At 56.4% G+C, this 57,671-nt stretch carries 50 protein-coding genes and 1 riboswitch (1 of these 51 running past the window's edge); of the genes, 21 read left to right on the top strand and 29 right to left on the bottom strand.

Annotated features, from left to right (window positions below):
• On the top strand, positions 1-658 hold the 3' portion of the coding sequence (gene zapD / locus JO226_RS20760; RefSeq protein WP_296406947.1) for a cell division protein ZapD. 86 nt of this gene lie to the left of the window's left edge; only the last 658 of its 744 coding nucleotides appear in the window; its start codon lies off the left edge, out of view; the stop codon is at positions 656-658.
• Between the two features lie 9 nt (positions 659-667).
• Positions 668-862, top strand: coding sequence for a DNA gyrase inhibitor YacG (gene yacG, locus JO226_RS20755; protein WP_296406946.1), 195 nt, complete (start codon positions 668-670; stop codon positions 860-862).
• Here the strand turns inward: yacG and mutT are convergent.
• From mutT to leuO, 24 genes are all read right to left on the bottom strand, one after another.
• A complete protein-coding gene (gene mutT, locus JO226_RS20750) occupies positions 859-1,251 on the bottom strand; it encodes an 8-oxo-dGTP diphosphatase MutT (protein ID WP_296406944.1) in 393 nt (130 codons plus the stop codon). The genes yacG and mutT overlap by 4 nt on opposite strands.
• A gap of 56 nt (positions 1,252-1,307) precedes the next feature.
• Positions 1,308-4,013: a preprotein translocase subunit SecA gene (gene secA / locus JO226_RS20745; protein ID WP_296406942.1), complete on the bottom strand. Its 2,706-nt coding sequence runs from the start codon at positions 4,011-4,013 to the stop codon at positions 1,308-1,310.
• 61 nt (positions 4,014-4,074) lie between these two features.
• Positions 4,075-4,578, bottom strand: coding sequence for a secA translation cis-regulator SecM (gene secM / locus JO226_RS20740; protein WP_296406941.1), 504 nt, complete (start codon positions 4,576-4,578; stop codon positions 4,075-4,077).
• 250 nt (positions 4,579-4,828) lie between these two features.
• A complete protein-coding gene (gene lpxC, locus JO226_RS20735) occupies positions 4,829-5,746 on the bottom strand; it encodes a UDP-3-O-acyl-N-acetylglucosamine deacetylase (protein WP_296406939.1) in 918 nt (305 codons plus the stop codon).
• Positions 5,747-5,846: 100 nt separating this feature from the next.
• The gene (ftsZ, locus tag JO226_RS20730; RefSeq protein WP_013367596.1) at positions 5,847-6,998 is read right to left on the bottom strand and encodes a cell division protein FtsZ; all 1,152 of its coding nucleotides are present in this window, start codon (positions 6,996-6,998) and stop codon (positions 5,847-5,849) included.
• 64 nt (positions 6,999-7,062) lie between these two features.
• A complete protein-coding gene (ftsA, locus tag JO226_RS20725) occupies positions 7,063-8,319 on the bottom strand; it encodes a cell division protein FtsA (protein WP_097162871.1) in 1,257 nt (418 codons plus the stop codon).
• Positions 8,316-9,152 carry a cell division protein FtsQ gene (gene ftsQ / locus JO226_RS20720; protein ID WP_296406932.1) on the bottom strand — a complete coding sequence of 279 codons (837 nt, stop codon included), beginning with the start codon at positions 9,150-9,152 and terminating at the stop codon, positions 8,316-8,318. Before ftsQ ends, ftsA begins: the two co-directional genes overlap by 4 nt.
• Before the next feature lies 1 nt (position 9,153).
• Positions 9,154-10,074 (bottom strand): D-alanine--D-alanine ligase, encoded by a 921-nt coding sequence (locus tag JO226_RS20715; protein ID WP_296406930.1) that lies wholly within the window; start codon positions 10,072-10,074, stop codon positions 9,154-9,156.
• Positions 10,067-11,542: a UDP-N-acetylmuramate--L-alanine ligase gene (murC, locus tag JO226_RS20710; protein WP_296406928.1), complete on the bottom strand. Its 1,476-nt coding sequence runs from the start codon at positions 11,540-11,542 to the stop codon at positions 10,067-10,069. The genes JO226_RS20715 and murC overlap by 8 nt, the downstream gene beginning before the upstream one ends.
• Positions 11,543-11,602: 60 nt before the next feature.
• Positions 11,603-12,670: an undecaprenyldiphospho-muramoylpentapeptide beta-N-acetylglucosaminyltransferase gene (murG, locus tag JO226_RS20705; protein WP_296406926.1), complete on the bottom strand. Its 1,068-nt coding sequence runs from the start codon at positions 12,668-12,670 to the stop codon at positions 11,603-11,605.
• Entirely contained in the window at positions 12,667-13,911 is a 1,245-nt protein-coding gene (gene ftsW / locus JO226_RS20700) for a cell division protein FtsW (RefSeq protein WP_296406924.1), read from the bottom strand. Before ftsW ends, murG begins: the two co-directional genes overlap by 4 nt.
• Positions 13,911-15,227, bottom strand: coding sequence for a UDP-N-acetylmuramoyl-L-alanine--D-glutamate ligase (gene murD, locus JO226_RS20695; RefSeq protein ID WP_296406922.1), 1,317 nt, complete (start codon positions 15,225-15,227; stop codon positions 13,911-13,913). Before murD ends, ftsW begins: the two co-directional genes overlap by 1 nt.
• 2 nt (positions 15,228-15,229) lie before the next feature.
• A complete protein-coding gene (mraY, locus tag JO226_RS20690; protein ID WP_296406920.1) occupies positions 15,230-16,312 on the bottom strand; it encodes a phospho-N-acetylmuramoyl-pentapeptide-transferase in 1,083 nt (360 codons plus the stop codon).
• The gene (gene murF, locus JO226_RS20685; RefSeq protein ID WP_296406918.1) at positions 16,306-17,664 is read right to left on the bottom strand and encodes a UDP-N-acetylmuramoyl-tripeptide--D-alanyl-D-alanine ligase; all 1,359 of its coding nucleotides are present in this window, start codon (positions 17,662-17,664) and stop codon (positions 16,306-16,308) included. Before murF ends, mraY begins: the two co-directional genes overlap by 7 nt.
• Complete coding sequence (gene murE, locus JO226_RS20680; RefSeq protein WP_296406916.1) at positions 17,661-19,148, bottom strand: UDP-N-acetylmuramoyl-L-alanyl-D-glutamate--2,6-diaminopimelate ligase; 1,488 nt, start codon at positions 19,146-19,148, stop codon at positions 17,661-17,663. Before murE ends, murF begins: the two co-directional genes overlap by 4 nt.
• Positions 19,135-20,901, bottom strand: coding sequence for a peptidoglycan glycosyltransferase FtsI (gene ftsI / locus JO226_RS20675; protein WP_296406914.1), 1,767 nt, complete (start codon positions 20,899-20,901; stop codon positions 19,135-19,137). The genes murE and ftsI overlap by 14 nt, the downstream gene beginning before the upstream one ends.
• A 15-nt stretch (positions 20,902-20,916) precedes the next feature.
• Positions 20,917-21,282, bottom strand: coding sequence for a cell division protein FtsL (gene ftsL, locus JO226_RS20670; protein ID WP_013367608.1), 366 nt, complete (start codon positions 21,280-21,282; stop codon positions 20,917-20,919).
• Positions 21,279-22,220, bottom strand: coding sequence for a 16S rRNA (cytosine(1402)-N(4))-methyltransferase RsmH (rsmH, locus tag JO226_RS20665; protein WP_296406912.1), 942 nt, complete (start codon positions 22,218-22,220; stop codon positions 21,279-21,281). The genes ftsL and rsmH overlap by 4 nt, the downstream gene beginning before the upstream one ends.
• Position 22,221: 1 nt before the next feature.
• Complete coding sequence (gene mraZ / locus JO226_RS20660) at positions 22,222-22,680, bottom strand: division/cell wall cluster transcriptional repressor MraZ (protein WP_296407005.1); 459 nt, start codon at positions 22,678-22,680, stop codon at positions 22,222-22,224.
• 587 nt (positions 22,681-23,267) lie between these two features.
• Positions 23,268-24,272, bottom strand: a complete 1,005-nt coding sequence (gene cra / locus JO226_RS20655) for a catabolite repressor/activator (protein ID WP_296406907.1) — start codon at positions 24,270-24,272, stop codon at positions 23,268-23,270.
• A gap of 181 nt (positions 24,273-24,453) precedes the next feature.
• Positions 24,454-24,945, bottom strand: coding sequence for an acetolactate synthase small subunit (ilvN, locus tag JO226_RS20650; RefSeq protein ID WP_159761039.1), 492 nt, complete (start codon positions 24,943-24,945; stop codon positions 24,454-24,456).
• Between the two features lie 2 nt (positions 24,946-24,947).
• Entirely contained in the window at positions 24,948-26,672 is a 1,725-nt protein-coding gene (gene ilvI / locus JO226_RS20645; protein ID WP_296406904.1) for an acetolactate synthase 3 large subunit, read from the bottom strand.
• A 99-nt stretch (positions 26,673-26,771) separates the two neighbouring features.
• A complete protein-coding gene (locus JO226_RS20640; protein ID WP_296406902.1) occupies positions 26,772-26,945 on the bottom strand; it encodes a hypothetical protein in 174 nt (57 codons plus the stop codon).
• A 112-nt stretch (positions 26,946-27,057) separates the two neighbouring features.
• Positions 27,058-28,026 (bottom strand): transcriptional regulator LeuO, encoded by a 969-nt coding sequence (leuO, locus tag JO226_RS20635; RefSeq protein WP_296407002.1) that lies wholly within the window; start codon positions 28,024-28,026, stop codon positions 27,058-27,060.
• A gap of 614 nt (positions 28,027-28,640) precedes the next feature.
• Between leuO and leuL the strand changes: the two genes are divergently transcribed.
• The 5 genes from leuL (at position 28,641) to leuD (ending at position 33,502) form a co-directional block, all read left to right on the top strand.
• Positions 28,641-28,727, top strand: coding sequence for a leu operon leader peptide (leuL, locus tag JO226_RS23370; protein WP_367273568.1), 87 nt, complete (start codon positions 28,641-28,643; stop codon positions 28,725-28,727).
• A gap of 93 nt (positions 28,728-28,820) precedes the next feature.
• Positions 28,821-30,392 (top strand): 2-isopropylmalate synthase, encoded by a 1,572-nt coding sequence (leuA, locus tag JO226_RS20630; RefSeq protein WP_296406899.1) that lies wholly within the window; start codon positions 28,821-28,823, stop codon positions 30,390-30,392.
• Positions 30,392-31,483, top strand: coding sequence for a 3-isopropylmalate dehydrogenase (gene leuB, locus JO226_RS20625; RefSeq protein WP_296406897.1), 1,092 nt, complete (start codon positions 30,392-30,394; stop codon positions 31,481-31,483). Before leuA ends, leuB begins: the two co-directional genes overlap by 1 nt.
• 2 nt (positions 31,484-31,485) lie before the next feature.
• Positions 31,486-32,886: a 3-isopropylmalate dehydratase large subunit gene (gene leuC, locus JO226_RS20620; protein WP_296406896.1), complete on the top strand. Its 1,401-nt coding sequence runs from the start codon at positions 31,486-31,488 to the stop codon at positions 32,884-32,886.
• A 10-nt stretch (positions 32,887-32,896) separates the two neighbouring features.
• Positions 32,897-33,502, top strand: coding sequence for a 3-isopropylmalate dehydratase small subunit (gene leuD / locus JO226_RS20615; protein ID WP_296406895.1), 606 nt, complete (start codon positions 32,897-32,899; stop codon positions 33,500-33,502).
• A gap of 31 nt (positions 33,503-33,533) precedes the next feature.
• Here the strand turns inward: leuD and JO226_RS20610 are convergent, their stop codons facing one another.
• On the bottom strand, positions 33,534-34,712 hold the full coding sequence (locus JO226_RS20610) for a sugar efflux transporter (protein ID WP_296406894.1): 1,179 nt from the start codon (positions 34,710-34,712) through the stop codon (positions 33,534-33,536).
• Positions 34,713-34,935: 223 nt separating this feature from the next.
• On the bottom strand, positions 34,936-35,085 hold the full coding sequence (gene sgrT, locus JO226_RS20605; RefSeq protein ID WP_296406893.1) for a glucose uptake inhibitor SgrT: 150 nt from the start codon (positions 35,083-35,085) through the stop codon (positions 34,936-34,938).
• Positions 35,086-35,172: 87 nt separating this feature from the next.
• Here sgrT and sgrR point away from each other — a divergent pair, with 87 nt between their 5' ends.
• From sgrR to thiQ, 6 genes are all read left to right on the top strand, one after another.
• On the top strand, positions 35,173-36,831 hold the full coding sequence (gene sgrR, locus JO226_RS20600) for an HTH-type transcriptional regulator SgrR (protein WP_296406892.1): 1,659 nt from the start codon (positions 35,173-35,175) through the stop codon (positions 36,829-36,831).
• Positions 36,832-36,867: 36 nt separating this feature from the next.
• Positions 36,868-36,973, top strand: a riboswitch (TPP riboswitch).
• Positions 36,974-37,297: 324 nt separating this feature from the next.
• A complete protein-coding gene (locus JO226_RS20595) occupies positions 37,298-38,011 on the top strand; it encodes a hypothetical protein (RefSeq protein WP_296406890.1) in 714 nt (237 codons plus the stop codon).
• Positions 38,012-38,021: 10 nt separating this feature from the next.
• The gene (locus JO226_RS20590) at positions 38,022-39,422 is read left to right on the top strand and encodes a PAAR domain-containing protein (protein ID WP_296406888.1); all 1,401 of its coding nucleotides are present in this window, start codon (positions 38,022-38,024) and stop codon (positions 39,420-39,422) included.
• An 843-nt stretch (positions 39,423-40,265) separates the two neighbouring features.
• The gene (gene thiB, locus JO226_RS20585; protein WP_296406886.1) at positions 40,266-41,249 is read left to right on the top strand and encodes a thiamine ABC transporter substrate binding subunit; all 984 of its coding nucleotides are present in this window, start codon (positions 40,266-40,268) and stop codon (positions 41,247-41,249) included.
• On the top strand, positions 41,225-42,835 hold the full coding sequence (thiP, locus tag JO226_RS20580) for a thiamine/thiamine pyrophosphate ABC transporter permease ThiP (protein WP_296406884.1): 1,611 nt from the start codon (positions 41,225-41,227) through the stop codon (positions 42,833-42,835). Before thiB ends, thiP begins: the two co-directional genes overlap by 25 nt.
• On the top strand, positions 42,819-43,511 hold the full coding sequence (gene thiQ / locus JO226_RS20575; RefSeq protein WP_296406882.1) for a thiamine ABC transporter ATP-binding protein ThiQ: 693 nt from the start codon (positions 42,819-42,821) through the stop codon (positions 43,509-43,511). Before thiP ends, thiQ begins: the two co-directional genes overlap by 17 nt.
• A 7-nt stretch (positions 43,512-43,518) precedes the next feature.
• Here thiQ and JO226_RS20570 read toward each other — a convergent pair whose 3' ends face one another.
• Together JO226_RS20570 and araC are read right to left on the bottom strand one after the other, a co-directional pair.
• A complete protein-coding gene (locus JO226_RS20570; RefSeq protein WP_296406880.1) occupies positions 43,519-44,286 on the bottom strand; it encodes a DedA family protein in 768 nt (255 codons plus the stop codon).
• Between the two features lie 123 nt (positions 44,287-44,409).
• Positions 44,410-45,261, bottom strand: a complete 852-nt coding sequence (gene araC / locus JO226_RS20565) for an arabinose operon transcriptional regulator AraC (protein WP_296406878.1) — start codon at positions 45,259-45,261, stop codon at positions 44,410-44,412.
• 213 nt (positions 45,262-45,474) lie between these two features.
• Here araC and araB point away from each other — a divergent pair, with 213 nt between their 5' ends.
• The 7 genes from araB to rluA all read left to right on the top strand — a co-directional run bounded on the left by araB (position 45,475) and on the right by rluA (position 55,577).
• Complete coding sequence (gene araB, locus JO226_RS20560) at positions 45,475-47,175, top strand: ribulokinase (RefSeq protein WP_296406876.1); 1,701 nt, start codon at positions 45,475-45,477, stop codon at positions 47,173-47,175.
• 10 nt (positions 47,176-47,185) lie between these two features.
• Complete coding sequence (gene araA / locus JO226_RS20555; protein ID WP_296406874.1) at positions 47,186-48,691, top strand: L-arabinose isomerase; 1,506 nt, start codon at positions 47,186-47,188, stop codon at positions 48,689-48,691.
• Between the two features lie 47 nt (positions 48,692-48,738).
• Positions 48,739-49,434 carry an L-ribulose-5-phosphate 4-epimerase gene (gene araD, locus JO226_RS20550; RefSeq protein WP_296406872.1) on the top strand — a complete coding sequence of 232 codons (696 nt, stop codon included), beginning with the start codon at positions 48,739-48,741 and terminating at the stop codon, positions 49,432-49,434.
• 80 nt (positions 49,435-49,514) lie between these two features.
• A complete protein-coding gene (gene polB, locus JO226_RS20545; RefSeq protein ID WP_296406870.1) occupies positions 49,515-51,872 on the top strand; it encodes a DNA polymerase II in 2,358 nt (785 codons plus the stop codon).
• The gene (locus JO226_RS20540; protein ID WP_296406868.1) at positions 51,869-51,991 is read left to right on the top strand and encodes a hypothetical protein; all 123 of its coding nucleotides are present in this window, start codon (positions 51,869-51,871) and stop codon (positions 51,989-51,991) included. The genes polB and JO226_RS20540 overlap by 4 nt, the downstream gene beginning before the upstream one ends.
• Before the next feature lie 10 nt (positions 51,992-52,001).
• On the top strand, positions 52,002-54,908 hold the full coding sequence (gene rapA / locus JO226_RS20535) for an RNA polymerase-associated protein RapA (RefSeq protein ID WP_296406866.1): 2,907 nt from the start codon (positions 52,002-52,004) through the stop codon (positions 54,906-54,908).
• 9 nt (positions 54,909-54,917) lie between these two features.
• Positions 54,918-55,577 (top strand): bifunctional tRNA pseudouridine(32) synthase/23S rRNA pseudouridine(746) synthase RluA, encoded by a 660-nt coding sequence (gene rluA / locus JO226_RS20530; protein WP_296406864.1) that lies wholly within the window; start codon positions 54,918-54,920, stop codon positions 55,575-55,577.
• A gap of 36 nt (positions 55,578-55,613) precedes the next feature.
• Here the strand turns inward: rluA and djlA are convergent, their stop codons facing one another.
• Positions 55,614-56,432 (bottom strand): co-chaperone DjlA, encoded by an 819-nt coding sequence (gene djlA, locus JO226_RS20525; RefSeq protein WP_296406862.1) that lies wholly within the window; start codon positions 56,430-56,432, stop codon positions 55,614-55,616.
• 192 nt (positions 56,433-56,624) lie between these two features.
• On the opposite strand from djlA, the gene lptD reads away from it, so the two are divergent.
• Positions 56,625-57,671: LPS assembly protein LptD (lptD, locus tag JO226_RS20520; protein ID WP_296406861.1), on the top strand; the 1,047-nt coding region annotated here is incomplete at its 3' end.

Below are 57,671 nucleotides of genomic sequence, written 5' to 3'. Positions count from 1 at the left end.
CAACAATTTGCCGATTGCTGATCATGCCAGCGCACTGCATTTTTTCCGCAACGTCGGGGACTTACTGGATGTGTTCGAACGCGGGGAAGTGCGTACCGAATTACTGAAAGAGCTGGAGCGCCAGCAGCGTAAACTGCAGCAGTGGAGCGAAGTGCCGGGCGTGGATCAACGCCGCATCGACGACTTACGCCAGCAGTTAAAAGCCAGCGGCAGCATTCTGATGACGGCGCCGCGCGTCGGTCAGGTACTGCGGGAAGACCGGCTGATTGGCCTCGTGCGTCAGCGCCTGAGTATTCCCGGCGGCTGCTGCAGCTTCGACCTGCCGACGCTGCACATCTGGCTGCACTCCTCACAATCGACCCGCGATGCGCAGGTCGCCCGCTGGCTGGAAAGCCTGCAGCCGATGAACCAGGCGCTGAGCCTGATCCTCGATTTAGTGCGCAACTCCGCCCCGTTCCGCAAACAAACCAGCCTGAACGGCTTTTTCCAGGATAATGGCGAAGATGCCGATCTGCTGCGTTTGCAACTGGTGCTGGACGCTCAGTTGTATCCGCAAATTTCCGGACATAAAAGCCGCTTCGCCATCCGCTTTTTACCGCTGGATAGTGAAAACGGCATTGTGCCCGATCGTCTGGATTTCGAGCTGGCCTGCTGTTAAGGAGTGATGATGAACAACGACACGACCGTCAATTGCCCAACCTGCGGCAAAACCGTGATTTGGGGAGAACAGAGTCCTTTTCGCCCCTTCTGCTCCAAACGCTGTCAGCTTATCGATCTTGGCGAGTGGGCGGCAGAAGAAAAAAGGATCCCCAGCAGTGGGGATCTCTCAGATAGCGATGGCTGGAGTGAAGAAGAGCGTTAAGCTTGCGCGATCAGTTTCGCGATAACCGGCTCGTTAGCGGGAGGAAACGCTGCCGCTAACAGCTCGCCCTGCGCCACCCAGCGCCCCGGCTGCCCTTCTTTGCCCCAGGGTTCTCCCTGCCACTCTTCCACCAGCCAGAACCACAGCGTGATGTGCCGGTCCGGAAACTGATATTCCAGCTTGTCGAACAGCACCGCATTGTGCGCCACAATACCCACTTCTTCATGCAGTTCGCGCACCATCGCCTGCTCGGCCGACTCGCCTTCTTCAATTTTCCCGCCCGGGAACTCCCACTTATTGGCCATATGGGCGTCAGCGGCGCGCTGGGTAATGAAGATTTCCCCCTGCGCATTACGGATAATACCTGTTGAGATATTCAGTATTTTCATTGTATTACATCCATAAAAAAGGCGCAGTCACCTGCGCCTTATGTTTATTCAGTCCCTTAGCTCAGACGGCCATGGCACTGTTTGTATTTTTTACCTGAACCGCACGGGCACGGATCGTTACGTCCCACTTTACGATCGCCGGTTTGCGCCGCCAGCATTTCAGCGGCAGCCGTGTCGTCATCCTGATGGCTGAGCTGCTGCATCTGAGACAGGCGCTCCGCTTCTTCACGACGCTGCTGCTCCATCGCTTCAACCTCTTCCGGCAGGCGCACCTGCACCTTGCTCAGGGTGCTGATCACTTCGTATTTCAGCGATTCCAGCATGGCCGCAAACATGGAGAAGGACTCACGCTTGTACTCCTGCTTCGGATCTTTCTGCGCGTAGCCGCGCAGATGGATGCCCTGACGCAGGTAGTCCATCGCCGCGAGGTGCTCTTTCCACAAGGAATCCAGCGTCTGCAGCATCACGCCTTTTTCAAAGTGGCGCATCATTTCGGTGCCGACCACTTCTTCTTTACGCTGATACACTTCGATGGCGCTCTGCAGAATACGCTCGCGCAGGGTCTCTTCGTGCAGCTCTGGCTCTTTATCCAGCCATTCGGAAATCGGCAACTCGAGGTCGAAATCGTTTTTCAGACGTTCCTGCAGACCCGGGATATCCCACATTTCCTCCAGCGACTGCGGCGGAATATGCGCATCGATGGTCGCTTTGAAGACATCTTCGCGGATGCTGGCGATGGTTTCGCTCACGTCCGACACGTCCAGCAGTTCGTTACGCTGGGTGTAGATAGCGCGACGCTGGTCGTTCGCCACATCATCATATTCCAGCAGTTGCTTACGAATATCGAAGTTGCGGCTTTCCACTTTACGCTGTGCGTTGGCAATAGCTTTGGTCACCCACGGGTGCTCGATAGCTTCGCCCGGCTTCATACCCAGTTTACGCATCATGCCCGACACGCGGTCAGAGGCAAAAATACGCATCAGGGCATCTTCCATCGACAGGTAGAAGCGGGAAGAACCGGCATCACCCTGACGACCGGAACGGCCGCGCAGCTGGTTGTCGATACGACGGGATTCATGACGCTCGGTGCCGACGATGTGCAGACCGCCCGCCGCCAGAACGGCTTCGTGACGTACCTGCCAGTCTGCTTTGATCTGCGCAATCTGCTCGCTGGTCGGGTTTTCGAGCTGAGCGACTTCCGCCTGCCAGCTCCCCCCCAGCACGATATCCGTACCACGACCCGCCATGTTAGTCGCGATGGTCACGGTCGCCGGGTAACCTGCCTGCGCAACGATATCTGCTTCACTGGCGTGGAACTTGGCGTTCAGGACGTTGTGCTTGATGCCTGCTTTCGTCAGCTCGCGGGACACCACTTCAGATTTCTCGATAGAGATGGTCCCCACCAGCACCGGTTGACCGTTGGCGGTACGCTCTTTGATGTCTTCGATGATCGCCTGGATTTTTTCCGCTTCGGTCATGTAGACCAGATCCGGCATATCTTTACGGATCATCGGGCGGTTGGTCGGTACCACAACGGTATCCAGCTTATAAATAGAGCTGAATTCAAACGCTTCGGTATCCGCAGTACCGGTCATCCCTGCCAGCTTCTCGTACAGACGGAAGTAGTTCTGGAAGGTGATAGACGCCAGCGTCTGGTTTTCATTTTGGATATCCACGCCTTCTTTGGCTTCCACCGCCTGATGCAGACCATCAGACCAGCGGCGACCCTGCATGGTACGGCCAGTGTGCTCATCGACGATAATCACTTCGCCGTCTTTAACGATGTAGTCCACGTCGCGGGTGAACAGCGCGTGTGCGCGCAGCGCCGCGGTCACGTGGTGCATCAGCATAATGTTCGCCGGAGAGTACAGAGACTCGCCCTCGTCCATAATGCCTTCATTCACCAGCAGCTCTTCCACCAGCACCAGACCACGCTCAGTGAGGTTCACCTGGCGCGCTTTTTCATCCACGGAGAAGTGACCTTCGCCCTGGAAAGTATCGGAGTCTTCTTTCTCCTGACGAATCAGATGTGGAATAATTCTGTTGACCTGACGGTACATCTCAGAGCTGTCTTCCGCCGGGCCGGAGATGATAAGCGGCGTACGCGCTTCATCGATAAGAATGGAGTCGACCTCATCCACCAGCGCATAGTGCAGCTTACGCTGTACGCGCTCTTCCGGGCTGAACGCCATGTTGTCGCGCAGATAGTCGAAGCCGTATTCGTTGTTAGTGCCGTAGGTGATATCGGCGGCGTACGCTTCACGCTTCGCTGGCGCGGGCATTCCCGGCAGGTTAATCCCGACGGACATACCGAGGAACTCAAACAGTGGGCGGTTGTTTTCGGCGTCACGCTGGGCCAGGTAGTCGTTGACGGTGACCACGTGAACGCCTTTACCGGACAGGGCGTTAACATAGGCTGGCAGCGTTGCGGTCAGGGTTTTACCTTCACCGGTGCGCATTTCCGCGATGCAGCGGTCGTTGAGCACCATGCCCCCGAGCAGCTGCACGTCAAAGTGACGCATACCGAATACGCGTTTACTGGCCTCACGGACCACCGCGAACGCTTCCGGAATCAGGTTTTCAACGGTTTCGCCCTTCTCCATGCGCGCGCGAAACTCTGCGGTTTTGGCCTTCAGTTCATCATCGGAGAGTTTTTCCATCTCCGGTTCCATGGCATTGATAACGCCGACAACTTTACGCATACGACGCAGCGTACGATCGTTACGGCTGCCGAAAACTTTAGTTAATAATTTGATTAGCATAATAAAATCTCAAACGCCCCGCGCAGCGGAGTCTTAGTTATTCGTTAAATTCAGGTGTCGTTTAGCTGAGACGTTGAGGTCCGGCGCGGATGCCCTGCACCTGGCTAACCCAGCAGCCAACGCAGAACGGCGCCCGGGCGTCAGGCGCGGGGGGGCTGACCACCATGCGCACAATGGTCGGTGGCGGGCTTTCCCGCATCAGCAGCGCGCTGAGCGTGTCGAGCAGAGCAAGATGGTGCACCTGCATCGGTGCGGTCGCTTCCGCCACCGGCAAGGCCTGCGGCGCCATAGCGAAAGAGAGATGACGAATGACCGTACGGATGGCGTGCTGATGCCAGTAATCGACGGTAAACGTTGGTCGACGGTTGGCTTCCAGCAACGCCAACTGCGAGAAGTTGACCTTCGCCGGGGTCGTATGGTTACTGGCCGCTTTGGTCGGCGGAACCGGCTCGGGGTTGCTGCCGAGCGCAGGCAAGCCGAACCCCGCCGCGACCATCCCCAACAGGAGATGCGGCCAGAAGTACCGTCTGCCAAACTGTCGCCAACGCGTCAGTATTCCACTCACGTCAATTACACCCCGGATCAAACCAACCAGTAAGAATTTTTTAGCGCCCAAATCTTATCACTAATGCCGCTGTCCGGCAGCAGGAATGACGAAATACCCGAGGAAAAGTGCTCAACAAAACATCAAACGCGCTAATGACTTAGCGATTACAGGGGAAAGAAACGACAGGAGGGCTAAAAAAGAAAAAACGACTGGCTTCCTGGTCGGAGAGAGTACCAGGTTACCAGTCGAATTTACGCGATGGTCAGACTTACGCCAGAACCATTGATGGTGCTTTGAATGCCAGCGGCAGCTCTGCGTCGTCTTCGAAAGTGACAAACTCCCAGGCTTCTTGTTTAGCAAGAACCGCCTGAAGCAGCTTGTTATTCAATGCATGACCGGATTTGTACGCCGTAAATGCGCCGATGATGTTGTGACCACACATAAACAGGTCACCAATCGCATCAAGCATTTTGTGACGCACGAATTCGTCTTCGAAACGCAGGCCGTCTTCGTTCAGTACGCGATAATCGTCAACAACGATGGCACAATCGAAGCTGCCGCCCAGGGCCAGGCCGCGGGACTGCAGATATTCGATATCACGCATGAAACCGAAGGTACGTGCACGGCTAATCTGGCGCATGAACGCATCCGCGGAGAAATTCAGTGCATAGCGCTGGTTGCTGCTATCAATGGCCGGATGGTTAAAATCGATGGTGAAATCCAGCGAAAAACCATTGTACGGCTTGAATTCAGCCCACTTGTCGCCGTCCTGAACGCGGACAGTGTCTTTAATGCGCACAAATTTCTTCGCGCAGTTCAGTTCATCGATGCCGGCATCCAGCAACAGATAAACAAACGGCGCAGCACTACCGTCCATAATCGGGATTTCAGGCGCATCGACTTCAATAACGATATTGTCGATACCCAGCCCCGCCAGCGCAGCATTCAAGTGCTCAACTGTCGAAATCCGTACGTCATGCTCGTTAACCAGGCAAGTACAGAGCATGGTATCACGCACAGATTTGGCATCAGCCGGAAAATCTACCGGTGGATTCAAGTCGGTGCGACGATAGATGACCCCGGTATTTGCCGGCGCAGGGCGCAGCGTCAGCGTGACTTTCTTGCCGGTATGTAAACCGACACCCGTCGCCTGAACGATACGTTTAAGAGTCCTTTGTTTGATCATCGTATAATCTCGCCAAATTACCTATCCAACCGAAGTGTACTACACACTTGGCGGGCCAGTTTAGCACAAAGAGCGCAGATTCCCAAATTCCAGCGTATTCTTAGTCCGCCTGCTTGCGCAGAAACGCCGGGATATCAAGGTAATCCGGTTCTTTCGTGGTTTGCGGCGTATTGTCGTTAACCACTTTTGCGACTGTTTTTTGTTCCTGAGACAGCGGCGCCATACCGTGTTGCTGATAGCGATCCATCACCGGCTGCTGCTGTTGCTTATTGGTCACCAGCGTAATTTCCGGACGTTTGTCCATGCCGATACCGGTCGCAACCACCGTAACGCGCAGTTCGTCGTTCATCTCTGGATCCAGAGATGTACCGATAACCACGGTTGCGTTGTCAGACGCGAACGCGCGGATAGTGTTACCCACGGTTTCAAACTCGTCCAGACGCAGGTCGAAGCCCGCCGTGATGTTGACCAGAACGCCGCGCGCGCCGGACAGATCGATATCTTCCAGCAGCGGAGAAGAGATAGCCATTTCAGCCGCTTCTTCCGCACGGTCTTCACCGCTGGCCACGCCGGAGCCCATCATCGCATAGCCCATTTCGGACATCACGGTACGCACGTCCGCAAAGTCGACGTTCATCAGGCCCGGACGGGTGATCAGTTCGGCGATACCCTGCACCGCGCCTTTCAGCACGTCGTTTGCCGCGCCGAACGCGTCAAGCAGAGAGATGCCGCGACCCAGCACTTTCAGCAGCTTGTCGTTTGGAATCGTGATCAGCGAGTCCACGTGTTTGGACAGCTCGGCGATACCCTGCTCCGCAAACGCCATACGCTTCTTGCCTTCAAAGTTGAAAGGCTTGGTCACGACGGCCACGGTCAGAATACCTAAATCTTTTGCTACTTCAGCCACAACCGGGGCTGCGCCAGTACCGGTACCACCGCCCATACCGGCGGCGATGAACACCATGTCGGCGCCGTCAAGAGCTGCACGCAGCGCTTCACGGTCTTCGTCGGCTGCATTACGGCCAACTTCCGGGTTTGCGCCCGCGCCCAGACCTTTGGTAATACCGCTACCGATCTGAATGGTCTGGCCAACCGCAGTTTTACGCAACGCCTGGGCGTCGGTGTTCACTGCGAAGAATTCAACACCTTCGATGCGCTCGCGCACCATGTGTTCAACGGCATTACCGCCGCCGCCACCGACGCCGATGACTTTAATCACCGCGTCGTTGGTTAGTTCCATAGGTTCAAACATAGTTTCTCTCCGTTTTGTGCCTGTCGCCTGAGAACGCAAATTATCGGCGTTCTCTTAAAAAAAATTAAAACTCTTTTCGCAGCCAGGTATTAATTCGCTTAATCCATGAACTCACTGCGACGCGTTTTTCCACTTCAGCTTCACCACTCAGATGGGACTCTTTCCCGTAGTGAAGCAGGCCCACCGCCGTCGAATAATACGGCTCCTGGGCATAATCCGTCAGTCCGGTGATGTTCAGCGGTGCGCCGATGCGCACCTGCGTATGGAACACGCGCTGCGCACAGGCCGCCAGGCCCTCAATTTGCGCGGCGCCGCCGGTTAACACAATCCCCGCCGCCAGGTGATGTTTCACTCCTTGCTGACGAAGCTGTTCCTGTAACTGTAAAATTTCCTCGTTAACGAGGTTCAGCAGCTCGGTATAACGCGGCTCAATCACCTCCGCCAGCGTCTGACGCTGCAGGCTGCGCGGCGGGCGTCCGCCCACGCTTGGCACTTCGACGCTTTCGTCTTTGCCGACGATAGAGCCCAGCGCGCAACCATGACGTACTTTAATCGCCTCTGCGTCGCTCGGCGGCGTGCCGAAGGCATAAGCGATATCGCTGGTCACCACATTCCCGGCATACGGGATAACTTTGGTGTGACGCAACGCGCCGCCAGTGTACACGGCGATATCCATTGTACCACCGCCGACATCCACCACGCAGACACCCAGTTCACGTTCATCTTCCGTTAATACGGAATAGCTGGACGCCAGCCCGGCGAAAATCAGTTGGTCAACTTTCAGACCGCAGCGTTCAACCGCTTTAACAATGTTTTTCGCCATATCGTTATGGCAAGTGATCAGGTGCACTTTCGCCTGCATACGAACACCCGACAAACCGACAGGATTTTTAATCCCTTCCTGGTAGTCAATCGCATATTCCTGCGGGATCACGTGCAGAACACGATGCTCGTCGCGCACGCGTACGGACTTCGCCGTATGCACCACGTTTTCGACATCTTCCTGCGTCACTTCCTCTTCGGAAATCGGCACCATGCCGATTTCATTCTGACAGCTTATGTGCTTGCCTGAAAGCGCCAGATACACGGAGGAAATCTGGCAATCCGCCATCAGTTCGGCCTGGTCGATGGCGCGCTGTACGCACTTCACCACGGACTCCAGGTCGTTTACCCCGCCTTTGTCCATACCCCGGGACGGGCAACTGCCCACACCGATGATATTCACCATTCCGTCGGGCAGAACTTCCCCTACCAAAGCGGCTACCTTCGCGGTACCAATTTCCAGCCCTACTACCAGTTTTCTGTCCGTCGCTTTGATCATTGTTGCTCTGCCTGTGCCTGATTCTGTTGTTGATGTGTATCCTCTACGGGAGCCGGAGCTGGCTGCCAACCCACCGCTGCGCCTGAGTCATAACGCAAATCAACATAGCTAATCCGTTTGCCATCGGTTTGCGCCTGCTGCTGAAGAACCGGGTAGAGTTCTAAAAAGCGCTCAAGACGTTTCATCGTATCGCCGCGTCCCAGATTAATCCTGATGCCATTGTCCAGTGTTAACTGCCAGGAGCGGCGTGCGGTCATCGCCGCCACTTTCAACGTAAATTTCTCTTTAGCCAGTACCAGCCCCATGTCGCGATATCCCTGAAGCACTTCGTTTTCACTTCCTTCAGGGCCGTAAAGCATGGGCAAATTCTGCTTACTGGCGCGATCCGCTGGCACGCTGAACGCATTACCGTCGGTATCGACCATGTGCTGATCATTCCAACGTGCAATAGGCACATATTCAACCAGATGAATCTTCAATTCGTCCGGCCACTGCTTACGAACGCTCGCCTGCTTAATCCATGGCAGACGCTCAATCTGACTCTGGATAATATTGACGTCCTGAGTCATAAACGTTCCCGGCGAACCCAGCGCCAGAATGGTCTGGCGGATATCATCGTTGCGCGTGTAGTGACGATCGCCTGTCACCACCAGTTTTGATATCGGCAATCGCTGAGCATCTTCCATCCAGCCGAGCACCACCCAGCCGCTCATCAACACGGTGCATAATACCGCCAGCAGGAACACAATCCCCGCAAGACGTGTTCCATTATTACGTCGTGAAGAGGAAAGCTCTTCTTCACGATTCCGCGTATTCAGCGCTGCCTGCGACATATCAACCCGCCAGGTCCAGAATGCGTACCACCAGCTGCGAGAAGCTCATGCCCGCCTGGCGCGCCGCCATCGGCACCAGACTGTGGCTGGTCATACCCGGAGAGGTATTCGCTTCCAGCAGATACAACTGACCGTCTTCGTCCTGCATCACATCAATACGACCCCAGCCTGAACACCCAAGAATATTCCAGGCTTTCAGCACCAGCGCTTTCATTTCTTCTTCACGCTGTGGTTCTTCACAACCAGGGCAGAAATATTTTGTCTCGTCAGAGAGATACTTCGCCTCATAATCATAGAAGGTTCCAGCAGGTTGGATGCGAATTGACGGCAAAATTTCTTCACCCACTACCGCCACGGTGAATTCCGGTCCGCTGAGCCATTTTTCTATCAGAACGTCATCATCGTGCTGAAATGCTTGCGCTAACGCCGCATCAAGCGCACGACTTTCGTTCACTTTCGACATACCGACGCTGGAGCCTTCACGGCTCGGCTTCACAATCAGCGGCAAACCCAGCGCCGCAATACGCTGTGAATCCTCTGCGGACAGGCCCTGAGCGAACTCGGCGCGGGTCAGCGCCACCCACGGCGCCACGGGAAGCCCCGCCCCTTGCCACAGCAGTTTGCTGCGCAGTTTGTCCATAGAGATGGCTGACGCCATCACGCCGCTGCCGGTATAAGGAATGCCAGTAAGCTCCAGCAAACCCTGCAACGTACCATCTTCACCGCCACGGCCGTGAAGCGCAATAAACACTTTCTTAAATCCCTTGCTTTTCAGAAGGGTGATATCTTCATCGCGCGGGTCAACGGCATACGCATCAACGCCAGCTTCACGTAAACCGGCCAGCACCGCCGCGCCGGAGTTGAGCGATACCTCGCGCTCTGCGGACGTCCCGCCAAGCAGGACGGCGATTTTATCAGCCATGGCGATCATCCTCCTGCCCCTGCGGTTTAAGTTTGATTTCAGCTAAGTTACGTGCGATTTTGCCGATATTCCCCGCACCCTGAACCAAAATCAGGTCATTTCCGGTCAGAACAGGGGCCAGCATGTCCGCGACCTGCGCCGGATCGGAAACCAAAATGGGATCAACTTTACCGCGCCCACGAATCGTGCGGCACAGCGAGCGGCTGTCGGCGCCAGGAATCGGCGCTTCACCCGCCGGGTAAACATCCAGCATCAGCAACGCGTCGACCTGAGTCAGTACGTTGGCGAAATCGTCGTACAGATCGCGCGTACGAGTGAAGCGGTGCGGCTGGAACAGCATGACCAGATTTTTATCCGGCCAGCCGGCACGCGCAGCTTTAATGGTCGCATCCACTTCCGTCGGGTGGTGGCCGTAGTCATCAACCAGCATGGCGCTACCGTTTTTACCGTTCACATCCTGCAGCGGGAATTCGCCGAGGAAATCAAAGCGACGACCGGTGCCCTGGAAACTCGCCAGCGCGCGCAGGATCGCCTCATCGTCAATGCCCTCTTCCGTTGCCACCGCAACCGCCGCCGCCGCATTGAGCGCATTATGGCGGCCCGGAGCGTTCAGGACGACCTTCAACACCGCTTTGTCCTGGCGAATCAGGGTGAAATGCCCCTGCGCGCCGATTTGGCTGTAATCTTCAACACGCACATCGGCATCGTCGCTAAAGCCATAGGTGGTGATTTGACGCCCTACGCGCGGCAGCAGCTCGCGGATCACCGGATCGTCCACACACATCACCGCACGGCCGTAAAACGGCAGGTTGTGCAGGAAGTTGATAAAGGTCTGCTTCAGGTTCTCAAAGTCGCCCTGGTAAGTATCCATATGGTCGGCTTCGATGTTGGTCACAATCGCGACCATCGGCTGCAGGTGCAGGAACGACGCATCGCTTTCGTCCGCTTCCGCAATCAGGTAGCGGCTGTTACCCAGACGCGCATGCACGCCTGCAGCTTTCACCAGGCCGCCGTTCACGAAGGTCGGGTCGAGCCCGGCTTCCGCGTAAATGCTCGCCACCATCGCGGTGGTCGTGGTTTTGCCGTGGGTTCCGGCAATCGCAATGCCGTGACGAAAACGCATCAATTCCGCCAGCATCTCCGCACGGCGGATCACCGGAATACGCGCCTCATGCGCCGCAACGATTTCCGGGTTCTCCGCCGAAATCGCGCTCGACACCACCACCACGCTCGCATCGCGCACGTTTTCCGGGCGATGGTTGAAATAAATCGTCGCGCCCAGCGCTGAAAGCTGCTGAGTCACCGGGTTCGGCGCTAAATCCGAACCGCTGATCTGATACCCTTCGTTGGCCAACACTTCGGCAATACCGCCCATGCCAGCACCACCGATGCCAACAAAGTGGATGTGCCGGACGCGACGCATCTCGGGCACAATGGAACGCAGTTTTGCCAGTTGTTGTGTATTCATCTTCTAAACGCCATCGACTACTTCAAAAATTCATGCAACGCCAAACGGGCGCCGCGATTATCAAGCCTGGGCTGCCAGGCTCACTTCGTTTGCCACCCGCTCCGTAGCATCCGGGATGGCGGCGGCGCGAGCGCGTTCAGCCATCTCCAGCAAGGTATTCCGATCCCAGCTCTCAAGCGTGCTGGCAACCGCATCGGCGGTAAACTGCGGTTGTTCAAAAATCTTCGCCGCGCCAGCTTGCTCCAGCGGCAGCGCATTCCAGTACTGCTGGCGATCTTTATGCTGGAACGGCACAAAAACGGCAGGCAGCCCGGCGGCGGCAATCTCGCTGACCGTCAACGCGCCCGAGCGACATACCACCACATCGGCCCAGGCGTAGGCAGCGGCCATGTCGTCAATAAACTCCGTCACGTTGTGTTGCGGCTGGCCCGCGTCGGCGTAAGCCTGCTGCACGGTCTGTTCGGCGCCCTTCCCGCTCTGATGCCAGATGGTCACGCTGTCGCCGAGCTTAGCGGCCACCAGCGGCATCGTCTGGTTGAGCACGCGCGCGCCCTGTGACCCCCCCACTACCAGCACGCGTTTCGGTCCTGCGCGGCCGACCAGACGCTGCTGCGGCAGCGGCAGCGCCAGTACATCAACGCGCACCGGATTGCCCACGACCGCAGCATTGGGAAACGCCCCAGGAAAGGCCTGCATCACTGTCGTGGCGATTTTCGCCAGCCACTTATTGGTCAATCCGGCAATCCCGTTCTGCTCATGGAGCACCACCGGGATCCCTAACGACCAGGCCGCCAGGCCGCCAGGGCCAGACACATAGCCGCCCATGCCCAGCACCACATCCGGCTTATAGCATTTCATAATCGCCCGCGCCTGACGCCAGGCGTTGAAGATGCGAACCGGCGCCAGCGCCAGCGCCTTCAGCCCTTTGCCACGCAAACCGGAAATGCGGATAAAATCAATCTCGATGCCGTGTTTCGGCACCAGGTCTGCTTCCATACGGTCGGCGGTGCCGAGCCAGCGAACCTGCCAGCCCTGCTCCATCAGGTGATGCGCAACCGCCAGCCCCGGGAACACATGCCCACCGGTACCGCCAGCCATCACCATCAATCGCTTCACCTGACCACTCATCGCACACCCCGTGTAAACGCCTGGGCTTTCTCCAGACGCGTTTCATAATCAATACGTAACAGCAGCATAATGGCCGTCGACATAATCAACAGACTGGAACCGCCGTAACTGATAAGCGGCAACGTCAGGCCTTTTGTCGGCAGCATCCCCGCCGCCGCGCCGACGTTAACCAGCGCCTGGAAGCTAAACCAGACGCCGATGGCGCAGGCCAGAAAACCGGAAAAACGCTGGTCAAGCTCCAGCGCTTTGCGGCCAATGGACATGGCGCGGAAAGCGACGAAGAATACCATTAAAAGTGCCAGTACCACACCGATATAACCTAACTCCTCCGCGATAATCGCGAAGATGAAGTCCGTGTGCGCCTCCGGCAGGTATTCCAGCTTTTGCACCGAGTTGCCGAGGCCCTGCCCCCACATTTCGCCGCGACCGAACGCCATCAGCGACTGGGTCAGCTGATAGCCGCTGCCAAACGGATCTTCCCATGGGTTCCAGAATGACGTGACGCGGCGGATACGGTACGGCTCTGCGAGGATAAGCAGAACAACCGCCGAGATCCCCATGCCGATAATCGCGATGAACTGCCACAGCTTGGCGCCCGCGAGGAACAACATCGCAAGCGTCGTGACGAACAGCACCACCACGGTCCCAAGGTCAGGCTGCGCCAGCAGCAGGATCGCCAGCACGAAGATAACGCCCATCGGCTTTAAGAAGCCGCGCAGGTTGTTACGCACCTCGTCGGCCTTACGCACCAGATAGTTGGCGATATAGCAAAACAGCGACAGCTTGGTGAATTCCGCAGGCTGAATACGCAGCGGCCCCAGCGCTATCCAGCGCGACGCGCCGTTAACCGAACTGCCGACGACCAGTACGATAAGCAGCATGCCGATAGAGGCAATCAGCATGGCCGTACTGTGACGTTGCCAGAACTCCATCGGCAGGCGCAGCGTGATTAACCCCAGAAGAAACGCGAGGATGATATACAGGCCGTCACGCTTGGCGAACAAAAACGGATCGTTGGCCAGACGCTGCCCAACGGGCATCGACGCCGACGTCACCATAACGAAACCAACCGCCGCCAGACCGAGCGTCAGCCACAGCAGGGTACGATCGTACATCACCAGGCTGTCGTTATCCTTCGGCCTGGACCCCATCACCCAGCCTTTTAACGCCGAAAACAGCCAGACCAGGATCCCTGATCCCGGCAGGTGCGGCATTCTCAGGCGAGGGAGAGATAAACGCATCAGCCTAACTCCTTCGCCAGACGGGTAAAGATATCCCCGCGCTGCTCAAAATTCTTGAACTGATCAAGACTGGCGCAGGCCGGAGACAACAGCACCATATCCCCCGGCTTCACCTGCGGCGCGATAAGACGCATCGCCTGTTCCATGGTCTCCGTCAGCGTGGCGACTTCCGGACGCAGCGCCGCCAGCTCAGCGCCGTCGCGGCCAAAGCAGTACAGGCGAATGTTATCCCCTGTCAGGTAGCGCTTGAGCGGCGCAAAATCGGCAGATTTACCGTCGCCGCCCAGCAGCAGCCAGAGGGTGCCGTCGACATGCAGGCCGTTCAGCGCCGCTTCCGTACTGCCGACGTTGGTGGCCTTCGAATCGTTAATCCAGCGCGCGCCGTTATGCACCAGCGCCAGTTGGAAACGGTGCGCCAGGCCGCTAAACGTGGTCAGCGCCTTCAGGCTGCTGGCGCGCGGCAATCCTGCGGCATCCGCCAGCGCCAGCGCCGCCAGTGCATTGGTATAGTTATGCTGACCGCTGAGATTCATCTCTTTCACGTTCAGCACTTTTTCACCTTTCACCCGCAGCCAGGTTTCACCCTGCTGACGGTTCAGGTGGTAATCACCCATATTGATGCCGAAGCTGATGCAGCGTTCATCGGCGCCGCGCACCGGCATCGTCAGCGCATCATCGGCATTCACCACGCAGACTTTCGCGTTTTCATACACGCGCAGTTTTGCCGCACGGTACTGCTGTAAGCCCAGCGGATAGCGATCCATATGATCTTCAGTCACGTTGAGGACTGTCGCGGCAACTGCCCGCAGACTGGAGGTGGTCTCCAGCTGGAAGCTTGAAAGTTCCAGCACATACAGCTCGCGGGAGACATCCAGCAGCATCAGCGCAGGCAAACCAATGTTGCCACCGACGCCGACATTAATGCCTGCCGCTTTCGCCATTTCGCCGACCAGCGTCGTGACGGTGCTTTTCCCGTTTGAACCAGTGATCGCCACGACAGGTGCCTGCGCTTCACGGCAGAACAACTCGATATCGCCAACGATTTCCACACCGGCATCTGCGGCCGCGCTTAACGACGGGTGCGACAGGGCGATACCAGGGCTTGCCACAATCAGGTCCGCCGCCAGCAGCCAGTCGTCATTCAGACCGCCAACATAACGTTCGACCTGCTCCGGCAGCTTATCCAGTCCCGGCGGCGTGGCACGGGTATCCATCACGCTCGGGGTCACGCCCTGCGCCAGAAAGAAATCAACGCAGGAAAGACCGGTCAGTCCAAGACCGACGATGACCACGTTTTTGCCCTGGTAATCTGCCATGATTAACGCACCTTCAACGTTGCCAGGCCAATCAGCACCAGCATCAGGGAAATAATCCAGAAGCGCACAATCACGCGCGGCTCCGGCCAGCCTTTCAGTTCATAGTGATGGTGAATCGGCGCCATGCGGAAAATACGTTGTCCGCGCAGTTTGAATGAGCCGACCTGCAGGATAACCGACAGGGTTTCCACCACGAATACGCCGCCCATAATGACCAGCAGAAACTCCTGACGCAGCAGCACAGCGATGATGCCCAGCGCGCCGCCCAGGGCCAGCGAACCGACGTCGCCCATGAAGACCTGCGCCGGATAGGTGTTGAACCACAGAAAGCCTAAGCCCGCGCCGACAATCGCCGTACAGACGATGACCAGTTCACCGGCATGGCGCAGATACGGAATATGCAGATAGCTGGCGAAGTTCATGTTGCCGGTCGCCCACGCAACCAGCGCAAAACCCGCAGCCACGAACACCGTTGGCATAATCGCCAGGCCGTCAAGGCCGTCGGTCAGGTTCACCGCATTCCCCGTTCCCACAATGACGAAGTAGGCCAGCAGAATGTAGAAAAGCCCCAGTTGAGGCATGATGTCTTTAAAGAACGGCACCACCAGTTGCGTCGCTGGCGTATCTTTACCGACCATATACAGCGCAAAGGCGACGCCGAGCGCGATAACCGACATCCAGAAGTATTTCCAGCGGGCAATCAGGCCTTTCGTATCTTTGCGCACCACTTTGCGGTAGTCATCGATAAAACCGATCACGCCGTAGCCGACCAGCACCACCAGTACGCACCACACGTAAGGGTTCCACGGATACGCCCACAGCAGAACGGACACCACGATCGCGGTCAGGATCATGATCCCGCCCATTGTCGGGGTGCCGCGCTTGCTGAAGTGCGACTCAGGACCATCGTTACGCACGACCTGGCCAAAAGAGAGTTTTTGCAGACGGGCAATCATGCGCGGGCCCATCCACAACGAGATGAACAGCGCAGTCAGCAGGCTGACGATGGCGCGAAACGTCAGATAGGAAAAGACGTTAAAGCCGGAATAATATTTGACCAAATGTTCGGCCAGCCAAACTAACATGTCCCGTTCTCCTGTAATGCGCGTACTACCTCTTCCATGGCGGCACTACGTGAACCCTTCACTAAAATGGTGATGATTTGTTGTTCTTTGATCATTGTTTTCAGCCGCGCGATAAGCGTTGCTTTATCGGTAAAGTGCTCTCCGACACCGCTTGCCGACCCAATCAGCTGGCTTAACGTCCCCACGCTTAATACGCGGTCGATACCCGCCGCTTTTGCCGCTTCGCCAACCTGACGATGGCAGGCTTCGCTTTCGTCGCCGAGCTCCGCCATATCGCCAACCACCAGCACGCGGTAGCCCGGCATATCGGACAGCACCTGCGCCGCCGCGGTCATTGAGCCCACGTTGGCGTTGTAAGAGTCGTCAAGCAGCAGTGTGTTTTCCGCAAGCGCAATCGGGAATAAACGCCCCGGCACCGCCTGCAGTTTCGCCAGACCGGCCTTGACCGCGTCCAGCCCTGCGCCAACGGCCATCGCCAGCGCGGTTGCGGCCAGCGAGTTAGCGATATTGTGGCGCCCCGGCAACGGCAGCAGCACGTCGACGCTCCCCTGCGGGGTATGCAGCGTGAACGCCGTGCCACGGCGGGTCACCTGAATATCGCTGGCGGTAAACTCGCTGTTCGCCGCATTCGGCGAGAAGCGCCAGACCTGACGCTCGCCAATCACGCTCTGCCAGTTCAGCCAGTCGCTGTTATCCGCATTCAGAATGGCAATGCCGTCCTGCGGTAAACCGGTAAAGATTTCCCCTTTTGCTTTCGCCACGCCCGCCAGAGAACCGAAACCCTCAAGGTGCGCCGCAGCCAGGTTATTCACCAGCGCTGCTTCCGGACGCGTCAGGCTGACGGTCCAGGCGATTTCGCCCTGATGGTTAGCCCCCAGCTCAATCACCGCAAACTCATGCTCAGGCGTCAGTCGCAGCAATGTCATCGGCACGCCGATGTCATTATTGAGGTTGCCAGCGGTATATAACGTATTTCCGCACTGGCCCAGTATCGCGGCGGTCATCTCTTTAACCGACGTTTTTCCTGAGGAGCCAGTCAGCGCGACCACCCGGGCCGGAACCTGCTGACGCACCCAGGCCGCCAGTTCACCGAACGCCAGACGGGTGTCTTTCACCACGATCTGCGGCAGCGAGCACGCCAGCTTGCGGCTCACCAGCAGCGCGCCTGCGCCGCCTTCTTTGGCCTGCTCGACAAAATCATGCGCGTCGAAGCGCTCGCCTTTTAAGGCGACAAATAAACAGCCCGCCGTCACCTTACGGGTATCCGTCGTTACGGCATCAATGGTCAGAGAGCCGCCGTGCAGCTCGCCCTGCAATACGTCGGCGAGCTGACTTAGCGTTACGCGAATCATGCCACCACTCCCAGCAGGCGGGCTGCAGTGACGCGGTCGGAATAATCAAGGCGGCGGTTGCCGACAATCTGGTAGTCCTCATGACCTTTACCGGCCACCAGCACCACGTCGTTTTCTTTTGCCTGCATGATGGCGTTGGTCACCGCTTCAGCGCGCCCTTCCATCACTTTCACCCGTCCGGCGTCCAGCATACCGGCCAGGATATCGTTAATAATCGCGCGCGGCTCTTCGGTACGCGGATTGTCGTCCGTCACCACCACCACATCGGCGAACTCTTCGGCAATAGCCCCCATCAGCGGACGTTTGCCTTTGTCGCGATCGCCGCCGCAGCCAAAGACGCACCACAGCTTGCCCGCACAGTGCAGACGCGCGGCCTGCAGGGCCTTTTCCAGCGCATCCGGCGTATGAGCGTAGTCAACCACTACCGTCGGTTTCCCCGGCGCGGTGAACACTTCCATACGGCCGCACACCGGCTGCAAACGCGCGGCGGTGCTCAGGAGGCTGGCAAGCGGGTAGCCCAGCGCCAGCAGCGTCGCCAGCGCCAGCAGTAGGTTGCTGACGTTAAACGCGCCCATCAGGCGGCTGTCGATTTCGCCATTGCCCCAACTGGAGGCAAACTGGATAGTCGCCCCGTGGTCGTGGTAGCTCACCGAGGTCGCCTTCAGCCAGCGGCCGTGGCAGTTCGGATTGATATGGTCTTCCATGGATACGGCAACCGCATCCGGCAGTTTCGCCAGCCAGCGGCGTCCCACTTCGTCATCGGCGTTAATAATCGCCTGGCCGCAGTGGTGGGTGGAATAAAGCAGCCATTTCGCCGCTTCGTAGTGTTCCATATCGCCGTGGTAATCGAGGTGGTCACGGCTTAAGTTGGTGAAAACAGAAGCGGCAAACTGCAGCGCCGCGACGCGATGCTGCACCAGGCCATGGGAAGAAACTTCCATGGCGGCCAACGTCGCCCCCTGCCCTGCAAGTCCCGACAGCACGTGCTGCACGTCGACGGCCGAGCCGGTCGTATTTTCCGTCGGGATAACTTTATCCAGCAGACCGTTGCCGACAGTACCCATCACGGCGCTGGTTTCGCCCAGCAACTGCGCCCATTGCGCCAGCAGTTGGGTTGTGGTGGTTTTGCCATTCGTCCCGGTCACCCCGACCAGGCGCAGACGCCCGGAAGGCTGGTGATAGAAACGACCGGCCAGCGCCGACAGGCGCTCATTCAACTGGCTGAGATAGATAACCGGTACGCCGTGCATTTCACGGATTTCGCCATCGGTCGCTTCGTCTTTTGCCTCAGCAATAATGGCAGCAACACCTTGCGCTATCGCCTGCGGGATATATCGACGCCCGTCCGCCTGATGACCTGACACAGCCACAAAGAGATCGCCCGATGCCGCCACGCGGCTATCGAGTGTCATCTCTCGCAGCGCCCGCTCGGGTGCATTCGGCACCCACGGAGCAAGAAGGTCGCGCAAATTACGATCTGCCACCGGTTCCCTCGCCTTGATTAATTACATATTCACTTTTTTCGCCCGTCGCCAGCGCATCCGGCTCGATGTTCATGGTGCGCAGAACGCCGCCCATGATGGCACCAAACACTGGCGCGGAAACGGCGCCGCCGTAGTATTTACCCGCCTGCGGGTCGTTAATCACCACCACCAGCGCAAAGCGCGGCTGGCTGGCTGGCGCGACACCCGCGGTGTAAGCAATATATTTGTTGATGTAGCGGCCATCCGGCCCCACTTTTTTCGCCGTACCGGTTTTGATGGCGATACGGTAGCCTTTAATCGCTGCCTTCACGCCGCCGCCGCCCGGCAGCGCCACGCTCTCCATCATATGCATGACGGTACGTACGATAGACTCAGGGAAGATACGCTCGCCCGGAACGGGGGGATCAACTTTGGTGATCGACAGCGGGCGGTAGACGCCATAGCTGCCGATCGTTGCATAGACTCGCGCTAACTGTAACGGGGTTACCATTAGCCCATAGCCGAAAGAGAAGGTGGCCCTCTCTATGTCAGACCACCGTTGTTTTTGAGGAAATAAGCCACTGCGTTCTCCGACCAACCCCAAATTGGTCGCCTTTCCCAGTCCAAAACGTGAGTAAGTATCTACTAACGCTGAGGAGGGCATCGCTAACGCCAGCTTGGAGACACCAACGTTACTCGACTTCTGTAGTACCCCGGTCAGGGACAATTCGCTGTAACGCGCCACGTCTTTGATTTCGTGACCGTTAATCTGATAAGGAATGGTGTTCAGTACGGTATTTTCGTTCACAATCCCACGCTGCAGCGCGGTCATCACCACCATCGGTTTTACCGTTGAACCCGGCTCGAAAACGTCGGTGATGGCGCGGTTACGCATCGCATCTTTTGCGGTGCCGCTGAAGTTGTTCGGGTTGTAGGAGGGGCTGTTGGCCATCGCCAGCACTTCGCCGGTGCTGACATCGACCAGCACCGCGCTGCCGGATTCCGCTTTGTTAAACGCCACGGCGTTGTTCAGCTCACGGTAAACCAGCGCCTGCAAGCGTTCGTCAATGCTCAGCGCCAGGTTATGCGCCGCCTGGCTGTCGGTGGAGGAGATATCTTCAATGACGCGACCGTAACGGTCTTTACGCACGATACGCTCGCCCGGCTGCCCGGTCAGCCACTTATCAAAACTCTTCTCGACCCCTTCAATCCCCTGGCTGTCGACGTTAGTAAAGCCAATGAGGTGAGCGGTTACTTCACCGGAAGGGTAGTAGCGGCGGGACTCTTCGCGCAGATAGATCCCCGGCAGCTTGAGCTTTTTGATGTAGTCGGCCATGTCAGGGTTGACCTGACGGGCCAGATAGATAAAGCGCCCTTTCGGGTTAGCGTTAATGCGGGAAGCCAGCTGATCCAGCGGCATATTCAGGGCGTCGGACAGCGCCTTCCAGCGGTTGTCGAGGCTAATGCCGCCTGCGTCATGCAGCTCTTTAGGGTCAGCCCAAATCGCTTTCACCGGCACGCTCACCGCCAGCGGTCGGCCAGAACGGTCGGTTATCATCCCGCGCGAGGTGGACACCTCCTGCACGCGCAGGGAACGCATGTCACCCTGACGCACCAGCATGTCAGGACTGATGATCTGTAGCCAGGCCACGCGACCCAGCAAAAACGTCAACGCCAGCAAAATGCAGCCGCAAAGCAACGCAAAACGCCAACTGATGAAGTTGGCTTGTTCTTCCTGGCGTTTTGGTTTCTGCGTCTTTGCCACTGCTTTCATGCGTCGCGCTAATCCTTATTTCTGTACAACAATATTTTCCTGTGAAGGATCGACATGCTGCATCTGCAATTTCTCTGTCGCGATCCGTTCTACCCGGCTGTGATCGCCGAGCGCGTTTTCTTCCAGAATCAGGTTGCGCCACTCGATATCGAGCGCATCGCGTTCCAGAACCAGTTGTTCACGCTGCGCCGTTAACAGACGGGTATGGTGCGCCGTCGTCACGACAGTGACTGCCGTCAGAATGATGCAAATGAACAAGCAGAGTGGCAGCTTCCCAAACCGCAAAAGATCGTCACCGATGACGCCAGGCAAAGCATGGCGCTCGTTGCTTCCAATCGATCCTTTTACCTTGCTTAAGGCCTCTGACACTCTGCTGATCATGCGTTCGTCCTCTCTGCAATACGCAGAACTGAACTACGAGCGCGTGGATTCTCTGCCACCTCTTCTTCGCCCGGCATCAACTTGCCTAGTGCTCGCAGTTGACGGCCCCCCAGTTTCCTGAGTTGCTCTTCCGTCATCGGTAACCCTGCCGGAACCTGCGGACCGCGGCTTTGCTCACGCATAAAGCGCTTCACAATGCGGTCTTCCAGCGAATGGAAACTGATAATGGAGAGCCGCCCACCCGGGGCAAGCACGTCGAGCGAGCTTTTTAGCGCCTGCTCTATCTCCTCCAGTTCACTGTTCACCCAGATGCGCACCGCCTGGAAGGTACGGGTCGCGGGATGTTTGTGTTTATCCTTCACCGGCGTCGCCGCGGCGATGACCTCGGCCAGCTCTTTGGTACGGGTCATCGGCTCAACGCGGTTACGCTCAACGATGGCGCGCGCAATACGTTTGCCAAAGCGTTCTTCGCCAAAGGTTTTGATGACCCAGGCGATATCGGCTTCATCCGCCGTTTGCAGCCACTCGGCGGCAGACTGGCCGCGGGTCGGGTCCATGCGCATGTCCAGTGGACCGTCGCGCATAAAAGAGAAACCGCGTTCAGCATCGTCAAGCTGTGGTGAAGAGACGCCAAGATCGAGGAGAATGCCGTCGATCTTGCCGGTAAGACTGCGCTCGGCGGCATAATCAGCCAGCGCGGAGAAAGGTCCATGTACGATGGAAAAGCGGGGATCGTCGATGGTATTCGCCACCGCAATCGCCTCTGGGTCGCGATCGATAGCCAGCAGTCGTCCTTCCGCGCCAAGCTGCGAAAGAATCAGACGCGAGTGGCCACCGCGACCGAAAGTGCCATCAATGTAGATACCATCCGGACGAATATTCAGGCCGTTAACGGCCTCATCCAGAAGTACCGTCGTGTGTTTAAAATTTTCCATCATCTTATAAAGACAAGTCCTGCAACCGTTCCGACAATACTGCGGAATCGGATTGCTCTGCGTCGATATCTTCCTTGACCCGTTGATACCAGGTCGTTTCATCCCACAGTTCAAACTTGTTGAACTGCCCAACCAGCATCACTTCTTTTGTCAGTCCGGCATGTTGCCGTAAAACCGGCGCAATCAGCAAACGACCGGCGTTATCCATCTGACACTCACTGGCATGCCCTAACAGCAGACGCTGAACGCGCCGCTCAGCCGGGTTCATGCTCGACAGCCGCGACAATTTTTGCTCGATGATTTCCCATTCGGGCAGCGGATAAAGCAGCAGGCACGGGTGATGGATGTCAATGGTACAAACCAATTGACCGGAAGCGTTCTCGTTCAGCAAATCCCGATATCGGGTGGGCACCGCTAAGCGCCCTTTGCTGTCGAGATTGACTAACGTTGCCCCACGGAACATGCCAGCCTCACCCCTTTTCACCACTTTAATCCACAAATTCCCACCTTAAGGAGTTTACGGAGCGGAGGAAAAGCTTGTCAAGCCAGCACTAACGCCAACGGAGTCCAAAAACCCAATAATGACGGCAGATATTCGCTCTGTTTAAATTCTGTCCAGCGAAAGAGGCAAATTAACGTTATGAATACTTGTAAGAAAAAATACCAACAGGTCCGTAACGGTTTTCAACAACTCAATCTCACCGAATGAAAATATAAAGTGTCAGTTTGCGACGTGCGCGGCATTTTAGGACATTCTGGCGCATGTTAATAGCCCTTGATGAAAGTGTTTCAGCAGGCGCTGGCAGGGGATTACGCGGGGCAAACCTTCGGTCAGGGATGAAGTGTTTGTAAATTCGGCAAATGCCCGTTAAATATGTAACAAAATAATACAAAAGAAACTTTACTTTACCTGTTATTAACCCTACAACGGTTTTTAGTGCTTATTAAATGCCGTTTTTAATGAAGCCCTAATAATTTTAAAGAATTATCTGAATATATGAGTAAAAGGGAAATAAATGAAGGCAGCGCCGGGCTGCCTTCAGATTTTTATCAGCGACGGCTTAAGCTTCCCCGACGATAAAGATTGCGGCGAATACGGCTCAAGCCAGGTTTCGGCTTGCGCGGCTCATCAAGGCTTGCCAGCACAATCTCCAGCACGCGCTCCGCCACGTCGCGATGGCGCTGCGCGACCGCGAGCACCGGGCACTGCAGAAAATCAAGCAGTTCGTGATCGCCAAACGTGGCGATCGCCAGATCCGAGGGCAGCTTCCCTTCACGACGCAGAGTCACGTCCATCACCCCCTGCAGCAGCGCAAACGAGGTGGTAAACAGCGCCTGCGGCATCGGATGCGTTTCCAGCCATTTATCAAAAAGCTGCGCCGCCGCTTCTCGTTCATAGCTATTGGCGTAGAGGAAGTTGACCTCGCGGGGATCGTCCTTCCACGCGCTACGGAACCCTTGCTCGCGCAGGAAGCTCACGGACAGTTCAGGCAGCGCCCCGAGGTAAAGCACGGTTTGGGCCGGGAAAGTACGCAACTCTGCGGCCAGCGCCTCGGCATCCTCCTGGTCGGCGCCAACGACGCTGGTGAAATGCTCACGATCGAGCGCGCGATCGAGCGCCACGATAGGGAACGAACCATTGGCCCAGCGCTGGTAGAACGGATGCTCAGGCGGTAGCGAGGTGGAGACGATAATCGCATCAACCTGACGCTGCAGCAGGTGCTCAATACAGCGCATTTCGTTATCCGGCTGATCTTCAGAGCAGGCGATCAGCAGCTGATAGCCGCGCTGGCGCGCCTGGCGCTCAAGATAGTTGGCGATACGGGTATAACTGGTGTTTTCGAGATCGGGGATGACCAGACCAATTGAACGCGTGCGTCCTGCCCGCAGCCCGGCTGCTACCGCGTTGGGATGATAGTTATGCTCACGCACAACCGCCATCACCTTCTCGACCGTTTTGTCGCTGACGCGGTACTGTTTGGCTTTGCCGTTAATCACATAACTTGCCGTGGTGCGGGATACACCGGCAAGTCTGGCGATTTCATCCAGTTTCACAATTGCCCCTTGCTAATAATGTACAAACCATAACCACTGCTAAATTATGGAATAAGTTTCATAACATCTAAACGCAGAAAACTGACTCCGGCAACCGCTTTTGTTCGCTCTTACTGCTGATTTCGCAAAAAAAAGCCCGACAAAGGAGGTCGGGCTAAGATTGCAGAGGCGTTTTTTTACGCTAGCGCATAATTTTGTCGCCGCGCGACAATCCCACGATACCGGAACGCGCAACCTCAACGATTCTGGCGACATCACGCAGGGAGGCGAGAAACGCATCAAGCTTATCGCTGGTGCCCGCCAGTTGAACAGTATAGATCGAAGGCGTCACATCAATGATTTGCCCGCGAAAAATCTCGGTATTGCGCTTTACCTCTTCCCGCCCGTAGCCGCTCGCCTGCACCTTCACCAGCATGATCTCACGCTCGACGTGCGCGCCCTGCCCCAGTTCGCTGACGCGCAGGACGTCGACCAGCTTATGCAGCTGCTTTTCGATTTGCTCGATGACCTTTTCGTCACCGACCGTCTGAATCGTCATGCGCGACAGCGTCGGATCGTCCGTCGGCGCCACGGTCAGGCTCTCGATGTTATAGCCACGCTGGGAAAAGAGACCGATCACGCGCGATAACGCCCCAGATTCGTTCTCCAGTAAGACAGATAATATCCGGCGCATAATCAGGTTCTCTCCGTTTTGCTCAACCACATTTCATCCATACCGCCGCCGCGAATCTGCATCGGATAGACGTGTTCACTGCCGTCCACCGTCACGTCGACGAACACCAGTCGGTTATTGCGCACCTGCGTAAGCGCCTCAGCCAGTTTGCTCTCAAGGTCAGCCGGTTTGTCGATGCGGATGCCGACGTGCCCATACGCTTCCGCCAGGCGGACAAAATCCGGTAACGACGCCATGTAGGATTGCGAATGGCGGCCGGAGTAAATCATATCCTGCCACTGCTTCACCATCCCGAGATAGCGGTTGTTAAGGTTCAGCACCAGCACCGGCAACTCGTACTGCAGCGCGGTGGAAAGCTCCTGAATATTCATCTGGATGCTGCCGTCGCCAGTGACGCAAATAACGGTCGCGTCCGGCAGCGCCATTTTAACGCCCAGCGCGGCAGGCAGGCCGAACCCCATGGTGCCGAGACCGCCGGAGTTGATCCAACGGCGCGGCTTATCAAAGGCGTAATAGAGCGCGGCGAACATCTGATGCTGCCCGACGTCAGACGTCACGTACGCATCGCCATCGGTCAGCCGACAAATCGTTTCGATGACCGCCTGCGGTTTGATCTTCTCACTCTGCGTGTCGTACTTCAGGCACTGACGCGCGCGCCATTGATCAATCCGCTGCCACCAGTCTCGGATATCGTCCAGCGGCTGCGTCGTGGTTTCCTGCTCCAGCAGCTCTAACATTTGCTCAAGCACCAGAAGGGCATCGCCGACGATAGGCACGTCCGCCGCCACGGTTTTCGAGATCGACGTGGGGTCGATGTCGATGTGCAAAACGGTCGCTTGCGGGCAATATTTCGCCAGATTATTGGTCGTACGATCGTCGAAGCGAACCCCTACGGCAAAAATCACGTCTGAGTTATGCATCGTCATATTGGCTTCATAGGTGCCATGCATACCCAGCATGCCAAGCGCCTGGCGGTGTGTCGCCGGAAAGGCGCCCAACCCCATCAACGATGAGACTACCGGAATATTGAGTTTTTCAACCAGTGTGCGCAGTTGAGCCTCGCAACGGGCGTTAATCGCCCCGCCGCCAACGTATACCACCGGTTTTTTCGCCGCTATCAGCGTTTGCAGCGCCCGCTTAATTTGACCTTTATGGCCCAGGGTCGTCGGGTTATAGGAACGCATGCTGACCGTCTCAGGCCAAACATACGGCAGCTTGTTCGCCGGGTTGAGAATGTCCTTCGGTAGATCCACCACCACCGGCCCGGGACGGCCGCTTGCCGCCAGCCAGAAGGCTTTTTTCAGCACCCCGGGAATATCTTCCGTCTGCTTAACCAGGAAGCTGTGTTTGACCACCGGGCGAGAAATGCCGACCATGTCGCACTCCTGGAACGCGTCATAACCGATCAGCGATGTTGCCACCTGCCCGGAGAGGATCACCAGCGGGATAGAGTCCATATAGGCCGTCGCAATCCCGGTGATCGCGTTCGTCGCCCCCGGACCAGACGTCACCAGCACCACGCCGACCTCGCCGGTCGCGCGCGCCAGGCCGTCAGCCATATGAACCGCAGCTTGCTCATGCCTTACCAGCACGTGATCGATTCCGCCCACGGTGTGCAGCGCATCATAGATATCGAGGACTGCGCCTCCGGGGTAGCCGAATACCTGCTTCACGCCCTGATCGATAAGCGATCGGACGACCATCTCGGCGCCAGACAACATCTCCATGGTTTGCCTCCAGGCTTTAGTTAATGACGGCAGAATTCATTTCCGCGCAGTCATACAGCAGGACGCAACGTCGTCCTGCTGATTTGTAAATCGCAGCATTTACTTAACATAACCGCTCGTTATCGGGCAGGCAATCGGCGCAACTGCGCATTGCTCAGGGGTGAACAGCAGAAAAGAAAACGATAGCGCAGGAAAATGGTGAATTACTTCAGTAATAAGGAAAGAGAATAGAAAAAATTCGGGAGATACCGTAGCTGGCAGGAAATCATCCATTTTTCGCCCCTCACCAGAATGGCGCTCACGGCAATAACAGAATAAAATTCCAGATAATAAAGTTATGACAAAATAAACCGAAGGTTTTACCCTCCGGTTTATTTTTATGCCGCTAGTGGCGGCAGACGGATACCAGCAGCTCTTCCATCCACTGGTGTCCTTTATCCCGGCCAGCAGCTTCGTGCCAGGACAGGAAACAGGTGCGGCTGTTCACCTTCATTGGCAAAGGCAGAATTTGCAGGTCGAGCTTCTCGGTAAATTCTTCCGCCAGCCAACGCGGCGTCACCGCGACCAGATGCGTTTGCGAAACCACATTCAGAACACTAATTAACGCCATGCCCTGATAGGCAATGCGGGCCTGTTTTTCCGCCGTATCATACCAGGGCAGGCTGAATGAAGCATAACGATCGAGAGAAACTACCGCATGTTCTTCATGATAAATATCGTTTTCTTTCATCGGCCCAATAATACGCGGGTGATTCGCACTCGCCACCAGCACCATTTCGTCATGAAATAATGGCACACAGGCAAACTCAGGACGACGAAACTCCTCATAACCGATAACAAATTCGAGCTCCTGATAACGTAGCTGATGTTCGGTATTTTGATTAAGCGAAGATTTAAATACTAAATGAATATTCGGCGCCATCTCGCTTACTTTGTTAATAATCATTGATGTTAAACGATTATCTAATGGGCTGCAGACGCAAAGGTTAAATATACGTTCGCTGCTAAAAGGCTCGAAACCGGCTCCCGGTAATTCATTTTGTACCAACTGCAGCGCCTGGCGAACGGAGCCAAACAGCTGATAGGCGCGCGCTGTCGGCTGTATTCCCCGGCCATAGCGCACGAAGAGTTCATCATTGAACATCACTTTTAAACGCGACACCGCATTACTCACCGCAGGTTGCGACATCCCTAAAATCTGTGCGGCACGAGTAATGTTCTGCTCCTGCATTACCGCATCGAAAACCGTTAATAAATTTAAATCCACCGCGCGTAACTGCGGACGTTGAGATTCAGGGCCAGAAGCGGTTCGCAGCGCTCCTTTATCGACGATCATATCGGACTCCACTGTCATGCTTAACTCCCTTTGCATAAGTGCAGTAATAAATTTTGACAATATGATTTACCATGCATATAAATTCCGCAAAAGAGAAATAAACAAAATTAGGAATATTTCAAGATATACCCAAAGGAAAAAAGGTGTCAGCCCCATTAATGAGATGGTTTCATCGCCAAATGATAAATGGTGCTTAATGTCGACAGTTTAATCATAAACATCATCAATACACAACCGCACAAAAAGCGTAAGCATATTTAAGTAATATTAAATTGTGTTTTTTTGGACATGTGTTTTTAGATAACAACTTGCGATCAAAATAACGACTAATTTTCGACAGAAAAATAATCCTCATAAATATTTATAGCTATATCATTAAGTTATACAGATGATATCGTCTGGCTGGCAGGATCATACAGACAAAGAAATATGGGTAAATGCATCAAAGTGTGACAATAGTGAATTGACGCTAAAATAATCTGCGAAAAAACACCGTTTTCATCAGCACAATTAGCTAAAGTAAACGGCACATCCCTACAAAGATTGCCGCGATTTCCCACAGCAAAGGTTGACATCGATCGGCGTATCCAGTACCACTAAATGCATATCGAATTTCCCAGGAGCATGACGCAATGATTCGCACCACGCATTTCACCGGTCTACTACTACTAAACGCATCCTTTGTGCGCGGTAGACTGGTGGACGACGTTCAGCGATAAGTCATCTTCCAGCCAGACAGAAAACCCGCGCCTTAGCGCGGGTTTTTTTATGCTCGTAGCAAGGCGACCCAAGACTGACAAGGACCCAAAACCATGAGCCAACAAGTCATTATCTTCGATACGACCTTACGTGACGGTGAACAGGCATTGCAGGCAAGCCTGAGCGTGAAAGAGAAACTGCAGATAGCGATGGCCCTCGAACGTATGGGCGTTGACGTGATGGAAGTCGGTTTTCCGGTCTCCTCGCCGGGTGACTTCGAATCCGTACAGACCATCGCCCGCACCATCAAAAACAGCCGCGTCTGCGGCCTGGCGCGCTGCGTCGAGAAAGATATTGATGTTGCTGCGGAGTCATTAAAAATAGCTGAAGCTTTCCGTATTCATACGTTCATCGCCACCTCGCCGATGCATATCGCCACCAAGCTGCGCAGCACGCTGGATGAGGTCATTGAGCGCGCGGTCTATATGGTGAAGCGGGCGCGCAACTACACCGATGATGTGGAATTCTCTTGCGAAGACGCTGGCCGTACGCCGATTGCCGACCTGGCGCGCGTGGTCGAAGCCGCCATCAATGCCGGCGCAACCACCATCAACATCCCGGACACCGTCGGCTACACCCTGCCGTTCGAGTTCTCCAATATCATCACCGGCCTGTATGAACACGTGCCGAACATTGATAAAGCGATTATTTCGGTACATACCCATGATGACCTGGGGCTGGCCGTCGGCAACGCCCTGTCCGCCGTACACGCTGGCGCGCGCCAGGTAGAAGGTGCGATGAACGGTATCGGCGAACGCGCAGGCAACTGTGCGCTGGAAGAAGTGATCATGGCGATTAAGGTGCGCAAAGACATGATGAATGTGCACACCCGCATCAACCATCACGAAATCTGGCGCACCAGCCAGACGGTCAGCCAGATCTGCAACATGCCGATCCCGGCGAACAAAGCGATCGTCGGCACCGGCGCTTTCGCCCACTCCTCCGGTATTCACCAGGACGGCGTGCTGAAAAACCGCGAAAACTACGAAATCATGACTCCGGAATCTATCGGCCTGAACCAGGTGCAGTTGAACCTGACCTCCCGTTCCGGTCGCGCCGCAGTCAAACACCGGATGGACGAAATGGGGTATCAGGAGTCCGATTACAGCCTGGATAACCTGTATGACGCCTTCCTGAAGCTGGCAGATAAGAAAGGTCAGGTCTTTGACTACGATCTGGAAGCGCTGGCCTTCATCAATAAACAGCAGGAAGAGCCAGAGCATTTCCGTCTGGACTACTTCAGCGTGCAGTCAGGCTCGAATGATATCGCCACCGCCTCTGTGAAGCTGGCCTGCGGCGATGACATTAAAGCCGAAGCCGCCAACGGCAACGGTCCGGTCGACGCGGTGTATCAGGCGATTAACCGCATCACCAACTACAACATCGAACTGGTCAAATACGGCCTGACCGCCAAGGGGCACGGTAAAGACGCGCTGGGCCAGGTCGATATCGTCGCCAACTATAACGGCCGCCGCTTTCACGGCATCGGTCTGGCGACGGATATCGTTGAATCCTCTGCAAAAGCCATGGTGCACGTACTGAACAATATCTGGCGCGCCAGCGAAGTTGAGAAAGAGTTGCAGCGCAAAGCGCAGAATAAAGAGAACAAAAAGGAAACCGTGTAATGTCGAAGAATTACCATATTGCTGTTTTACCGGGCGACGGTATTGGCCCGGAAGTGATGGCGCAAGCCCTGAAGGTACTGGAAGCGGTTCGCAGTCGTTTTGGTATTCGTATTACCACCAGCCATTATGATGTCGGCGGCATTGCGATTGATAAACACGGTACGCCGCTGCCGCAGGCCACCGTTGAAGGGTGTGAAAACGCCGATGCAGTGCTGTTCGGCTCCGTCGGCGGCCCGAAATGGGAGCATCTGCCGCCTGCGGAACAGCCGGAGCGCGGCGCGCTGTTGCCGCTGCGTAAACACTTCAAACTGTTCTCCAACCTGCGTCCGGCAAAACTGTACCAGGGGCTGGAAGAGTTCTGCCCGCTGCGCGCCGATATCGCCGCCAACGGTTTCGACATTCTGTGCGTGCGTGAATTAACCGGCGGTATCTACTTCGGTCAGCCGAAAGGCCGCGAAGGGAGCGGGCAGCACGAGAAGGCGTATGATACCGAGGTGTATCACCGTTTTGAAATCGAGCGTATCGCCCGCATCGCGTTTGAGTCTGCGCGTAAGCGCCGCCATAAAGTCACCTCGATTGATAAAGCCAACGTGTTGCAGTCCTCTATTTTGTGGCGCGAAATCGTCAACGAAATCGCCAAAGAGTACCCGGACGTTCAGCTGTCGCATATGTACATCGACAACGCCACGATGCAGCTGATTAAAGACCCGTCCCAGTTCGACGTACTGCTGTGTTCGAATCTGTTTGGAGACATCCTTTCCGACGAGTGCGCGATGATCACCGGTTCCATGGGGATGCTGCCGTCCGCCAGCCTGAACGAGCAGGGTTTTGGTCTGTATGAACCTGCAGGTGGCTCGGCGCCGGATATCGCGGGTAAAAACATCGCGAACCCGATTGCGCAAATCCTGTCGCTGGCGCTGCTGTTGCGCTACAGCCTGGACGCCGCCGATGCGGCCGCCGCGATTGAAAACGCGATTAACCGCGCGTTAGAACAGGGCGTACGTACCGGCGATTTAGCCCGTGGTACGGCCGCCGTCAGTACCGATGAAATGGGTGATATCATCGCCCGCTATGTGGCCGAAGGGGTGTAATCATGGCAAAGACGCTGTATGAAAAATTGTTTGACGCCCATGTGGTTTTTGACGCGCCAAACGAGACCCCGCTGCTGTATATCGACCGTCACCTGGTGCATGAGGTGACCTCTCCGCAGGCATTTGACGGCCTGCGCGCCCACAAGCGTCCGGTGCGTCAGCCGGGGAAAACCTTTGCAACGATGGACCATAACGTCTCCACACAGACCAAAGATATTAATGCCTCCGGCGAGATGGCCCGTATTCAGATGCAGGAGCTTATCAAGAACTGCAACGAGTTCGGCGTCGAGCTGTACGACTTAAACCACCCGTATCAGGGGATTGTCCACGTGATGGGCCCTGAGCAGGGTATTACCCTGCCGGGGATGACCATCGTCTGCGGCGACTCCCATACCGCCACCCACGGCGCGTTCGGCGCGCTGGCATTCGGCATCGGCACCTCCGAAGTGGAACACGTGCTGGCGACGCAAACCCTGAAGCAGGGGCGCGCCAAAACCATGAAGATTGAGGTCAACGGCGCCGCAGCGCCGGGCATCACCGCCAAAGACATCGTGCTGGCGATCATCGGCAAAACCGGTAGCGCAGGCGGTACTGGCCACGTGGTCGAATTCTGCGGCGACGCTATCCGCGCGCTGAGCATGGAAGGTCGTATGACCCTGTGCAATATGGCGATCGAGATGGGCGCCAAAGCAGGCCTGGTGGCGCCGGATGAAACGACCTTTGATTACGTGAAAGGCCGTCTGCACGCGCCGAAAGGCCGCGATTTCGACGACGCGGTAAGCTACTGGAAAACCCTGAAGACCGACGACGGCGCGACCTTCGATACCGTGGTTACGTTGCAGGCGGAAGAGATTGCGCCGCAGGTCACCTGGGGCACCAATCCGGGCCAGGTGATCTCGGTGAATGACGCGATCCCCGATCCGGCCTCTTTCGCCGATCCGGTCGAGCGCGCCAGCGCCGAAAAAGCGCTGGCCTATATGGGGCTGAAACCCGGCGTTCCCCTGACCGATGTCGCCATTGATAAAGTGTTTATCGGCTCCTGCACCAACTCGCGCATTGAAGACCTGCGCGCAGCGGCTGAAATCGCCAAAGGGCGTAAAGTTGCGCCAGGCGTTCAGGCCTTAGTCGTACCGGGTTCCGGGCCGGTGAAAGCGCAGGCTGAAGCGGAAGGTCTGGACAAGATCTTTATCGAAGCCGGTTTTGAATGGCGCCTGCCGGGCTGTTCTATGTGCCTGGCGATGAACAACGACCGTCTGAACCCGGGCGAGCGCTGCGCATCGACCAGCAACCGTAACTTCGAAGGCCGTCAGGGCCGCGGCGGACGCACCCATCTGGTGAGCCCGGCGATGGCCGCTGCCGCCGCCGTTACCGGTCATTTCGCCGACATCCGTAGCATGAAATAAGGAGACCATCATGGCAGAGAAATTTACCCAACATACGGGCCTGGTGGTGCCGCTGGATGCCGCGAACGTCGACACCGACGCCATCATTCCGAAGCAGTTTTTGCAGAAAGTCACCCGCACCGGCTTCGGCGCGCATTTGTTCAACGACTGGCGTTTTCTTGACGACAAGGGCCAGGTGCCTGACCCGGAGTTTGTACTGAACTTTCCGCAGTATAAAGGGGCGTCGATTCTGCTGGCGCGGGAAAACTTCGGCTGCGGCTCTTCCCGCGAACACGCGCCGTGGGCGCTGACCGATTACGGTTTTAAGGTGGTGATTGCGCCGAGCTTTGCCGACATCTTCTACAGCAACAGCTTTAACAACCAGCTGCTGCCGGTCACCCTGAGCGAAGCGCAGGTTGATGAGCTGTTCGCGCTGGTGCAGGCTACCCCGGGCATCCGCTTCGAGGTGGACCTGGAGGCGGAAGTTGTCCGCGCGGGCGAGAAGACCTACCGTTTCAGCATCGACACCTTCCGTCGTCACTGCATGCTGAACGGTCTGGACAGCATCGGCCTGACGCTGCAGCATGAATCGGCAATCTCGGCCTACGAGAAAAAACAGCCTGCGTTTATGCGCTAAACCTTCCGGCCGGGCGGCATCGTCGCCCGGCCTACACGTCCTTCACGCGAAGGGTCATCACCAGCGCCACCAGCGAAATCGCCGCCATCATCCAGTACACGGCGAAATGACCGACACTTTGCGCCAGCGCGCCCTGAATCACCCCCGCCAGAATCACGCCCGTGGAAATACTGTTCGTAAACAGCGTCGTTGCCGCCCCGGCGCGACCCGGCATCAGATCCTGAAACCACAGCATGCCAATCCCGGCGACGATACCGATAAACACCGCGTTAAACAGTTGCAGAGCCAGCAGCGCCTCGCAGCTGTGAAAAAAGAGTAGCCCGATATAAAACAGCACGCCCGCGACGACGGCGGTGACCATCATCCGGCGTTTCCCGAAGCGCTTCACGTAATATCCCGCCAGGATCATCGCCGGGATCTCCAGACCGGCAGCGGTGCCCATCAGGATCCCGGCAAGCTTATCCGGCAGGCCCAACGAACTGCTGATCCACAGCGGCATATCAATGATGTACATGGTGTTGCAGGTCCACATCAGCGTGGAGGCGATAAACAGCATGCGGACGTTTTTATCGCCCCAGCCGCTGGACGGCGTCACGACCCTTTGCGCAGGCGGTTCCACCCGGGCAACGGAGGGCAGCGCAAAGGCGATCAGCGCAAGGCTTATCGCAAAGATCCCGGCGGCAATCGAGAACATCGCCGTAAAGCCATAGTTGAGCGCCAGCATAAACGCCAGCGGTGGGCCAATCACCCACGCCAGCGATAGCTGCGCACGCATGACGGAGCTGAACATCACCACTTCCCGCGCGGAGTTATCCGCATATTCACGCGCCAGCGCGAACAGCTGCGGCATAGTGGTATTGGCCAGCGACGCCAGCAGCACGCCGCAGGTAAGAAGCGTCAGGTAATGGCGGTTAAAGGCAAAAAGCAGCGCATTGCCCACCGCCATCAGGCAGCAAAACAAAATCAGCGTACGGCGATCGCCCCGGCTGTCGGATCGCTTCGCCAGCCACAGGCTGACCGCGATCCCGGCGACGGCATTGACGGTATAAAACAACCCAACCCAGAAAGGCTGCACGCCGACTTCCCGGCTCAAAAACAGGCTCAGCGTCGGTGCCTGCAGCGCTCCCGCCACGCCAATCATGAAAGCGACCAGCATAAAAGCCGCATAAACGCCGTTCAGACGCCGTCCCATCGTCATCAACCAGAGCATGAACTATCCCTATCCGCAGAGGAAAAACGAAAAAAGCCAGCAGAAAACATCTGCTGGCGGGTGATTCTATACACAAAATCATTCAGGTTGCATCAAGGCGGCCACTGAGGGAATCCCCGGGAGCTTACAAAAGTAAGTGACCGGGGTGACCGAAGACAGCCAACGCAGAGGCAGCGTGAAGGATGAAGTGTATACACCAATACTCAGTCACACATGATTAAGGTCAATGAGGTTCAGAAGCCGTAACGTTCCACTGCATCAGTTCTTCGAGCATTTTCAGCCGCTCTCCTGCCATCAGGCGGGCCAGCCATGACGCTCCCTGCGTCGCTAAAAAGTAGTGCTGATAAAACCGGTGTATTGATGACTTCTGCATATTCACCTCCTCGCTTCATCGGGGATGATTATTGGCTTAATATAGGGATTAATAAATTGCTGAGTTTTCGTCAGGAGTTCCCCTTTTATGTCCTCTGGTCGTTTGCAACAACAGTTCATCCGCCTGTGGCAGTGCTGCGATGGCCATGCGCAGGAAACCACCCTTAACGAACTGGCGGCGCTGTTAAGCTGTTCCCGCCGCCATATGCGTACGCTGCTCAACACCATGGAGGAGCGAGGTTGGTTGACCTGGGAGGCGGAGGCCGGGCGCGGTAAACGCTCGCGCCTGACGTTCCTCTACACCGGGCTGGCGCTCCAGCAGCAAAGAGCGGAGGATCTGCTGGAGCAGGACCGGATCGACCAACTGGTGCAGCTCGTCGGCGATAAATCCGCGGTACGCCAGATGCTGGTGTCCCATCTGGGCAGAAGCTTTCGCCAGGGAAGACACATTCTGCGCGTGCTCTACTACCGTCCGATGCGCAATCTGCTGCCCGGCACGCCGCTCCGGCGTTCGGAAACGCACATCGCCCGGCAGATTTTCAGCGCCCTGACGCGAATAAATGAGGAAAACGGGGAACTGGAAGCCGATATTGCCCACCACTGGCAGCAGATTTCGCCGCTGCACTGGCGCTTTTATCTGCGTCCGGGTATTCACTTCCATCACGGTCGCGAGCTGGATATGGACGATGTGATCGCCTCGCTGCAACGCATCAACTCGCTGCCGTTATACAGCCACATCAACCGCATCATCTCCCCGACCGCCTGGACGCTGGACGTTCACCTGGCCAGACCCGACCGCTGGCTGCCGTGGCTGCTGGGCTATATACCGGCGATGATCCTGCCGCGCGAGTGGGAGTCAATGAACCATTTCGCCAGCCTCCCTGTGGGCACCGGCCCCTATGCGGTGGCGCGCAACAACCTGAACCAGCTGAAAATTCACGCCTTTGACGATTACTTCGGCTATCGCGCGCTGATTGACGAAGTCAACGTCTGGGTGCTGCCGGAAATCGGCGAAGAGGTCACCTGCGGCCTGACGCTGGAGGGGTCGACAGAAGGCGAGGAAAAAGCGGTTGAAAGCCGTCTTGAAGAGGGGTGCTATTACCTGTTGTTCGACGCCCGCACGCCAAAAGGGGTGAATCCGGCGGTACGCCGCTGGGTAAGCCAGATTCTTTCTCCCGCGAATCTGCTCTACCACGCCGATGAGCAGTATCAGGGCTACTGGTTTCCGGCCTACGGCCTGCTGCCGCGCTGGCACCACGCGCGGCCGTTAAAAGGGGAAAAGCCCGCCGGGCTGGAAACGCTGACGATTACCTATTACCGGGAACATCTCGAACACCGCAATATTGCCGTCATCATGCAGCAACTGCTGGCGGAACATCAGGTCAGACTGGACATTCAGGAACTCGAATATGACGAGTGGCACCGCGGAGAAGCCGACAGCGACATGTGGCTCAATAGCGCGAACTTCACGCTGCCGCTGGATTTCTCCCTCTTCGCCCAACTGTATGAAGTACCACTGATCCAGCAGTGCATTCCGCTTGACTGGCAGGCCGACGCCAGTCGCTGGCAGGCCGGAGAGATGAATCTCGCCAGCTGGTGCCAACAGCTTATCGCCCAGCAGTCGGTAGTACCTCTCATCCACCACTGGTTGCGGATCCAGGGACAGCGCAGCATGCGCGGGTTGCGTATGAATACCCTCGGCTGGTTCGACTTTAAATCCGCCTGGTTCGCGCCGCCGGAACCTTAACGCTTCCTGAAAACTTACAAACTCATTACAATAGCGCCGTTCTCAACGGGGTGCTGCAGGCCAACAGGCGTGCGTGCTGAGAAGATACCCGTCGAACCTGATCCGGATAACGCCGGCGAAGGGATTTGAGGCTCACTCAAAATCCTTTGCCCCCCTAAATTCTGAGGTGCAAAGTAAGTTACTTGAAAGGAATAATTACGCTGGAATCATTAACTTAGGCGCAGTTTACTCGCCAAAGACATAACTTGCAAGAAATAGTTTACCTACGAAATCAATCACACCGATTATCACACCATTTAGCCCACTGTAAGTAATTTTTAACTCTCAAGAAAAACAATGTTAACCAGATCACGGATAGAAGCATTGCCTTAATCTTTGAGAGGTTTCTTGGAATGATTCTTTCCTCATTCCTATTGCTTAGGAGTACGATTAACAATCAATAAAAATCAGCATAAGACAGGAAGTTATGAGCGAAAAAATTCATTTCTATGCACCCGGTTCACACGATTACATTAGCCCTACTCTGCTTTGGTCAGTAGCTCGAATGACAGTGAATCCAGATGGTGCTAAGTGGTTAGAAACTCAGTGGGTAGGAGGTGGTGATTTTCAAGGGCTAGCCCTTTACACCTCTGTTCTGGATGCAGCAATAGCGGCAGAGGTGCTAAATAAAAGTGATACACATTCAGAGTGGAAAGTTTATCCTCTCTCTGATCTAAACGTCACTGAAATGATGATTTCAATGAAAGCCCGTCAGAAAGAACATTACAATGTTATGATTGTATTTGGATACTCACTAGACGATTTCAGGAATCTTGAACTATATACAGACCTTTATCGTAGCCTGCAATTCCCTGAATCATTCCCAATCAGTGATGGATTAGATCCTGTAAATAACAAAGTAATTCTTAATTTTGACACATCTAATTTTGAGTATATGAATGATTACTGGCATGAAGAATTTTCGAATTACTGTGAATCTATCGAAGTTCTCAATGCTCAACCTTTCGATTATATTAAAGAACATGCCAACCACGCTGTAGAATCTGCACAAGTAACCAAAACTCCTGTTGCGAGTTCTAAATCACAATTATGTGTTAGCACTTACTCTATAGAAAAACAGATGTGGATTGTATCATCATCAGCTATTCACGGAACTAAACCAGATAACAATCCTCATTAAGGATAATAATATGGCGACTGGTCATTTTCTACGAATTGGGGATAAGACAACATGCGGCGGTAGTATCCTTTCAGGTTCACCTAATCATAGCTTTGGTGGAATTGCGACGGCTAGAAATGGTGATTCTGTATCGTGTGGTAAAGATGGGAAAACTTATCACATAGCAGGTGGCATACCTACTTACACAATTCATGGAGTTGCAGCAGCGGGTACTTTGAATAGTCGTAGTACATGCCCTTGTAATTCAAGTTTCATTCCGTCATTTCTCAATGCTACATATTGGCTTGATACAGAGAAGAAAGTAGTTAAATCTGCTCCTGTAGTAGCTGCCGCTCCATTGGCAGCACCAACTAAGGCAGAGGAACCAGTACAACACGCTCAGACAACTAAAAAGCCACATAAAGAAAAACGTGAACCAGTGGACGCTGGTTTTTGTGTTCTTCCATATGGTGCTGAAACTGGAGCTTATGAAAGATATTTGTTTGAAGGTGAACCGCCAACGGGAACAAAAGAACTTTACCGTTCATTGAATGGAGAGAGTAAGAAATATAAAGCGGGTTCTATCATGCTTCTGGTTGATCCAGAAAAACAAGACAGTGATCAGATCGCCCACATGCAAGCAGCTAAACAACGTATTGATACAGCGTTAGAGCCTCTTACTCATAAGGAAGCTAACTTCCTGCATAATCACTATGCAACTATAGCTAACTTCTCTAACATCGCTGATAAAGGGATTGGCCTATCAGCCGAACCTGTAGGAAAGTATTTCGAAAATATAGAGAAGATCCTGAAAGAGACTCAGGAAACTTACAAGAATACCTACATGACAAGAGGCGCTTTGATTGGTGAGCAATTCCATGTAAGACGTGCTCAACTGTTCAAAGAGCTTGATCGTGTTCTGAAAGTTGGATTCCTTAATAAAGGCATGAAGCTTGGTGAATACACTAACTTAAAAAATGCTCTTGGTCTTTCAACTAAATCCATAACTCATAAATGGAATGAGACAGGGATCAGTGATATTGAAGGTTATGCAACTCACTTAGAACGGGCAGCTAAATATATTCAGGCTATGCGCTACGCTGGTTATGTGAGTATTGGCTTTAGTGCCCTTCATTCAATTAATGAAATAAATGAGGCTTGTTCTGTTGGTCGTGAAGATGAGTGTACTAAAAAGAAATACACTGAAGTAGGTAGCTTTGCAGGGGGGCTCATTGGCAACTATGCAGGTGGTGCGGCTGGTGTTGGTATTTGTTCTCTCGTTTTAGGTGCATTAACAATTGAAGCTGCTGGAGTAGGTGCATTAGCTTGTGGTGTAATCGTTGGTACTGGTGGAGGCTATGTAACAGGAGAAGCATTATCATCTGTTGGTGAAGGTCTAGGTACTATTCTTTATGAATCACAAGGCAACTAGTATGAAATTTTTCTTTGTGGCCTTATCGTTATTTTGCATGTTGATGATTGTTTCAGCATTTGCATATTCGACGTTAAAGAACAAACAGCATAAGGACTTATGCGACAAATTTCATAAACAGTTTGGTTATGTGCCTAATGAAATCACTTTGTTTCGCAGTGGTGGAATGCTTTTTACTTTTCAGAAAGACCTTTACTTTCTACTTCCGCTGATATTCAAAGAAGGTAGTTTCTTTGTTAGAAACATCAACAAGGATTACTATACTTTCGTTCATGGGCTTTCTAAAAAAGAAACGTCTTGGATAAAAATAAAATTTTCTCTTTTGATTATTGGACTACTTCTAGTAATCCCTGACTATATGTTTTTTGTTTATTTCATAAAACAATAGCAATAAAATGATAGCCAGCATGTTGTTTTTGTTGGCTTTCATTATTTCACTTTCTTGAACTTACTTCTAATCTCCCATTCTCCAATCTGACGAGTGATCAAGTAGCCAATCAAGGGTATTGAGAGAATCAATACTTACTCTGGAACGCTTCACAAGCATGATCTGAGGACGGATAATAGCCATAAGATCACTCGCTTTGCGCAAGCTGTCAGTGAGTAAGGATTTACGGTAAAGCTTGCCGTTAGTAAGGGGAATCTGCACATAGTAGATCCCTTTGCGGAGGTAGGTATAACGCAAGTTTTCTGCTTTGAATCTGATACTCATGTTGGTACGCTCTTTATCACAGTGTTTGGAAAAATCGCGTAATCTATTGATTCAAAATAACTACTTGCTTTTCGGCGAAGGGATTTGAGGCTCACTCAAAATCCTTTGCCACCCAATTTCTGAGGTGCAAAGTGCTGAAAAAACTCCTGCCGTTGCTGGCGATCGTAAGCGTGCCCGTTTTCGCTAAACCTGTTCTGACCGTCTATACCTATGACTCCTTTTCCGCCGACTGGGGGCCGGGGCCTGCGGTGAAAAAAGCGTTTGAAGCCGACTGCAGCTGTGAGCTGAAGTACGTGGCGCTGGAAGACGGCGTATCGCTGCTCAATCGCCTGCGCATGGAGGGCAAAAACAGCAAAGCGGATATCGTACTGGGGCTGGATAACAACCTGCTGCAGGCAGCGACCGATACCGGGTTGTTCGCGAAAAGCGGCGTTCCCGCCTCCTCGGTCACCGTGCCGGGCGGCTGGAACAATGACACTTTCGTACCGTTCGATTACGGCTACTTCGCGTTTGTCTACGACAAGAACAAACTCAAAAACCCGCCGAAAAGCTTAAAAGAGCTGGTCGAAAGCGACCAGAAATGGCGGGTAATTTACGAAGATCCGCGCACCAGCACCCCGGGCCTTGGCCTGCTGCTGTGGATGCAGAAAGTGTATGGCGATAAGACGCCGGACGCCTGGCAAAAGCTGGCCGCGAAAACCGTTACCGTAACGAAGGGCTGGAGCGAAGCGTACGGCCTGTTCCTGAAAGGCGAGAGCGACCTGGTGTTAAGCTATACCACCTCTCCGGCCTACCACATCATCGAAGAGAAGAAAGATAACTACGCGGCGGCCAACTTCGCGGAAGGCCACTACCTGCAGGTGGAGGTCGCCGCCCGTACCGCCGCCAGCAAACAGCCGGAGCTGGCGGAGAAATTCCTGAAATTTATGGTTTCCCCCGCTTTCCAGACGGCAATCCCGACCGGTAACTGGATGTATCCGGTGACGCAGGTCGCGCTGCCGGAAGGCTTTAACGGCCTGGTAAAACCCGCCACAACGCTTGAATATACGCCGCAACAGGTTGCCAGCGAGCGCCAGAACTGGATTAACGCATGGCTTCGCGCCGCCAGCCGCTGATCGCCAGCTGGCTTATCCCGGGACTGACGGTCACCCTCCTGATGGTGGCCGTTGCGCTGGCGGCCTTTCTGGCGCTCTGGATGAATGCGCCGCAGGCAGAGTGGGGCGCGTTGATGCAGGACAGCTATCTCTGGCACGTGGTGCGTTTCTCCTTCTGGCAGGCGTTTTTGTCGGCGCTGCTGTCGGTGCTCCCGGCGATATTCCTCGCCCGCGCCCTTTACCGGCGCCGTTTTCCCGGACGTCAGGCGCTGCTGCGCCTGTGCGCAATGACGCTTATTCTGCCGGTGCTGGTCGCGGTCTTCGGCATCCTGAGCGTCTATGGCCGTCAAGGCTGGCTGGCGCAGCTGTTCCACGCCGCCGGTTGGCAATGGACGTTTTCGCCCTATGGCCTGCAGGGCATCCTGCTGGCGCACGTCTTCTTCAATATGCCGATGGCGACGCGCCTGCTGTTGCAGGCGCTTGAGCAGATCCCCGGCGAGCAGCGGCAGCTGGCCGCCCAGCTCGGCATGCGCGGTTTCGCCTTCTTCCGCTTCGTCGAGTGGCCGTGGATGCGACGCCAGCTTCCGCCCGTCGCGGCGCTCATTTTTATGCTCTGTTTCGCCAGCTTCGCAACGGTGCTGTCGCTCGGCGGAGGTCCGCACGCCACCACCATTGAGCTTGCCATCTATCAGGCGCTAAGTTTTGACTACGATCCGGGGCGCGCGGCCATGCTGGCGCTCATCCAGATGCTGTGCTGCCTCGGGCTGATGCTGCTCAGCCAGCGGCTGAGCAAAGCGGTGGCGCCCGGATTTACCCACCACAGCGGCTGGCGCGATCCTGACGATCGCCTGCACAGCCGCATCGCCGACAGCGTGTTGATCGCGCTCGCCCTGCTGTTGCTCATTCCGCCGCTGCTGGCGGTAGTGGTCGACGGCGTGAACGGCAACCTGCCGGACGTGCTTTCGCGCCCGGTGCTCTGGCGGGCGCTCTGGACTTCGCTGCGTATCGCCATTGCGGCCGGACTGCTTAGCCTGATCCTCACCGTGATGCTGTTGTGGAGCAGCCGCGAGCTTCGCGCGCGTCATTATCCGCTGGCCGGTCAGACCATGGAGCTCAGCGGCACGCTGATTCTGGCGATGCCCGGCATCGTGCTGGCCACCGGCTTTTTCCTGCTGCTCACCAACAGCATTGGGCTTCCCGCTTCGGCTGACGGCATCGTCATCTTCACCAACGCGCTGATGGCTATCCCCTATGCGCTGAAGGTGCTGGAAACCCCCATGCGGGACATCACCGCCCGCTATGGCCCGCTGTGCCAGTCGCTGGGCATGCAGGGGCTCAACCGCCTGCGGGTTGTGGAGCTGCGCGCCCTCAAGCGGCCGCTGGCGCAGGCGCTGGCGTTTGCCTGCGTACTGTCGATTGGCGATTTCGGCGTTGTGGCGCTGTTCGGCAACGATGACTTCCGCACGCTGCCCTTCTATCTTTATCAGCAGATTGGCGCTTACCGCAGCCAGGACGGCGCCGTAACGGCTCTCCTGCTGCTGCTGCTCTGCTTCGTGCTTTTTACCGTGATCGAGAAACTACCGGGCCGCGATGCTAAAACTCAATGATATCACCTGGCTGTATCAACATTTGCCGATGCGTTTTACCTTCGCAGCGAACCCCGGCGAGCAGATTGCCGTGCTTGGCCCCAGCGGCGCGGGGAAAAGCACGCTGCTGAACCTGATTGCCGGTTTTCTGGCGCCGGCCAGCGGCACGCTGACGATAGCGGGACAGGACCACACCCATACCCCGCCGTCGAAACGACCGGTATCCATGCTGTTTCAGGAAAATAATCTGTTCAGCCACCTGACCATTCATCAGAACATCGGGCTGGGGATGACACCAGGCTTACGCCTCAGCGCGCAGCAGCGGAACACGCTGGAGACGATCGCCGCGCAGATGAACATTACCACACTGCTGGACAGGCTGCCGGGTGAGCTTTCCGGCGGGCAGCGGCAACGGGCGGCGCTGGCGCGCTGTCTGGTGCGCGAACAGCCGGTGCTGCTGCTGGATGAACCGTTTTCCGCGCTCGACCCGGCGCTGCGTCAGGAGATGCTGCAGCTGGTCGGCGATGTTTGCCGCCGCCAGCAGTTAACGCTGCTGATGGTCTCCCACAGCGTCGAGGACGCCGCGCGCATCGCCGCGCGCTCGCTGGTGGTGGCTGAAGGACGCATCGCCTGGGACGGCCCCACCGCCGACCTGTTAAGCGGAAAGGCCAGCGCCTCGCCGCTCCTGGGGCTGTGACGCAGCCTCAGCGGCTGACGACCTTGCCTAAAATTTCAAGATAAACCGGCATGAGCGGGTGGCGCAGCAGCGCCACCAGCGCCGCCGCGCCCAACCCGAGCATCAGCGGCGAGAGCCACAGCAGCCGGGCGCGGGGCAGATAACGGGTCAGCTTGTCGATACCGGATTTGCCGCTGCGCCACAGGCGCCAGCAAAGCCAGACCGCGAGCCACAGCAGCAGCGCCGCCAGCAGCAGCAGCCACTTAAAGCTGCCGCTGTGCGCGTCCGCCGGAATACCGATGGCGGCCCCGGCGAGGATCCCCGGCAAAAAGTAGACCGGCGGCCAGAGCAAGCAGCCAATGATATTGGGCAGCACGAATTTCATGACCGGCAGACTGAGCATCCCGGCCACCATCGGCACCAGCGGACGCGTTGGCCCGACAAAACGGCCAATCAGGATAGTCACCATGCTGTGCTGATGCAGGGCATGCTCGGTTTTATCAAGCAACGCTTTGTTCTTTTTCATGAACGACAAGCGGTGCAGCGGTTTTTTAAAGCGCCAGCCGAGCCAGAAGGAGATCCAGTCGCCCATCAGACAGCCGGTCATGCCTGCCAGCCACGCCTGCCAGAAGTTTACATCGCCGCTGCCGATAAGCGCCCCGAGTCCCGCCATCATCACGGTGCCCGGCAGGATAAGCCCCACCAGCGCCAGTGATTCCAGAAACGCGACCAGCGCCACAGCAATCAACGAGTACATCACCGACTGGGTGATAAAATGTTCCAGCAAAGCTTGCATAAGGCATCCGGTTGGTAAAAGAAGCAGGGATTTTCCAGAGCGATGGCGACATCGTCAAGCCATCAATTGTCTGAATAGTTTACAGGTTCGATGCCGGAACTGGCTTTCTGGTTCACTTTTTTTTCACACGTTACTAACACCAGCGCGGAATTCGCTGGGGCTGGCGCCGGTGCATTTTTTAAATACGCGGGAAAAGTAGAGCTGATCTTCAAACCCGACGTTGCGCCCGACGCTGGCGATCGGCATGCGGGTGGTGCTGAGCAGCAGTTTGGCCTGGCTGATACGCTGGTCTTCGCGCCAGCTCAACACGCTGACGCCAAGCTGCTGGCGGAAAAGATGGGACAGGCGCGACGGAGACAGGCAGACGTGCTGCGCGACGCTTGCGATATCAAACTGGCTGTCCGCCAGATGATCGCTAATGTACTGACAGGCGTCGCGGACGCGGTTGTCCATCGGCGGATGCAGGGATTCATTGATGGCCTCCACCCGCCGCAGCAGCAGCTGTTCCAGCAGGTTGATCGCCAGCAGTTCGGAATAGCGCCCGGCCCCCTGCCCGGCCTCGATAATTTGCCCGAATAACCCGGCAAACTGCGCCTGATGCGCCTCGTTGGGGCGGTAAAACCCGGTCTGCGCGAACAGCGTCGGCCATGTCAGCCATTCATGCCAGTAGGCGCGCGGGCGAAAGTAAACCCACTGGTGATACCACTCCTGGGCCAGCGGATGGCGGCCATAGTGGTGAATTTCTCCCGGCGGAAACAGCACCATATCGCCGGGGCGGCACACGAACTGATTCCCCTGGTTGTTGATAACCCCCTCCCCGCGCACGGTCAGGTTGAGAATATAGCCTTTCATACCCAGCGGTCGGTCGATGAAAAAATCGAGATAGCCGTCGGCCTCAATCGGCGTTAATCCCGCGACCAGGTGGGCATTAAATGAGTAGCCAGGTAACAGAGGATCATTTTGCGTTTCAGCCATGAAAAATCTCCATCATCGCGCTCAGGGGAAATCAATTGTCCATATTGCCAGCGAAGCGTAAAAGGCAAAAGCAGCCTGAAAGAATATTTGCACGACGTCACACTTTGCCTCGTTACAGCAATATCGTCCATAAGATTAGCGGTTCAAACCTGACGCTTTTTTCCGCCGAAATCTACTGTTGCTGCATGTCCGTTTTTGTAGGGAGCAACCAGGATGGCAATAGCGATAGGCCTCGATTTTGGCAGTGACTCGGTGCGAGCGCTGGCGGTGGATTGCGCCACCGGCCAGGAAATAGCGACCGCCGTAGAATGGTATCCCCGCTGGCAGGAGGGACGCTTTTGCGATGCGCCCAACAACCAGTTCCGCCATCACCCCCTTGATTACATTGAGGCGATGGAGGCGGCGTTAACGCAGGTACTCAGCGAACTGGACGAGCCCGGACGCGCCAGCGTCATCGGCATCGGCGTCGACAGCACCGGCTCTACGCCTGCACCCATTGACGAGCACGGCAACGTGCTGGCGCTGCGCCCGGAGTTTGCCGATAACCCCAACGCCATGTTCGTACTGTGGAAGGATCATACGGCGGTTGAGGAAGCCGAAGCGATCACCCGTCTGTGTCACCAGCCGGGCGACGTGGACTACTCACGCTATATCGGCGGCGTTTATTCCAGCGAGTGGTTCTGGGCGAAAATTCTCCATGTCACCCGTCAGGACCGCCGGGTGGCGCAGGCCGCCGCCTCCTGGATCGAGCTGTGCGACTGGGTTCCGGCACTGCTTTCCGGCACCACCCGCCCGCAGGATATTCGCCGCGGCCGCTGCAGCGCCGGGCACAAATCCCTGTGGCACGACAGTTGGGGAGGCCTGCCTCCGGCCAGCTTCTTTGACCGCCTGGACCCGTTAATTAATCAGCATCTCGACTACCCGTTGTTTACCGAGACCTGGACCGCCGATGTGCCAGTCGGCACCCTGTGCGCCGAGTGGGCGCAGCGGCTTGGATTACCGGAGACAGTGGTGATTTCCGGCGGCGCGTTCGACTGCCATATGGGCGCCGTCGGCGCGGGCGCGCAGCCGAACACCCTGGTAAAAGTCATCGGCACCTCGACCTGCGACATTCTGATCGCCGATAAGGCCAGCGTCGGCGAACGGGCGGTTCAGGGGATTTGCGGGCAGGTGGACGGCAGCGTCGTACCGGACTTTATCGGGCTGGAGGCCGGGCAATCAGCCTTTGGCGATATCTATGCCTGGTTTGGCCGCCTTCTTGGCTGGCCGCTTGAGCAGCTTCTCGCGCAGCATCCGGAGCTCGCCGAGCAAATCAAAGCAAGCCAGAAACAGCTGCTACCCGCCCTCACCGAGGCCTGGGCCGACAATCCGTCGCTGGCGCACCTGCCGGTGGTGCTCGACTGGTTTAACGGCCGCCGCACCCCCAACGCGAACCAACGGCTGAAGGGCGTCATTACCGATCTTAACCTGGCGACAGACGCTCCGGCGCTGTTCGGCGGGCTTATCGCCGCGACCGCGTTTGGCGCTCGCGCCATCATGGAGTGCTTTACCCATCAGGCGATCACCGTCAACGGCGTGATGGCGCTGGGCGGCATTGCGCGTAAAAACCCGGTCATCATGCAGACCTGCTGCGACGTGCTCAACCGACCGCTGCAGATTGTCGCCTCCGATCAGTGCTGTGCGCTGGGCGCCGCGATTTTCGCCGCCGTCGCCGCTGGCGTTCACACCGATATCCCCACCGCGCAGCAGAAGATGGCCAGCCGAATCGAAAGCACCCTGCAGCCTCGTCCCGTACAGGCGCAGCGCTTTGAGCAGCTTTACCAGCGCTATCTGCAGTGGGCGAACAGCGCAGAACAGCATTACCTCCCCGACGCCGCGCCGGTAAAAAACGCACCGGCCGCGCAGACTCATTAAGGACAGGAACATGACGATTTTTAACGACTATGAAGTGTGGTTTGTCATCGGCAGTCAGCATCTGTACGGCCCTGAGGCGCTGCATAAGGTTACCCAGCACGCGGAACACGTGGTGAATGCCCTGAACGCGGAAGGCAAGCTACCCTGTAGACTGGTCCTGAAACCGCTTGGCACCACGCCGGATGAAATTACCCATATCTGCCGGGATGCCAACTACAGCGACAAATGCGCGGGGTTGGTGGTGTGGCTCCACACCTTCTCACCGGCGAAAATGTGGATTAACGGCCTGAGCATCCTCAACAAACCGCTGCTGCAGTTCCACACCCAGTTCAATGCCGCGCTGCCGTGGGACAGCATTGACATGGACTTTATGAACCTGAACCAAACCGCGCATGGCGGCCGCGAATTCGGCTTCATCGGCGCGCGCATGCGCCTGAACCACAGCGTGGTCACCGGCCACTGGCAGGACCCGCAGGCGCAACAGCGCATCGGCTCCTGGATGCGTCAGGCGGTATCCACTCAGGATACCCGTCACCTGAAAGTGGTGCGTTTTGGCGACAACATGCGTGAAGTGGCGGTTACCGACGGCGATAAGGTTGCCGCACAGATCAAATTCGGCTTCTCAGTCAACACCTGGGGCGTTGGCGATCTGGTGCAGGTGGTGAACGAGATTGCCGATGGCGATGTCAGCGCGCTGGTGGATGAATATGAAAGCCGCTACCGCCTGACGCCTGCCGCGCAGGTGAAAGGCGATAAGCGCCAGAACGTGCTGGACGCGGCGCGCATTGAGCTCGGCATGAAGCGGTTTTTGCAGCAGGGCGGTTTCCATGCCTTTACCACCACATTTGAAGACCTCCATGGCCTGAAGCAGCTTCCCGGCCTCGCCGTACAGCGCTTAATGCAGCAAGGTTACGGCTTTGCCGGTGAAGGCGACTGGAAAACCGCCGCCCTGCTGCGCATCATGAAAGTGATGTCGACCAGCCTGCCGGGCGGCACCTCGTTTATGGAGGACTACACCTACCACTTCGATCACGGCAACGATCTGGTGCTGGGATCGCATATGCTGGAAGTGTGTCCGACAATCGCCACCGACGAGAAACCGGTCCTCGACGTGCAGTACCTCGGCATCGGCGGCAAGGCCGATCCGGCCCGCCTTATCTTCGACACCAAAACCGGCCCGGGCATCGTCGCCAGCCTTATCGATCTGGGCGACCGTTTCCGCCTGCTGGTTAACACCATTGAAACCGTAAAAACGCCGCACAGCCTGCCGAAACTGCCGGTGGCGAACGCCCTGTGGAAAGCGCAGCCGGACCTGCAAACGGCCTCTGAAGCCTGGATCATCGCTGGCGGCGCGCACCATACCGTCTTCAGCCACGCGCTGACGCTGGAGGATATGCGTCAGTTCAGCGAGTTGCATGACATTGAGCTGACGGTTATCGATAACGACACCCGACTACCGGCCTTTAAAGATGCGCTGCGCTGGAATGAGGTGTATTACGGCGGCAAACGCCAGTAAACCGGCGCCCTCTCCCTTACGTGAGAGGGCCTGAGCGAGGGGAAAACATGCTTGAAGATCTCAAACGCCAGGTCCTTGACGCCAATCTGGCGCTACCGGAACACCACCTGGTCACGCTGACGTGGGGCAACGTCAGCGCCGTCGACCGCGCGCGCGGCGTTTTCGTTATTAAACCCTCCGGCGTCGACTACCGTCAGATGACCGCTGACGATATAGTGGTCGTCAGTCTGGAGACCGGCGAGGTGGTGGAAGGCCGCAAGAAACCGTCATCGGATACGCCGACGCACCGGCTGCTGTACCAGGCGTTTCCCACGATTGGCGGCATTGTGCATACCCACTCGCGCCATGCCACCATCTGGGCGCAGGCGGGGTTGGCCATTCCGGCCACCGGCACCACGCATGCGGACTATTTCTACGGCGCTATCCCCTGCACCCGCAAAATGACCGACACGGAAATCAACGGCGAGTATGAATGGGAAACCGGTAAGGTTATCGTTGAAACGTTCGCCGCGCAGGGGCTCGATGCCGCACAGATGCCTGGCGTACTGGTGCATTCTCACGGTCCATTCGCCTGGGGCAAGAACGCCGAAGATGCGGTACATAACGCCATCGTACTGGAAGAGGTCGCCTATATGGGGATCTTCTGCCACCAGCTTACGCCGCAGTTACCTGAGATGCAGCAGACGCTGCTGGACAAGCATTATCTGCGCAAGCACGGCGCTAAAGCGTATTACGGCCAGTAGAATAACTGTATAAAACCACAGCAAAACCAGACAAACCAGGCTATAATCAGGCCTGGTTTTTTGCTGAATGAGCGATCGACGTGACCCAGGCGCGAGAAGGCTTTTTATTAACCCGCCACTGGCGGGATACGCCGCAGGGCACCGAGGTGTCATTCTGGCTGGCGACCGACGACGGCCCGCTGCAGGTGACGCTGCCGCCGCAGGAGTCTGTGGCCTTTATTCCCGAATTCCAGCGCGCGCAGGCGGAACGCCTGCTGCATAGCGAGCGGGACGCCCGCCTGGCGCCGCTGGCGTTGCAGGATTTTCACCGTCAGCCGGTCTTTGGTCTTTACTGCCGTTCGCACCGTCAGTTGATGCGCCTCGAAAAGCTGCTGCGGGAAGCAGGCATCACCGTCTATGAAGCCGATATTCGCCCGCCGGAACGCTATCTGATGGAGCGGTTTATCACCGCGCCGGTGTGGGTGGAAGGCGAGCGTCAGGATAACGTGCTGACCGGTGCCCGGCTCAAGCCCAACCCCCACTATCGCCCACCGCTGAAATGGGCGTCGCTGGATATCGAAACAACGCGCCACGGCGAACTCTACTGCATCGGTCTCGAAGGCTGCGGTCAGCGGGTCGTCTATATGCTGGGGCCGGAAAACGGCGATGCGGCGGGCTGCGATTTTCAGCTGGAGTACGTCGCCAGCCGCCCGCAATTGCTGGAAAAACTCAACGCCTGGTTCGCCACCCACGACCCGGACGTCATCATTGGCTGGAACCTGGTGCAGTTCGATCTCCGCGTGCTGCAAAAACATGCCGAACGTTACCGAATTCCCCTGATGCTGGGGCGCGGCAATACCGAGATTGAATGGCGCGAGCACGGTTTCAAAAACGGCGTCTTCTTTGCCCAGGTCAATGGTCGGCTCATTATCGACGGCATTGAGGCGCTGAAGTCGGCGTTCTGGAGCTTCGCCTCCTTTTCACTGGAGTCGGTGTCGCAGGAACTGCTCGGCGAAGGGAAATCGATCGACAATCCCTGGGACCGAATGGACGAAATCGACCGTCGCTTCGCCGAAGATAAACCAGCGCTCGCCACCTATAACCTGAAAGACTGCGAGCTGGTGACGCGGATTTTCCACAAAACCGAAATCATGCCGTTTTTGCTTGAGCGCGCCACGGTCAACGGGCTGCCCGCCGATCGCCACGGCGGCTCGGTCGCCGCCTTTAGCCACCTCTATTTTCCGCGCATGCACCGGCTGGGCTATGTTGCGCCAAATCTCGGCGAGGTTCCGCCGCAGGCCAGCCCCGGCGGCTATGTGATGGATTCGCGGCCAGGGCTATACGACTCCGTACTGGTGCTGGATTATAAAAGCCTGTACCCGTCGATCATTCGCACCTTTCTTATCGACCCCGTCGGCCTTATTGAAGGGATGGCGCAGCCGGATCCCACCCACAGCACCGAAGGTTTTCTTGGGGCATGGTTCTCACGCGACAAACACTGTTTGCCGGGGATCGTCAGCCAGATCTGGCACGGGCGCGACGATGCCAAAGCCCACCACAACAAACCGCTGTCCCAGGCGCTGAAGATCATCATGAACGCCTTTTACGGCGTGCTGGGCACCAGCGCCTGCCGTTTTTTCGATCCCCGCCTCGCCTCGTCGATCACCATGCGCGGGCACGCGATCATGCGCCAGACCAAAGCGCTGATTGAGTCACAGGGCTATGATGTGATTTACGGCGACACCGACTCAACCTTCGTCTGGCTCAAACGCGCCCATGGCGAAGAGGAAGCGGCGGCGATTGGCAGACAACTGGTGGCTTTCGTCAACGACTGGTGGGCGAAAACGCTGGCAGCAGAAGGGCTCACCAGCGCCATGGAACTGGAGTTCGAAACCCATTTCTGCCGCTTCCTGATGCCGACCATCCGTGGCACGGAGACTGGCAGCAAGAAGCGCTATGCCGGAATGATCCAGAACGGCGATGAACAACGACTGGTGTTCAAAGGGCTTGAAACGGTACGCACCGACTGGACGCCGCTGGCGCAACAGTTTCAGCAGGAGCTGTACCGCCGCATCTTTCGCCATGAGCCGTATCAGGATTTCATCCGCACGACTATCGACAACCTGATGGCAGGCAGGCTTGATGAGCAACTGGTGTACCGTAAGCAACTGCGCCGCCCGCTCGCCGAATATCAGCGCAATATACCGCCGCACGTGCGCGCCGCAAGACTGGCTGACGACGAGAACGCCAGACGCGGGCGCCCCCTGCAGTACCAGCAGCGCGGCACGATCAAATACGTCTGGACCACCGGCGGAGCAGAGCCGGTAAGCTATCAGCAGTCGCCGCTCGACTATGACCACTATTTATCTAAACAATTAGAACCGGTCGCGGAAGGAATACTCCCCTTTGTCGATGATGATTTTGCTACAATACTGACAGGGCAACTGGGGCTATTTTGACGCGTGACGAAATCACTGGCTTCCAGTACCATAGCGCCCTTTCCATTCCTGGACCCAATGTTGACTTACCGCTGGTTGTGCTGGCGGTGATGAACTATTGCCTGCAATTAAAGATATAGAGCCGAATATATGCCTTTTACACTTGGTCAGCGCTGGATTAGCGACACAGAAAGCGAACTGGGATTAGGGACAGTCGTAGCGCTGGATGCGCGCATGGTCACTCTCCTTTTCCCGGCAACCGGTGAAAACCGTCTGTACGCGCGTAACGACTCTCCCATCACCCGCGTCATGTTCAACCCGGGCGACACGGTGACCAGCCACGAAGGCTGGCAGCTGCGCATTGACGATGTAAAAGAAGAAAAAGGGCTGCTGGCGTATACCGGCACCCGTCTCGACACGCAGGAAACCGACGTGGTGCTGCGAGAAGTGCTGCTCGACAGCAAGCTGGTCTTCAGCAAACCGCAGGACCGCCTGTTCGCCGGACAAATCGACCGTATGGATCGCTTTGCCCTGCGCTATCGCGCCCGTAAGTACCATAGCGAACAGTACCGCATGCCGTGGAGCGGCCTGCGCGGCCAGCGCACCAGCCTGATTCCCCATCAGTTGCATATCGCACATGACGTCGGTCGTCGCCATGCGCCGCGCGTACTGCTGGCGGACGAAGTGGGTCTGGGTAAAACCATTGAAGCCGGGATGATCCTGCATCAACAGCTGCTCGCTGGCGCCGCCGATCGCGTGCTGGTGATTGTTCCGGAAACCCTGCAGCACCAATGGCTGGTGGAGATGCTGCGCCGCTTTAACCTGCGCTTCTCCCTGTTTGATGACGAGCGCTATGCCGAAGCCCAGCACGACGCCGACAACCCGTTTGAAACCGAACAGCTGGTTATCTGCTCGCTGGATTTCGTTCGCCGCAGTAAGCAGCGTCTTGAACACCTGTGCGATGCCGAATGGGACATCATGGTCGTCGACGAGGCGCACCACCTGGTGTGGAGCGAAGAGGCCCCAAGTCGCGAATACCAGGCCATCGAACAGCTGGCCGAACGCGTGCCCGGCGTACTGCTGCTGACGGCAACGCCGGAGCAGCTCGGCATGGAGAGCCACTTCGCGCGTCTGCGCCTGCTGGACCCGAACCGTTTCCACGATTTCACCCAGTTCGTGGAAGAGCAGAAGAACTATCGTCCGGTGGCGGACGCTGTGGCGATGCTGCTGGCAGGTAAGAAACTCAGCGATACTGAGCTCAACACGCTCGGCGACCTGATTGGCGAACAGGATATCGAACCGCTGCTACAGGCAGCGAACAGCGAAAGCGCGGATGCCGACAGCGCGCGTCAGGAACTGATCGCTATGCTGATGGACCGCCACGGCACCAGCCGCGTGCTGTTCCGCAACACCCGTAACGGCGTCAAGGGCTTCCCGAAACGCGAACTGCACACTATTAAGCTGCCGCTGCCGATGCAATACCAGACGGCGATTAAGGTCTCCGGCATTATGGGGGCGCGCAAAACCGCAGAAGACCGCGCCCGCGATATGCTCTACCCGGAGCAAATCTATCAGGAGTTTGAAGGCGACAGCGGTACCTGGTGGAACTTCGACCCGCGCGTCGAGTGGCTGATGGGCTACCTGACCAGCCATCGTTCGCAAAAGGTGCTGGTTATCTGCGCCAAAGCCGCCACCGCGCTACAGCTTGAGCAGGTGCTGCGCGAGCGCGAAGGTATTCGCGCCGCCGTCTTCCATGAAGGCATGTCCATCATCGAACGCGACCGCGCCGCCGCCTGGTTTGCCGAGGAAGATACCGGCGCGCAGGTGCTGCTGTGTTCTGAAATCGGTTCTGAAGGCCGTAACTTCCAGTTCGCCAGCCATCTGGTGATGTTCGACCTGCCGTTTAACCCGGATCTGCTGGAGCAGCGTATCGGCCGTCTGGATCGTATCGGTCAGGCGCACGATATCCAGATCCACGTTCCTTATCTGGAAAAAACCGCGCAATCCGTGCTGGTGCGCTGGTATCACGAAGGCCTGGACGCGTTCGAACACACCTGCCCGACCGGTCGCACCATTTACGATAGCGTCCACGCGCAGCTCATTAACTACCTTGCTGCGCCGGAAACCACCGACGGGTTTGACGAGCTGATCAAAGCCTGCCGCGAGCAGCACGACGCGCTGAAAGCGCAGCTGGAACAAGGCCGCGATCGACTGCTGGAAATCAACTCCAACGGCGGTGAAAAAGCGCAGGCGCTTGCCGGAAGCATTGAAGAGCAAGATGACGATACTGGCCTGATTAACTTTGCCATGAACCTGTTTGATATCATCGGCATCAACCAGGATGATCGCGGCGAAAACCTGATTGTGCTGACCCCATCCGACCATATGCTGGTGCCGGATTTCCCGGGTCTGCCGGAAGACGGCTGTACCATTACCTTTGAGCGCGATGTGGCGCTGTCCCGCGAAGATGCGCAGTTCATCACCTGGGAGCACCCGCTTATCCGCAACGGCCTGGATCTTATCCTCTCCGGCGATACCGGCAGCAGCACCATTTCGCTGCTGAAAAACAAAGCCCTGCCGGTAGGCACCCTGCTGCTGGAGCTGATTTACGTGGTGGAAGCGCAGGCGCCGAAACAGCTGCAGCTGCACCGTTTCCTGCCGCCGACGCCGGTGCGAATGCTGGTGGATAAAACCGGCAACAACCTGGCAGCCCAGGTCGAGTTTGAAAGCTTTAACCGCCAGCTGAGCGCCGTTAACCGTCATACCGGCAGCAAGCTGGTGAATGCGGTGCAGCAGGACGTTCACGCAATTCTGCAGCAGGGCGAAGCGCAGGTTGAGAAAGCCGCGCGCACGCTGATTGATGCCGCCCGCCGTGAAGCGGACGAAAAGCTGAGCGCGGAACTGTCGCGACTGGAAGCGCTGAAAGCAGTGAACCCGAACATCCGCGACGACGAGCTCGACGCCATCGAGAGCAACCGTCAGCAGGTGATGGACAGCCTCAACCAGGCTGGCTGGCGCCTGGACGCATTGCGACTGATCGTCGTGACGCACCAGTAAGGAGCGAATATGGTGTTGGACGCCTACAACCCGCCGCAGGATCCATGGCTTGTGGTGCTGTATCAGGATGAGCACATTATGGTGGTCAACAAGCCGAGCGGTTTGTTGTCCGTACCGGGCCGTCTTGAAGAGCACAAAGACAGTATCATGACCCGCGTGCAGCGTGATTTCCCGCAGGCGGAATCCGTGCATCGCCTGGACATGGCGACCAGCGGCGTGATCGTGGTGGCCCTCACCAAAGCCGCAGAGCGGGAGCTTAAGCGCCAGTTCCGCGAGCGCGAACCGAAAAAGCAGTATCTGGCGCGCGTCTTTGGTCATCCGCAACACGAAGAGGGCCTGGTGGACCTGCCGCTTATCTGCGACTGGCCGAACCGCCCAAAACAGAAAGTCTGTTTTGAGACTGGCAAAGCGGCGCAAACTGAGTATCAGGTGCAGGAGTATGGCGACGATAACACCGCGCGAGTCCTGCTAAAACCAATTACCGGGCGTTCCCACCAACTGCGCGTACATATGCAGGCGCTGGGGTACCCGATCCTCGGCGATAAGTTTTACGCCACGCCCGAGGCGCTGGCATTAGCGCCCCGGCTGCTGCTGCATGCATGGATGCTGACCATTACCCATCCGGCGTATGGCACGCCGATGACCTTCAAAGCGCCCGCGGATTTTTAACCTCTCGCTCTCGCCCTTCGGGGCGAGAGCGATGACTTACTTAAAGCCCTTCTGCTCTTTAATAAGCTCATAGGCTTTCTGAATTTCCTGCGCCTTCTGCTTCGCCATCTCCATCATCTCCGGCGGTAACCCTTTAGCGACCAGCTTATCCGGGTGATGTTCGCTCATCAGCTTGCGGTAGGCGCGCTTGATGATTGTCGCATCGTCAGAGGGTTTTACGCCCAGCACATTGCAGGCATCCTCAAGGGTCGGACCACGCTGCGCCTGCTGCCAGCCACCGCCGGACTGCGACTGCTGCTGGTATCCGCCGCCAAACTGCGCGCCGCCCTGCATCATACGCAAGAACTGCTCGAACTGGGCGCGAGAGATCCCCAGCTCATCGGCGATGACAAACAGCACTTCACGCTCGTTAGGATGCAATGACCCGTCCGCGAAAGCGGCCTGAATCTGAATTTCCAGAAACATCCGAATCAGATCAAAGCGACCAAAGCAGACGCTGCGCAACTGGCGCATTTTTTCACGCAGCGGGTAGTTATCCGCTTTACCGACGCGAAACGCGTGCTGCGCGGCGGTCCGCGAGTCGCCGTGCAGGTTCATTCTGTCCATCAGCACGCTGGCGACCTGAATATCCGCCTCGGTCACGCGCCCTTTCGATTTGGTCAGGTGCCCCATCACCTCGAAGGTGGTGGCAAAAAAGAGCGACTGGCGCTCCTGCTGATTAGCAAACCAGTTCAGCCGGCGGCTGCGAGCCCGGTCAAACAGGTGGCCTATCAGGAATCCCAGCACCACGCCCCAAAAACCGCCGCCCATCATTAAGGCAACCGCCACGCCGATCACTTTTCCCCAATACTGCATATACTCCCCAAATGGTCAAATCATCATGCCGTCAGCTAAAATATGCATTATCATACTCGTCATTCAGCACAGTACCTAACGCCACTGATTTGAACCGGCAGGATTAACACTGGCGCGTTAACGATGAGTACGTTAGTCTCTGACCGTTTGCCAGCCGCAATGCCACAGATGACGGAACAATAAATACAACGTATGAAAAAACGTATTCCCACCCTTCTGGCCACCATGATCGCCAGCGCCCTGTATAGTCAGCAAGGCGCGGCCGCCGACCTCGCATCTCAATGTATGCTAGGGGTTCCGACCTATAATCGTCCGCTGGTGCAGGGCGATGCAAATAACCTCCCCGTCACCATTAACGCCGATCACGCAAAAGGGAATTATCCTGATAATGCCGTATTTACCGGCAATGTCGATATTAACCAGGGTAATAGCCGTCTGCAGGCGGACGAGGTACAGCTGCACCAGAAAGAGGCCCCGGGTCAGGCCACGCCTGTCCGCACGGTAGATGCACTTGGCAATGTACACTATGACGATAACCAGGTGATCCTGACAGGTCCAAAAGCCTGGTCAAACCTGAACACCAAGGATACCAACGTCTGGAAAGGAGATTACCAGATGGTGGGCCGCCAGGGCCGCGGCACCGCAGACCTGATGAAACAGCGCGGCGAAAACCGCTATACCATTCTGGATAACGGCACCTTCACCTCCTGCCTGCCCGGTGCCAATACCTGGAGCGTCGTCGGCAGTGAAGTGATTCAGGACCGCCAGGAACAGGTCGCGGAAATCTGGAACGCGCGCTTTAAAATTGGCCCGGTGCCGGTTTTCTACAGCCCTTATTTACAGTTGCCGATCGGCGATAAACGTCGTTCTGGTTTCCTTATCCCGAATGCGAAATATAGCTCCACGAACGGCGTCGAATTCTATTTACCGTATTACTGGAATATTGCCCCTAACTTCGATGCCACCATCACGCCGCACTATATGCAAAAGCGCGGCGGCATTATGTGGGAAAACGAATTCCGTTATCTGACAAAAGCGGGTACCGGTCTGTTCGAATTCGACTATTTACCGTCGGATAAAATCTATAAAGATGAGCATCCCGAGGACAACGACAGCCGCCGCTGGATGTTCTACTGGAGACACTTTGGCGTACTGGACCAGGTGTGGCGTTTCAACGTCGACTACACCAAAGTCAGCGACGCCAACTACTTCAACGACTTTAGCTCCAAATACGGTTCA

The organism is Pluralibacter sp. (genome assembly GCF_019237635.1).
In the GTDB taxonomy this organism is placed as follows: domain Bacteria; phylum Pseudomonadota; class Gammaproteobacteria; order Enterobacterales; family Enterobacteriaceae; genus Enterobacter_B.
Note: the sequence above shows the minus strand (reverse complement) of the source record. Positions and strands in the feature narration are given on the sequence as shown.

Coding starts and splice junctions, on each gene's coding strand:
- yacG (WP_296406946.1), top strand. CDS start 668: ATGAACAACGACACGACCGTCAATTGCCCAACCTGCGGCAAAACCGTG.
- mutT (WP_296406944.1), bottom strand. CDS start 1,251: ATGAAAATACTGAATATCTCAACAGGTATTATCCGTAATGCGCAGGGG.
- secA (WP_296406942.1), bottom strand. CDS start 4,013: ATGCTAATCAAATTATTAACTAAAGTTTTCGGCAGCCGTAACGATCGT.
- lpxC (WP_296406939.1), bottom strand. CDS start 5,746: ATGATCAAACAAAGGACTCTTAAACGTATCGTTCAGGCGACGGGTGTC.
- ftsZ (WP_013367596.1), bottom strand. CDS start 6,998: ATGTTTGAACCTATGGAACTAACCAACGACGCGGTGATTAAAGTCATC.
- ftsA (WP_097162871.1), bottom strand. CDS start 8,319: ATGATCAAAGCGACGGACAGAAAACTGGTAGTAGGGCTGGAAATTGGT.
- ftsQ (WP_296406932.1), bottom strand. CDS start 9,152: ATGTCGCAGGCAGCGCTGAATACGCGGAATCGTGAAGAAGAGCTTTCC.
- JO226_RS20715 (WP_296406930.1), bottom strand. CDS start 10,074: ATGGCTGATAAAATCGCCGTCCTGCTTGGCGGGACGTCCGCAGAGCGC.
- murC (WP_296406928.1), bottom strand. CDS start 11,542: ATGAATACACAACAACTGGCAAAACTGCGTTCCATTGTGCCCGAGATG.
- murG (WP_296406926.1), bottom strand. CDS start 12,670: ATGAGTGGTCAGGTGAAGCGATTGATGGTGATGGCTGGCGGTACCGGT.
- ftsW (WP_296406924.1), bottom strand. CDS start 13,911: ATGCGTTTATCTCTCCCTCGCCTGAGAATGCCGCACCTGCCGGGATCA.
- murD (WP_296406922.1), bottom strand. CDS start 15,227: ATGGCAGATTACCAGGGCAAAAACGTGGTCATCGTCGGTCTTGGACTG.
- mraY (WP_296406920.1), bottom strand. CDS start 16,312: ATGTTAGTTTGGCTGGCCGAACATTTGGTCAAATATTATTCCGGCTTT.
- murF (WP_296406918.1), bottom strand. CDS start 17,664: ATGATTCGCGTAACGCTAAGTCAGCTCGCCGACGTATTGCAGGGCGAG.
- ftsI (WP_296406914.1), bottom strand. CDS start 20,901: ATGAAAGCAGTGGCAAAGACGCAGAAACCAAAACGCCAGGAAGAACAA.
- ftsL (WP_013367608.1), bottom strand. CDS start 21,282: ATGATCAGCAGAGTGTCAGAGGCCTTAAGCAAGGTAAAAGGATCGATT.
- rsmH (WP_296406912.1), bottom strand. CDS start 22,220: ATGATGGAAAATTTTAAACACACGACGGTACTTCTGGATGAGGCCGTT.
- mraZ (WP_296407005.1), bottom strand. CDS start 22,680: ATGTTCCGTGGGGCAACGTTAGTCAATCTCGACAGCAAAGGGCGCTTA.
- ilvN (WP_159761039.1), bottom strand. CDS start 24,945: ATGCGCCGGATATTATCTGTCTTACTGGAGAACGAATCTGGGGCGTTA.
- ilvI (WP_296406904.1), bottom strand. CDS start 26,672: ATGGAGATGTTGTCTGGCGCCGAGATGGTCGTCCGATCGCTTATCGAT.
- JO226_RS20640 (WP_296406902.1), bottom strand. CDS start 26,945: ATGGATGATTTCCTGCCAGCTACGGTATCTCCCGAATTTTTTCTATTC.
- leuO (WP_296407002.1), bottom strand. CDS start 28,026: ATGACAGTGGAGTCCGATATGATCGTCGATAAAGGAGCGCTGCGAACC.
- leuL (WP_367273568.1), top strand. CDS start 28,641: ATGATTCGCACCACGCATTTCACCGGTCTACTACTACTAAACGCATCC.
- leuA (WP_296406899.1), top strand. CDS start 28,821: ATGAGCCAACAAGTCATTATCTTCGATACGACCTTACGTGACGGTGAA.
- leuB (WP_296406897.1), top strand. CDS start 30,392: ATGTCGAAGAATTACCATATTGCTGTTTTACCGGGCGACGGTATTGGC.
- leuC (WP_296406896.1), top strand. CDS start 31,486: ATGGCAAAGACGCTGTATGAAAAATTGTTTGACGCCCATGTGGTTTTT.
- leuD (WP_296406895.1), top strand. CDS start 32,897: ATGGCAGAGAAATTTACCCAACATACGGGCCTGGTGGTGCCGCTGGAT.
- JO226_RS20610 (WP_296406894.1), bottom strand. CDS start 34,712: ATGCTCTGGTTGATGACGATGGGACGGCGTCTGAACGGCGTTTATGCG.
- sgrT (WP_296406893.1), bottom strand. CDS start 35,085: ATGCAGAAGTCATCAATACACCGGTTTTATCAGCACTACTTTTTAGCG.
- sgrR (WP_296406892.1), top strand. CDS start 35,173: ATGTCCTCTGGTCGTTTGCAACAACAGTTCATCCGCCTGTGGCAGTGC.
- JO226_RS20595 (WP_296406890.1), top strand. CDS start 37,298: ATGAGCGAAAAAATTCATTTCTATGCACCCGGTTCACACGATTACATT.
- JO226_RS20590 (WP_296406888.1), top strand. CDS start 38,022: ATGGCGACTGGTCATTTTCTACGAATTGGGGATAAGACAACATGCGGC.
- thiP (WP_296406884.1), top strand. CDS start 41,225: ATGGCTTCGCGCCGCCAGCCGCTGATCGCCAGCTGGCTTATCCCGGGA.
- thiQ (WP_296406882.1), top strand. CDS start 42,819: ATGCTAAAACTCAATGATATCACCTGGCTGTATCAACATTTGCCGATG.
- JO226_RS20570 (WP_296406880.1), bottom strand. CDS start 44,286: ATGCAAGCTTTGCTGGAACATTTTATCACCCAGTCGGTGATGTACTCG.
- araC (WP_296406878.1), bottom strand. CDS start 45,261: ATGGCTGAAACGCAAAATGATCCTCTGTTACCTGGCTACTCATTTAAT.
- araB (WP_296406876.1), top strand. CDS start 45,475: ATGGCAATAGCGATAGGCCTCGATTTTGGCAGTGACTCGGTGCGAGCG.
- araA (WP_296406874.1), top strand. CDS start 47,186: ATGACGATTTTTAACGACTATGAAGTGTGGTTTGTCATCGGCAGTCAG.
- araD (WP_296406872.1), top strand. CDS start 48,739: ATGCTTGAAGATCTCAAACGCCAGGTCCTTGACGCCAATCTGGCGCTA.
- rapA (WP_296406866.1), top strand. CDS start 52,002: ATGCCTTTTACACTTGGTCAGCGCTGGATTAGCGACACAGAAAGCGAA.
- rluA (WP_296406864.1), top strand. CDS start 54,918: ATGGTGTTGGACGCCTACAACCCGCCGCAGGATCCATGGCTTGTGGTG.
- djlA (WP_296406862.1), bottom strand. CDS start 56,432: ATGCAGTATTGGGGAAAAGTGATCGGCGTGGCGGTTGCCTTAATGATG.